Here is a 56,300-nt window from a genome sequence, read left to right on the forward strand (position 1 = left end):
GGCCCAGCCCGACGCGGTCCACGCCAGAGGGTGCGCGCAGGACGTCCAGCGTCGCGCGCAGTTCCCGCATCGCGGCGCTGCTGGCCTCCTGGATCGCCAGCAGCGCGGCCGACGGTTCCTCGCCGTGCTTGCGGGCCAGGTGCACGGCGATCCCGGCCTGCACCTTGATCACCGAGATGCTGTGGGTCAGCGAGTCGTGCAGATCCCGGGCGATGCGTAGCCGCTCCTCCCCGGCGCGGCGCAACGCCATCTCCTCGCGGGTACGTTCGGCCTCGATCGCCCGCTGCTCGACCTGTTCCAGGTACGCCCGGCGTTGCCGCGCGACGAGCCCGGCGACGTTGGCCGCCACAAACCAGCCCAGCAGTAGGGCGGTCCGCTCGACGATCAGCTGGCCGGGCCGGCCGGCGGGCGCGACGGCGATGTCGCGGGCCAGGAATCCGCCGAGGAAGACGAGGCTGGCCAGGGCGGCGGCCGATCGGTGCCCCCGCCCGGCGGCGACGTAGACCGCGCCCAGAACGGGGAACCCGGCGGACGCCCCAGGGTGCACCCGCACGTGCAGGGCCAGCATGGCGGCGGTCACCGCGATCAACGCCACCACCGGATGTCGCCGGCACGCCGCCAGAGCCGCCGCCATGAGCAGGACCAGAGCCACGTCGATCGCCCGGACCGGCGCGGCGTCCGGCGCGAGCGCGGCGTTACCGAGCAGGAAGCCGCCGAGGACGAGGCCGCTGAGGGCGTACGGCAGATCGCGGCGCATGAGCGAACTGTAGACCGGCGGCCACCGGGAGACGTCCCACGCCTGCGGTAGCCGAGGCGTACTGCGGACGCGGTATCCCGCCCGGGCAAGTGTCTGCGGCGGCACGACGTTTTTCCGGCTCACCGCGGCGAGCATCGAGCCCATGACATACCGCTTCTTCATCCCCGCTCCGGTCGAGGCTGCGACCGGTCCGACCGCGGAGGTCTACCAGCAGCTGCGGGAAGACTTCCTCGGGCCGGTCCCCACCTTCCAAGCGCTCTCGCCGGCGCCCGACGTGCTGGCCGCCACCTGGGCGCTGATGCGCGAGGCACTGCTCGCCGGCGATGTGTCCCGGATCGACCGCGAGCTCGTCGCGTCGGTGGTATCGCGGGCGAACCGCTGCCGGTTCTGCGTCCACGCACACGTGATGCTGCTACACGCGCACGGCGGGCACGAGCTGGCCGAGGTCATCGCCCGGGGCGGGGCGCCACGGGATCCGAGGCAGGCCGAACTCGCGGCCTGGGCCGAGGCCAGCCGCACCCCCCGGAGCGCCGCCTGGACCAGCCCGTACGGCCCTGAGATCACCGGCAGCCTGCTCGCCCTCCACTTCATCAACCGGATCGTCTCGGCACTGCTCGACCCGGATCTGCTGCCCGGCGGCCTGCAGCGCTCACGGGTGGTGCGGTCGGCCGGGGGCCGCTTCCACGCCAGGATGGCCCGGGAGCGCAAGGAACCGGGCCGCAGCCTCCCGCTGCTCGACGCCGCCCCGACGGCGCCACCGGCGTGGGCCGGGGACAGCCCGGTCGGCGTCGCGTACGCGGCGCTGAGGAACGCCGCTTCGCAGGGCGGTGACCTGCTGAGCGATGTGGCGCGCCAGACGGTCGCGGCCACGGTGCGCTGGGAGGACGGACAACATCCGGCCCGGCCCGCCGAGTGGGCCTCCAAACTTGTCCTGGACCTGTCCGGCATGGACCGGGTCGGGACACGGATCGCGCTGCTGGCGGCATTCGCCCCCGCCGCGATCACCCCGGCCGATGTCGCGGTCTGGCGGCTGTCCTGTCCGGACGACGCCGACCTCGTGCGCATCGTCGCGTACGGCGCGATCACCGCTACCGACCACATCGCCCGGGCCCTGTCCGCGGCGCACGCCTAGGAGATCACCATGCGCAAGGCATTCGTCATCGTCAGCACCCTGCTGCTCGTCGCGTTCGCCCTGCAGTTCGTCCTCGCCGCCGTGGGGGCGTTCACGAAACCCGCCGGTGAAGGCGCGTATGTCCTGCACAGCGTCAACGGGACGGTTGTCATCCCCGTCCTCGCCCTGCTCACCATCCTGTGCGCCGGGCTGGCGAAGGCGCCGGGCCGGCTCGTCGGACTGGCGTTCCTGCCGCTCGGACTCGTCGTCGTGCAGGCGCTCACCGCCGTGCTCGCGAACGCGTCCACCGACGTCGCGGGCGTCAGCACCCCGTTCGGCCTGACCACCGCCGGGCTGCACGCGCTCAACGGAATCATCGCGGTGCACGTCGTGGTCGCCGTCCAACAGCAGGCGCGGAAGCTGGCCCGCCCGGCGCCGGCCGGCGCCACTGCGGTGACCGTCCGGGAAGGGGGGCTGGTATGAACACCGGCTCGCTGCTCGCGGCCGACCTGGTGATCGCGGTCCTCGCGGCCGCCGGGTGGCTGGGCGCCGGCACCGCGTCGGCCGCCCGACGCCGGCCGCTCGCGCTGGGACTGGCCGCCGTCGCGCTGCTCGCCACGTTCGCCCGGGCGATCACGATCACCGCGCTCGCCCGCGCCGGATGGTGGTTCGTGGCGGAGAAGGCCCTCATCGCCGCTCCCCTGTCGCTCGCCGGGACGCTCGTCGCGGGGACACGGCTGCTGCGGATCCCGGGCGACATCCGGTCCACCGCGGTGCCACTGCTCTTCGCCGGGTATGCCGGGCTCGGCGCCCTGCTGGTGACGCTCCTGCACGGCTATCCGGCGTCGGCGGGCGTGGGACTGCTCGCGGTCGCCGGAATCCTCGCAGCGACCGTGGCCTCGTGGCGCGTCCTCGGTACCCGCCCGTCTCCGATGGTGTCCCGGGCGGTCGCCGTAGTGGCGGTCGCGTCGCTGGTGACCGGAACCGGGCTGGCCGCCCCGGGATCGGCTCCGGTCATGCCACATGATCACGAATATCGGGATGCGCGGACCGTGGGCGAACCGACCAGACGGTTCACCCTGACGGCCGGGACCGCCACGGTCCGGGTCAGCGGCCGCGACGTCGCGGCGTGGGCCTTCAACGAGCAGGTTCCCGGGCCGGAGTTGACCGCCACCGTCGGCGACGTCCTGGAGGTGACGCTGCGGAACCGGAACATCGCGCGCGGCGTCACGCTGCACTGGCACGGGTACGACGTGCCGAACAGTCAGGACGGGGTGCCCGGCGTGACGCAGGCGGCGGTGCTGCCCGGACAGGAGTTCGTCTACCGGTTCCGCGCCGACCAGGCCGGGACGTACTGGTACCACACGCACGCCGTGTCCGACGTCGGCGTGCAGAAGGGACTCTACGGGGTCCTGGTGGTGCGACCGGTGCCGGTGACCGGCGTCGACGTCACGGTGCCGGTACACACGCTGGCCGGCCAGACGCTGCCCACGCCGAGAGTGGAGCCGGTCGAGGTGGGAGAACCTGTGCGGCTGCGGCTGATCAACACCGACAGCACGACCCACCGGTACGCCCTGGCCGGGACCGCGTTCCGGGTCGTCGCGATCGACGGATACGACCTGCAGGGACCGACCCCGGTCGTGGACACCGCCGTACTGATCCCGGCCGGTGGACGCTACGATCTGGTGTTCACCGCGCCCGCCACACCGGTGGCGCTGTTCGTCGACGGACGTGCGGTCTACTCGACCGGACCGGTGTCGGCGGCGACCGACAGATGGCCGGTGCTGGATCCGCTCGGTTACGGCGTCGGCGCTCCGGTGCCGTGGTCCCGGTTCGACCGGGATTTCACCCTCGTCCTGGACCGCGGGCTCGACCTGCGCGGACTGCTTCCGCGGTACGGCCACACCGTCAACGGCGCCACCGACCCGGACATCCCGCCTCAGGTCGTCCGCCTCGGCGACATCGTCAGGTTCACGATCGTGAACCGATCGATGGTGGTACACCCCTGGCATCTGCACGGGCATCACGTCCTGGTGTTGTCCCGCAACAGGACGTCGGTGACGGGAAGCCCCCTGTGGCTCGACTCGTTCGACGTACGCCCCGGCGACGTCTGGGAGGTGGCGTTTCGGGCCGACAACCCCGGAATGTGGGCCAACCACTGCCACAACCTGGCGCACGTCGACGCCGGGATGACACTGCACCTGATGTATTCGTGATTCACCGCTATATGGATAGACATCGATTACAGTCGCTCACCCCAGGGACAAGATATGTGATACACGTCGCGGCGAGCGGACCGAGTGACAACCGCTGGCTCGACGTGACGAGCAACCCGCCGACCCCGCTGGACAGCTGGGTGCCGTCCTGCCTCCGGGCAGAAGGTCGGACGCGGTGGCAACGGGTCATGGGCGGGCGGTGCCGGCCAACCGGGCGGATCCGGCCGACCACCCCGGCCCCGAAACCGGTCCGAATCACGTCCCTTGGAGCGCAATCATGCTTTCACGTAGACAGCGCATCGCGCTGCTCGCCGCCGCAACCGCGGCGACGGTTGCCGGCGCGGGTGTCGTCACGGCGACGGTGGCCTCCGCGGCGGCAACCCGCTACGGGGCGGAAACCGCACCGGCCACCTGCGACGGTGTCATCGAGTCCAACCACTCCGGACGCCACCGGCAGCTCGGTGGGCCGTAACCCCTCGTCGTACAACTTCCTGGCCTGGTGGGACGGCGACCCGGTGCGGGAACTGCTCGACGGCAACCACGTCGACAAGTACGGCACCGGCGGCGACACCCGCCTGCTGACGGCCTCCGGCGCACACTCGGTCAACGGCACGAAGTCCACTCCGTCGCTCTCCGGCGACCTGTTCGGCGACTGGCGGGAGGAGATCATCCTGCCCCGCGACGACAACGCCGCGCTGCGCATCTACGCCACCCCTGTCCAAACCGACCGGCGGGTCTACACCCTGATGCACGACGCCCAGTACCGGGTCGCGGTCGCCTGGCAGAACACCGCCTACAACCAACCGCCGCACCCCAGCTTCTTCATCGGCAACGGCATGAGCACCCCGCCGCAACCCAACATCCACGTCCGCTGACACCACCGTCGGGCGTGTCGGCCGCCGCCGGCACGCCCGACATGCTGCCCGGCCCGCCCGCGCCGGGCCAGGCCGCCAGCAGACGCCACCGGCGTCAACCGAGTACGGCGGCCAACTCGTCGTAGGTCGGCGCGAGCTGTCGCAGCGTGTCGGCTGCGGATGCCGGATGGCCGTTCACGATGTCGTGCTGGAGGCTGCCGACCAGTCGTGCCTGCCGGGTGGCGACGGCGGCGGCCCGGTCGTGACCGAGGCCGGCAAGGGCGGTGCCGGCGTCAGCGAGCCGCCGGGCACCGACCCGGATCGCGAAATGGGCCAGGTGATCGCGCACCGCCGGATCCAGCCCGTCGGTGACCTGGTCGGCCAACCGGTGGACGGCGGCGGCACCGCCGATCGTACCGGCCGACACCGGGACGTCGGCGCGTCCGCGCAGCCAGGCCACCGCGCCGGGCACGGCCGCGCGTAGCGCCGCCTCGACGGTGACCTCGCGGACCCGGCGGAATCCGGTGCGCATCGGGTACGGGGTGCTCCGGTAGTCGATGGTGTCGGCGCGCCACGCGGCCAGGAAGTCCGGGATGGGCAGGGTCGCGTAGGGGCAGCCGTGCGGGTCGTGGAAGCGGACCAACGCCTCGTCGACCTCCAGCACGACGACGAAGTGATCCGACTCGATCGGTCCGGTCATCCCGGGCAGGTGGCGCAGCAGGCCGATCTCCATCGGCCCGGCCAGGACCGGGCCGACCTCGACCGCCTCGCGAAGCATCGCCAACGCCTGGTCGGCGTCGTCCGCGCCGTCCCGGCGGCAGGTCCAGCCCAGCAGGTCGAGCGCGTCGTCGAGCCCTCGGTCGGGATCCCAGCCGTACGGGTCGAAGAACGGCAACCGGCTGGCGATCAGCTCGAATCCGAAAGGCGATCCCGTCAGTACCTCGATCACCGACGGCGACGGCGCGTCCGGGCCGAGCAGCATCGCCAGCGAGTTGGCGTAGCAGTAGGGCCCGGAGCCGATGTAGGGGTGCATGTTTCACTGTCTTCCACTGGTCGAGACGGGGTAGGTGACGTCGAGGACGGCACCGTCGCTGCCCGGCCAAATCTCGACCGGGCCGGCGAGGCAGACCAAACGGTTCGCGTCCATCCATGCCTCCAACGCGTCGTAGGCGCGCAGGATGTCGGGGAACCCGGCGTCGGCCTGGGCGACCGGCAGGTAGGCGTCGGTGCCGGCCGGCGAGAGCCGTACCCTCAGGTCGTCGACGGGTTCGACGGAGCCGCTGAACGGCACCGCGACCTCGACGGGTCCGTCGCTGTCGTGGGTCACGAAGCCGTGGAAGTGCACCAGCGTCGGCCCGGCGTCGGGCAGGCCGACCGCCCGCAGCCGGCTGCGGATGCGCTCCTGCGCCTGGACGACGAAGGCATCCAGCTCGCCGACGCGAACGCGCCGTTCCTGGCACAACAGCTTGCGTTGAGGTCGCGTGCGCAACCGTGGGGCGGCGGTGACCGGGCTGGCCGCAGCGTCGAGCACCTCGATCAGCTCACGCCGGCGGCGAAGCTGGATCTCCTGGGCGGCCAGCCAGGCCCGCAGCTCGGCCTGACGAGCCTGCGGGCTGAGCGCGAGCAGCGTGGCGATGCGGCCCAGTGGCAGGCCCAAGGTACGCAGCCGGGCGATCAGCCGACCGCGCGGGATCTGGTCCCGGTGATAGCGGCGGTACCCGGTGACCGGGTCGACGCCGGCGGGCACCAGCAGCCCCTGCTCGGCGTACAGGCGCAGCGCCTTCGGCGACAGGCGCGTCGCGGCCCCGAACTCGCCCGGCAACATGTCATCCGCATCGGTCACCAGCCCAGCCTGGACCATGCCCCTTGGGCGAGGTCAATCCCGTGCGGCGGCACGGCGAGCGGAACACCCGGCGAGGTCGCACGGTGGCCGAGCCGTCAGGCCGGTGAGCAGGTCACCTCGGGCTGTGGGGGCGTACTGATGCTCCCCGACGCGTAGATCAGGCCGATCGTCACCGTCTGACCGGGCTGAAGCACGCCGCTGGACGACGGGACGAACGTCATCTGCTGCCCGTGCTGGGTGTAGCTGACGTTCCACGCCTGCACCGACCAGATCGGACCCGGAAAGCTCAGGTCGAGTCGACGCCACCGTACCGGCACGTCGCTGATGTTCCGGACGCCGAGAAGAACGCCGTACCCGGTAGACCATTGGGCGACGGTGTGCATCGCCACGTCGCAGTACGCCCCGACCGAGGCGGCCGCCGTCTCGTTGGCGGCGGGCACCGCGGCGGCGGGCACGGCGGCGACACCGGCGAGCGTCGCCGACGCGACAGCGGCCGCGCAGATACTGGAGATTGTCGTCCTGGTCCCGCGGCCCATACTGCCCTCCCCACGGCACACCTCATCGACTGAGTGCAATGCCATCGTTACGCATTCACCGTCGCCGTTCAATGCCGACGGGTGCGGGATCTCCCGGATGGACCGGTGGTCGACCCCGAGCCCTGCTCCTGTGAGCCGAGCGAGCTGCGGGGCCGGCCACCTGGACGGCTCTGCTGCCGGCCCGCCCGTCAGGCGGGCCGAGCCACTAGTAAACCTCGACGTCGTACCAGGCGAGGGCCTCGTTGAGCGGCTGCACGTAGGTGCGGCAGTCCTCCGGGATTCCGCCGGAGACGAGGCCGAGCGCCGCGTCGCCGTGGAAGACCGAGCCGCCACTGTCGCCACCGGCGGCACAGAAGCTCGTGTAGTCCAACCCGGTCACCCGGCCCTCGGCATAGTTGGCGGTGGTGTTCCTGGCAAGCACCTCACCGCAGCGGTAGCCGGTCTTCCAGCCGCTGTGGCAGACGGTCTCGCCCAGACCGGCGTCGCGGGAGTGGGTGATGTCGCGGACGACGCCCTCGCTGATCCACACGTTACCCGGCTTGCTGAGGTTCGCGTTGTTGTGCTTGATGAGGCCGAAGTCGTTGCCCGGGAAGTTGCCGCCGGCGTCGTAGCCGACGTACTGGCCGACGCCGTCGTACCAGTCGCTGACGCCGGACGCGCCCACCGTGCAGTGACCCGCCGTGATCATGTACAGCGAGTTGGGGTTGTCCTTCTTCCGGACGTTGAAGCCGACCGAGCACGAGCCGTATTCGGAGCCACGGTTGGGCGTAATGAACCGCCCACCCTGGATGAACGGCTTGAGTTCGCCGCGCATCCGCCGCAGCGTCACCGCACCGCCGTGGGAGGCGGCCAGGTCCGCGAGCCGCTGGTACTCCTCGGCGGAGACGGTCGTGTCGGCGTCGATGAAGAGCCTGTTGTTCATGCTGTCCACGCCGAACGCCACGCCGGGCGTGGCGATCTGCGTCCCCAGGGTGGCGTTGATGGCGTTCAGCTCGGCCGTACTGCGGGTGACCCGCTGGGCGATCCCACCCGCGCTGACCACGGTCTTCTCGGCGGCGGCGTCGGTCACCGCGACGACCATCCGGCCGCTGCCGTCGACCCAGGCGCCGCCGGTACGGTCGGCGCCGAGGCGCTCCACGAGGGCCTTTGCCGCCTGGCTCGTGATGCCGACGGGCGCGGACCCGGTGTCGGCGGCCGGCCGGGCGCTGGCGGCCGACGGGACAGCCAGGCCGGCGACGGCGAGGATGGCCGTGGTGGCGACGGCTGCTGCGCGCCGCAGCGAGGGAATTGTGTTCACGTGCTGCCTCCCCGAAGGTGTCAGGACGTCCCACGCTAGGGGCTTGTGATCATCGAACGCAGCGAACACGGGATGGCATGAACGTGAATCTCCCCCGACCACGCCCTCCGGACGCAGCGGGCCCCACCGGGGCGAGGTCCTCGGCGGTAGGCTGCGCCCCCCATGCCTGACCACGGAGATCTGATGCAGCCGTTGCACGCAGAGCCGCCCTCACGGCGCTCGGTCTGGATGTGGGTCGGCGCTGTCGCCGGCCTCGGCCTCGCCCTCAGCATGTTCCTCAACAACAACGGACCACGCACCCGCGTCGTCGCGCGCCCGTCGGTCACCAGCACCTTCGTGGTCTCAGGCGTGGTGGTGCCCGGCGACAGCGCGTCCGTCAGCAGGGACGGCCGCGGCGGCTGCGTCGGCACCGGAACCCATGCCGACGTCGTCGACGGCGCCCTGGTGCTCATCACAGCCACAGCCGGCTTGGCCGCCGGGCGGCTGACCGATCCGCAGGCGCTCACCGACGGCACGTGCCGGTTTGCGTTCTCCGTTCCGGGCGTACCGACGGGACAGGACGTCTACCTGGTCACGGTCGCCCACCGGGACACCCGCACGTACCTCGAACGGGAACTGACCGGCGAGCCGGTACGCCTGCGCGTCGACTGAGGCGGCGGCCACGGCGCCCGGCACCGTCCTGCTGACTCGACTCTCGTGGAGTGCTCCGCGCCGCCTACCGAGCGAGGGTCGCACACCCCCTGTCCATCCTAGGAGGATGGGATCCCTGATTCCGGGGTAACGGCTGCCCATCGATCAAGATGACTGGATCGGATAGGCTGGCGGCGTGCGGCAGTCGGGAGAGAACATCCGCAGCGGCGGCCGATGCACGAGTCGCGCAGAAGTCGGCGGACCTGCTTGATCGGTGTGCCGAGGGTGCGCTGGTTGAGCCCGAGCATTTCGGCCAGCGCGGTCTGCGAGGTCACGTGCCGCAGGTAGAGCACGGTCAGCAGCACCTTGTCTGCCGGTGACAACAGCGGACGCTTGTGATCTGCGGTTGCCTTGCGGCGTGGTCCGCCGCGCAGGCGGTGCAGCCGTTCCTCGCGCAGCGCGGCTAACTGCGGTGTGAGGCGGGTGACCAGGGCTGCCAGGTCTTCGTGGCTCATCCCGGTCAGCCGGGGCTCGGCCAGTACCTCGAGGACCTGGCGTCGGTCCAGGTCCCCGCGGGTGGTCGGGGCGGGTGCGTCGCCAACGTTGGGATGGACGGTGTAGTTCCAGGTGCCGCGTTCGGCGTGTGGCTCGATCGGCAGGCCCTTGAGCTGGGATTTGCTGATGGCCAGGCCCAGCGGGTAGGTGCCGGGGTCGAGTTCGGCGTGCACCCGCAGCCCGCTGCGGGTGGTGGTCGCCGCGATGCACGCGACGACGACGTCGTGGCTGCTCAGCGGTCGGCCGCGCCAGTTCATTGTGATGTGGGAAGAACAACCGGTGCTCGATCTTGTTCCATTTGCTGGTGCCGGGCGGGAAGTGGCAGACGGTGATCGATAGGCCGGTCTCTGCGGCGAGGCGGGCCAGTTCGGCTTTCCAGACCCGGTAGCGGTAGCCGTTGGACCCGCCCGCGTCCGCGGTGATCAACAAGCGGGTCGCGTTCGGGTAGTCGAATCGGCCCTTGGCCTGCCACCAGCGGCCGATCGAGACGACCGCGAACGCCGAGGTGTCGTGGTCGACGCCGACGTTGACCCAGCCACTGTCGGCGGTCAAGTCGTAGGGTCACCCTTCGGCCGCCACTGCCGGCCCGGGTTCGGCAGCTGCCCGATCATTTCCTTCTTCTTCGCATCCACGCTGATCACCGGCTCGCCGTCAGCCTGATGCTGTTTGACCTGCTCGTTGACATACCGGAACTGGACATCGCGGTCCCGATGCTGCTTGCCTTCGAGGGTCTTCACCTGGGCTTGCAGACTGAACCCGTTATCCTTCAACAGATTCCCCACGGTCATCGCCGAGACAGGATGTCCCTGCCGGGTCAACTCCCCGGCCAGGTTCCGCAGCGACTTCGTCGTCCACCGCAGCGGTGACATCGGGTCGCCCCGCTCATCCGGCTCGACCAGCGCCAACAGCGCCGGTGTCAGTCCCGGATCCAGCTCACTGGCACTCTTACGACCTCCACCTGGCCTGCGCACTCGGCCACCGGCCAGCGGTTGCCCACCAGCCTCCAACTCGAACACGCCCTTGCGGACCGTGGTCTCGCTGACCCCAGCGACACCGGCGACCACCCGCACGCCGCCATGCCCGAGCAGCCGCGCCTCCGTCGCCAACATCAGACGACGCTGCCGCTCGTTCAGATGCGGCATCAACACCTCGAACCTCGCCGCGAGTTGAGCCTGAACACCTTTCAGAACCGCCATACCAGCTCAACGAGAACCGTATTCGTAAGCAACACCTTGTGCCCTGACGACTCCGGTGGATCACGCAGGTCTGCACCACCGTCTGCGGCCACACGTTCGTCACCTACGTGGGGTCCTGTGCGGCGAGGAACTGCGCCACGGCGCCCGTCACCACCTCGGCCGACAACGCGACCGAGATCAACGCGAGTCGCCGCGCCTCCGCCTCCACATCGGCCTGGATCATTGTCGACGGCTGGGGCTCCAAGCCCGGCTCGCCCCCGTCCGACGCCGGACGACGCGACGCGAACCGGCGTGCTGCGACCAGGATCGCCGCGGCATCGCCGGCGGCGCTCGCACGGGCCTCATCCCAACCCGCCTCCACCGCTCGCCGCCGCGCCTGGCTGGCCACCTCCGGATCCCGCGGGCCCAGCTCCCGCAACCCATCGCCGAATTCGACGCACCGTCGATACAGCTGCTGACCGGCGTCCCACACCCACCACGAATCGCGATGAGGGTGTCGCGGGCGATGGAGAGCGATCGTCGGCACCGCCCTGTACAGCAGGTACCACAAGGGGTGCAGATCCCGGTACAGGGTGCTCCTGCGGGGCCACGCCCGCACCCCGTCGACCATCTTCCACAGCGCGGCCAGCACGAAGCTCGAACAGATCAGCACCACCGACAGGCTCACCAGTGTCTGGGTCACCACCGGCTCCGGCCAGGGCGGGTCGACCTCGGCCAACCTCAGGGCGATGAACAACGCCTTGTGCGCCACGAATCCGGCGCCGAACGCGGCTCCCGCACTGAGCAGACGCAGGGTTATCCTCAACCGGGCACTGGCGTACCTGGCGTACGCGTGGGACATCCGCAGGATGTCCACCACGGTGACACCGAGGTAACCGTGTTCGACCACCTTGGCCAGGTTCGGCGCCCCGGCCACCCGGTCGATCCAACTGTGCACCGGAGCCCAACCAGCGGTGACTGCGATCCCCAGCCCCGCGCAGATCGCGACACTGGCCTGAATCTTCCGGTTCGACGGATCTCGCCGCAAGGCCGCGAGCTTGATCACCAGGGCCACCGTGGCGACCAGCGCCGCCGTGACGTGGCCCGCCGTCACCACCATCGGCGTACCTTCAGTCTGCCAACGTCGAGGCGATGCGGTACATGACGGCGGCGCGCTCACGGCCGAGCCCGTCGAAGGAGACCCCGCTGCCCCCACCGGTCAGCCGGGCACCGAGGTACGTCGCCAGCAACTCGGCGTCGTGCTCCTGCTCGACCGCGAAGGCACCGACGGCCCTGGCTCGCATCACCGTCGCCGCGACCCCACCGACGCGGGGCAACGCCTCCCCGACGTCGACAATCCCCGCGCCCACGTGCCGCAGCCCGATGTGCATCAGCTCGTGCAGAATCGTCTGGATCTGGAGCACCGGCGACGCGTCCGCACCGTAGAGGACGTAATCCGTCTCCGCCGTCGCTATCCACAAACCGCAGGGCGCCTGCACGTCGGTGCTCGTGGCCGCGAGCTGGATCCGGCGACCCCGAGCTCTCACCAACGCGGACACCAGTGCATCGACGGTCAGCGGTGCCGGCAGGTCAATGTCCAGCCGACGCAACAGATGAAGCACCCGACGCCTCTCGCGCCACATCGTCTGCCACTCCCCCGTGCCGAATTACGCAGCATAGCCAGACAAACACCGGCAAGGGAGACCGGCAAGACCTGCTCTGCGGGAATTCCGCGGAAGAGACGTCACCACGAGCGCCTGAGCAGTCCACATAGGCGTCGCGGCCCTCGCCCGGGATCATGGGAGCTGCGTCACAGTCTGCCTCGGCAGCGAGCATCGCGGAGCGCCCGCACCCCGAGGGAGACTGTCGGACGTGCCGACCACGGCCCCGCCCCGGCCGCTTTCCATGGTCGCGCTCGGCCTGGCGGTGACGCTCATCAGGTGACTGTCGGCGCTGTCGTGGGTGTGTTCGTCCCGCTCCCCACGTTCCTCCTACTTCGCTGAGCCCTCGGCGGTGCCCTGCTGCCGGTCCGCCTCCAGTCGCACCACCTGTTCCACGATCTCGCGCAGCGCTGCCCGGGGTAGGCCCGGCGGTAGCCGGCGCGCGGCCCACGTGATCGTCTCCAGGTCCGGGTCGTCCTCGTCAGCTCCGAAGAAGTAGTTCGGATCGACCTGGAAAAAGCACGCGAGCTGCCTGATGGTCGCCAGTGTCGGGTTGTCCCGGGCGCCACTGAGGAGATACCGGATGTAGCCGGCAGACAGGTTGGTCGCTCGCGCGACCTCGTCCGGGGTGTACGGCGCGTTCGTCCGCGGGTTCCTGCGCTGCGCGAACAACCGCTCCAACCGCTCTGAAAAGGACGGCGATCCGCTCGACGTGCCCGAACGTGCCATCCCCACCCCCAGCTGACGTCCTCGATGCGCGACTCAGCGAGGCGAAGCCGACTCACAACTATAGTTGCGACCGTTGTGAATGCGTGATTGACTGACTACGCCCGGCCACGCTGGCAGTGACACCGTAGCGGACAACTTCAGTTCCGCAACAGGTCTTCCTGGGCGTCAATATCGGCCCGGACTGCCGCCGTGCGCGGGGTACCGATCGCGGCAGGAGACGAAAACGGGGGATGCGCAAGGCTGGTCCTCGTCCACGCACCACGCGCGGGGGAGGATCGCCGGCAGGGGTAAGGCGTCGGCATGGCCTGCGCATTAGGAAATATCGTCACCGCCGTGATTCGGTGCGCGGTGCCCCCGGGGCACAAGCTCACCCCGGGGGCACCGACCCCGCCCGCGCCGTCCGCGCAGGCAGCGCATTCTCCGGCGCTCCCCGCAGCCCTCACGTCATTGTTCCCGCCGAGCGCCCGGGTCGCGACCCGGGCGCTCGGCGGGAACGTCGGACCGACCGAGTCGCCGCGGGCCGCCAACACACGGGGTGCAAACCAGCCCCGGGCTCTCCACCGATCCTGCGGGCTCGCCCGGGTGCGGCACCGTGCTCGGCGGCGTTGACCGGCGGACTGCCCGCCGCTGACGTTCACGCGACGAAGCGACGAAGCAAACCGCCAGCGCCGGCACCCCGGCGCAGCGTCTCGGCCGCGAGCACGAGCCGGCGGCGGTCGACACGATCCGACCGGCCGGGGCCTGGAGACGTCCACGCCAGCCTGCTCACGACGGTTTCGGGCAGCTGGAGCCCGACCGGCCAGCTTGCCGCGGCACCGACCGGACTCGAGCGCGGTTCCAATCAACGTCGAGTCGCCGCCCCCAGCATTCGAGTCGGAAAGCGGAGAGGCAGGTGGGGCGGTGAAGGTCCGCGACCTTGGCATACCGGGGGTCTTCCTGGTGACGCCCGAGCCGTGGCACGATCCGCGCGGCGCCTTCTACGAACATTTCCGCCTCGACACGTTGCGGCACGAGACCGGGCGCGACTTCCCCGTCGCCCAGATCAACTATTCGGTGTCCCGGCGCAACACCCTGCGTGGCCTGCACGGTGTCGTCGATCCCCCAGGCCAGGCCAAGTACGTGACGTGTGTCCGCGGTGCTCTTCTCGACATCGTGGTCGACCTACGAGTCGGTTCGCCCACCTTCGCGCAGCACGTCCGCACCGTGCTGACCGCCGAGTCGGGCGCCGCCGTCCTGGTGGACGAGGGTATGGGGCACGGCTTCCGGGCGCTGACCGACGACACCTGCATCTGCTACGTGCTCACCACGCCGTACGTCCCCGGGACGCAGTTCGAGATCAATCCATTGGATCCCGAGCTGGCCCTGCCCTGGGACCTGACCGAACCGCCGTTGATCTCGGAAAAGGATGCGACGGCTCCCACGCTCGCCCAGGCGCTGGCCCTCGGGTTTCTTCCCCGGTGGAGCCCCACGCCGCGGCACGAAGGCTGATCGTCCGGAGGAGAAATGATCAACGTCTTCCAGCCGAGTCTCGGCGAGGCGGAACTGCAAGCCGTTGCGGAGGTCTTCGCCAGCAACTGGCTGGGCCACGGGCCGCGGACTCGTGCGTTCGAAGAGGCGTTCGCCGCACACCTGGGCGTGGCACCGGACCACGTCGTGTTCATCAACTCGTGCACAGCTGGGCTGTTCCTCGCCATGGACCTGCTCGATATCGGCCCCGGCGACGAGGTGGTCCTACCGGCGGTCAGCTTCATCGCCGCGGGCAACGCGGTGGCCGCCCGCGGCGCGGTGCCGGTCTTCTGCGACGTCGATCCGCATCGGCTCAACCCGGATGTGGGGCATGTGGCGGACGCGATCACCGCGCGGACCAAAGCCGTGATCATTCTGCACTACGGCGGCCATCCCGGCGCGGTCGCCGGTATCGCCGAGCACTGCCGGCAACGTGGCGTCGCGCTGGTGGAAGACGCGGCCTGTGCCGTGGCGTCCCGAGCTGACGGCCGTTCCTGCGGCACGTTCGGCGACGTGGGCGTGTGGAGTTTCGACGCGATGAAGGTGCTGGTGACCGGCGACGGCGGCATGTTGTACGTACGCGACGCCGAGCTCGCCCGGCGCGCCCGAAGGCTCGCCTACCACGGGCTCGAGCAGGCCGCGGGCTTCTCCAACGCCCGGGTTTCCCAACGCTGGTGGGAGCTGGATGTGCGGGAACACGGTCGGCGACTCATCGGCAACGACCTGACCGCCGCGATCGGATTGGTGCAGCTCGGCCGCCTACCCGAGTTCGCCGCGCGCCGGCGGGCGATTACCGAGTACTACGATGCGGCGCTCGCCGATGCGCCGGCGCTGCGGCTACCGCCTCCGCTGCCCGACGGGCACGAGTCGTCGTACTACTTCTACTGGGTGCAGATGGACGCGGCGATCCGGGACCAGGTGGCCGCGGACCTGTACCGCTCCGGGGTGTACACCACGTTCCGATACCCGCCGCTGCACAAGGTGCCTGCCTTCAAGTCCGACGCGGTCCTGCCGCACACGGAGAGCGCGGCCGACGAGACACTCTGCCTGCCCCTGCACCAGGGGCTGGACGACGCCGACGTGGAGCAGGTCGTCGCCGAGTTGCGCAAGTCGATGGAGTCACGCGCCGCCGCCTGAGAACGATCCGGCAAGGGGTCAGCCGACCCATGCGGAAGGAGCATCCGTTGACCGAGCAAAAAATCGGTGTCACTGACGTGGTGGACCGCCTCGCGGCGCCGCTGGACCTGGATGCGTTCCGGGACGCGATGGCCAGCTTTCCCACCGGAGTCACCATTGTGAGCACAGTTGACGACCTCGGCTTTCCACACGGGCTGACCGCCAGCTCCTTCTGCTCGGTCTCGCTACGGCCGCCACTGGTGTCGTTCTGCGTCGCCACGTCGGCGAACTGCTACCCGGCCTTCGCCCGCTGCGAACGGTTCGCGGTGAACATCCTGCGTCCGCAACACGCCGCCCTCGCCCTGCGGTTCGCGAGCAAGCGGCCGGACAAGTTCACTGACAGCGGATTCCGGCGCACCCCTTCAGGCCTTCTGGTCTTCGACGACGCGTTGTCGATCCTCGAGTGTCGGGTGTACGACCGGTACCCCGGTGGCGACCACAGCATCGTGGTGGGCGAGGTGCTCGGAGCACACACCGAGCCCGGTACCCCGCTCGTTTACGTTGACCGCACGTTCACCCGGGTCACGGGCAGATGACCGGCCACCGCACGGCGGCACCGTACCGCCCAGTCCGGCTCGGCCTCCTGGGCTGCGCCGATATCGCGCTCCGCCGGGTGCTGCCCGCCGTGGCGGCGCTGGACAGCGTCCGGCTCACCGCGGTCGCCAGCCGGACCATGGCCAAGGCGACCGCCGTGGCGGAGCGGTTCGGAGGCGTCCCCATAGCCGGGTACGACCAGATGCTGGCCCGCGCTGACATCGACGCGGTCTACATCCCGGTACCCACCGGCCTGCACGCGACGTGGATCCGTCGAGCGCTGGCCGCCGGCAAGCACGTGCTGGCCGAAAAGCCGCTGACCAGCTGCCAGGCAGACACCGCAGATCTCGTGGCGACAGCCGAGAAGGCTGGCCTCGTGCTCATGGAGAACTACATGTTCGTCCACCATGGGCAGCACGCGGCCGTGCGGCGACTGGTCACCGAGGGCGCGATCGGCGAGCTGCGCTCGTTCTCGGCGACGTTCACGATCCCGGCCCGCCCACCCGGCGACATCCGGTACGACCCCGAGCTGGGCGGCGGCGCCCTGCTGGATGTCGGGGGCTATCCGTTACGAGCGGCCCAGCTCTTCCTCGGCGCCGACCTCACGCCGGTCGGGGCCCACCTGCGGATAGATCATGATCGAGGGGTCGACGTGGGTGGGGCGGCCCTGCTCACCGCGCCGAACGAGGTGAGCGTGCACGTGACCTTCGGCATGGACCACATGTACGCCTCGGCGTACGAGCTACACGGCAGTCGCGGACGGATCTCCGTGACGCATGTCTTCACACCCCCCGCCGACCATCGGCCGGTCATCCGCCTCGATCGGCGAGAAGGGTCCAAGGACCACCTCCTGTCCCCCGACGACCAGTACCGCGCCGCGGTGGCGGCATTCGCCCGAGCGGTGGCCGATGGTCTCCGCAGCCCTGACACAGCAATCACCAGCCAGGCGGACCTGGTCGACGCGATCCGCGCGGCCGCACGCATGCGGTGACGGCGGCAGCCGCAGGCGGTCTGTCACGCGGCGGCACAGCTTACGAGAAAGGCGACGCACATGACCTCCGACCCCAGACCGAAGGAACACAAGGCGCGGATTCTGGACCTGGTCCGGGAGTACCACGCAGCCGTCGACCATTCGACGTTCGTCCCGGGCGTCACGTCGCTGCTGGCCTCGGGCGCGGTGCTGGACGAGACGGACCGGGTCGCGCTCGTGGAGGCGGCCCTTGACCTGCGCATCGCGGCCGGAGTCAGCTCGCGGACGTTCGAGCGGGAGTTCGCGAAGCTGTTCGGGGTACGCAAGGCGCACCTGACGAACTCCGGATCGTCGGCGAACCTGCTCGCCCTCACCGCGCTGACCTCGCCGCAGCTGGAGGAGTACCGGCTGCGCCCCGGCGACGAGGTGATCACGGTGGCGGCCGGTTTCCCCACCACGGTGAACCCGATCATCCAGAACGGGCTTGTGCCGGTCTTCGTCGACGTGGATCTGATGACCTACAACACCACGCCGGAACGGGTTGCCGCCGCCGTCGGACCCCGTACCCGGGCCGTCATGATGGCGCACACCCTCGGCAACCCGTTCGCGGTGGCCGAGGTCGCTGAGATCGCCGAGGAGCACAACCTGTTCCTCATCGAGGACAACTGCGACGCGCTCGGCTCCACCTACCGGGGACGCCCCACCGGCTCGTTCGGCGACCTCGCCACGGTGAGCTTCTATCCGGCGCACCACATCACCATGGGCGAGGGCGGTTGCGTCGTGACCGACAATCTGGCGCTGGCCCGGGTGGTGGAGTCGCTGCGGGACTGGGGTCGGGACTGCTGGTGCGAGCCCGGCGAGGACAACCGCTGCTTCAAGCGGTTCGACCAGCAGCTCGGCGACCTGCCGCACGGATACGACCACAAGTACGTGTTCTCGCACGTGGGCTACAACCTGAAGTCGACCGATCTGCAGGCCGCGCTCGGGCTGAGCCAGCTGCGCCGGCTGCCGGACTTCGGCGCGGCACGGCGCCGCAACTGGCGACACCTGCACGAGGCGCTCCTTGACGTTCCCGGCCTGCTGCTGCCGGAGCCGACGCCGGAGAGCGATCCGAGCTGGTTCGGGTTCGTGATCACGGTGCTACCGGACGCCCCCTACACCCGCCGTGGGCTGGTCGATTTCCTGGAGGCCCGGCACATTTCGACCCGGCGCCTGTTCGGCGGCAACCTCCTGCGACACCCCGCTTACCTGGACCGCCCGCACCGCGTGAGCGGTCCACTGACCAACAGCGACGTCATCACCGAACACACGTTCTGGGTCGGCGTCTACCCCGGCCTGTCCGAGGACATGATCGGCTACATCGCCGACTCGATCCGGGAGTACGCCCTCAAATCGTCGTGACGGTGGCCCATACCGTGATCGGGGCGGCCCGCACGCGCTTGTCGTGGAGCGGCGTGCGGACCGCCCCGATGGCATGGGGTCAGCCCCTCGCACAACGCGCGGCGCGGCCGCCCGCCGAGATGCCGGCGGATCCTCCCATCGTTGGTGAGGGCCGGCCGTTGTTGCTGCACCGGGTGATCCACACGTCAAGGCCGTGAGCACCCCGGTAGGCCCGGGCGACGAGGTCCCCGCCGGCCTTCGTCGCCGCGTTACAGGGAGTCGGGCGGCAGTGGGGCGTCCTCGGTCCACGAACCTTGAACGATCGAACCGCAGGTTGCCGGCCTAGCTGAGCTTGTCCAGGACGGTCACGCGGTGACCAGGATGCTCATGCCGGAACCTCCGCCTGGGTATCGTCTCCCAGGATGAGCCGGCGGTGCGTCGTGCGGCGGTCCGCGCGGACCTCCGCACGACGGCCGATCAGAGAGTGCCGGAGCTGGTGCACCCCACGGACGGCCGCGCCGTCCAGGGTGATGCAGTCCTGCACCGTGCTGTCGCCGATGAAGCACTCCCGCCCGATCGCCACGTACGGCCCCACGCGACTGTTGTGTACGATCGCGCCGGCACCGACGATCACCGGGCCGATCAGGTGCGAATTGGTCACCCGGGCACCTTCCTGCACCACGACGCAGCCGTGGGTCCGGGTGGCGTCATCGACCTGCCCGTCCACCTCCGGTGACAGGCGGTCCAGCAGCACCCGGTTGCACTCGAGCAGGTCCTCCACCTGACCGGTGTCCTTCCAGTAGCCGTTGTAACGGTCGACGGTGACCGGGTGCCCGGTGGCGATCAGGTGTTGGATCGCGTCGGTGATTTCCAGTTCACCCCGGCGGCTCGGCTCGATCATCCGCACCGCCTGGTGGATCGCCGGCGTGAAGAAGTACGCTCCGGTGACCGCCAGATCGCTCCGCGGCTGCGCCGGCTTCTCCACCACCGCCTGCACCGTGCCGTCCGGGCCCACCTCCGCGACGCCGTAGCTGGTGGGATCGGATACCTTGGCGACCACGAGGTGCGCGTCCGGCCGCCGCTGGTGGAACGACGCGGCGGCGGCGCGCAGACCCTCGGCGAACACGTTGTCGCCGAGGTACATCACGAAGTCGTCGTCGCGCAGGAAGTCCGCGGCGAGGAGCACCGCGTGCGCGAGCCCGAGCGGCGCCTGCTGGGAGATGTAGGTCACGCGTAGGCCGAACTCCGAGCCGTCGCGGATCGCCTGCTCGATCTGCGCGGCGCGGTCGCCGACGACCAGTCCGACCTCACGGACGCCGAGGTCACGGATGTTTTCCAGGACGTGGCTGAGTACCGGTTTGTTGGCAACCGGTACCAGCTGCTTCGGTGTGGTGTAGGTGAAGGGCCGCAACCGCGTCCCCGCGCCACCGGAGAGAACCAGGGCCTTCATGCCTGAATGCTCGGCGCTGTCGGTAGAGCGACGGTCAAGCGAAAATGGCGTCCTCCTGTGGTGACGTTCAGGCACCGTCGACCCGCAGCAGCCGGTGCCGAACCAGCAGCCGCCCGTTCTCGCGGACCAGGAGGTCGCAACAGTCCACACTGGATACGATGCGCGGCTTGCCGTCGCGCGGGGTGGCCAACACCAGCGCGTAGTAGCGGACCTGCAGCGCGCCGTCCGGCCGGGCGCCGACGTCAAGCATGCCGACCCAGTGCCGGTACTGCTCCCCGGAGGCGGCCACCCGGTCCGCCCGCGCCCGCGCCGAAACCTGGATCTCGTGCCGGCTGTGCAACGGCTCCATCCGGCTCGGCTCCTCAAACCGCGCGTCCTCGGTGAACGTCTGTGCCCACTGCTCCGCCAGGCCGTCGTCGAGCAGCCCCATGTGTCGGGCGTAGAACTGCTGGACCTCGATGTACTCCTCGGTTGTCGGCGTAGCGAGGCGAACCTCGCTCTGCGGCTGCGCGGTCATGTGCCCACCCTTCTCCTCATCATGTTCCGCTGTCGCGTATGGCAGATTCACTGTGGCCCGGTCAGCTCAGGCCGGGCTTGAGCGCCAGTCGACCGGGTGCTCAGGCATGGCAGGTGGGCAGTCGGCCGTGGAACTCGACCATCTCGGTGAAGCATGCGAGCACGTCCAGTTCCGCACCCGGAGCTGCGCCACGCTCCTCCGCGTACGCCCGGTGCAGGTTGGGCAGGATTCGTTCGGCGTCGATGAAAGCGGCGAACGCACCGAGATCCGCCGCACGCGCCGTCTCCAGCGGGCTCCGGCCCGCCGCCACGCCCGCTCGGGCCAGCCGCTTGATCCAGCGCAGGTACTCCTCCGCCTCGTCGAACAGTTCCGGTCCGCCGACCGGGCCGTGGCCGGGAACGACGACACTCGGGCGCAGGGCGCGCAGACGCTCGATCGCCCGCAGCGACCCTTCGATCGAGCCCATCAGGCAGAACGGCGTCACGCCGCTCATCACGATGTCACCGGCGAAGACGACCGAGCGGTCGGGTATCCAGACGACGGTGTCGGTGACCGTGTGCGCCGGACCGGGATGGATCAGTTCGAGCCGCAGCTCGCCGGCGTACACGTCCATCCGATCCCGGTAGGTGACGGTGGGCGGGCGGAGGGTGACCTCGCCCCATCGCACGTTTGGCCACAGCCCCTGGAGACCCAGCCCTGCGACGAGCATCTCGCGGCGAGCCGCCTCGTGCGCCACCACCGCCGCCGGCGGGCTGAAGACGAAGTTCCCGAAGGTGTGGTCGCCGTGGAAGTGCGTGTTGACGACCACGGTCGGTGCGACGTCGGTCACCTCGGCGATCAGCGCGCGGAACAGCTCGGCTCGCCGCTCGGTCGCCGCGGTGTCGACCACGACGACGTCGTCGCCGTTGACCACGACGCCCGCGTTGTTGAGGCACCAGCCGCCGTCGGGTTGGAGGAACGCGTACACGCCGTCTTCGATCTCGTCCAGGTACGGTGCCGTGTCCCGGTCGTCGGGGAAGGCCATGAGCTGGGAGGTCATGACGACAGCGTGGCCGGCACCGCTAAACGCCCGGTCGATCGCCAGTCGACCGTGGGCCGCTGGCGGGCCGGGACGGCGGGCCTACCGGCGGAAGCCCGCCGTCCCGGGCTTGGCTACCGACGCGCGTACTCGGCCGCGTGTTGCAAGGTGGCGAGGCTGTTGGTGCTCAGCGCGTTGCGGACATACCGCTTGGCGTCGTCGACACCGGCGTCGGGACCGAGGATCCGGGGTACGTTGTCCGGGTTGATCGCCACGGTGTGCCGGGAGGTGACCCGCACCCCGGAGTCAGTCTCCTCGAGCAACCAGTGGCCGGTGTGCAGGGTCATCAACGCAGGCAGCAAGGTCTGCTTGTAGACGATCCGCTGATACGGCTGGCAGACGCGTACGGAGCTGGTGGAGTGCACCGAGCCGTCCTTGGTCATGGTGTCCATCTCGAGGATCTGCAGCCCTTCGACGTCCTCCCGCAGGTTGACGCGGGCGACGTGCGGCAGCCGTTCGGCCCAGTGCTGCGCCTCGTTGAGGAAGTCGTAGACGTCCTTGGCCGACCCGGAGATGTGGACGGTGTCGTCAAAGCTGATCCGCAGCTCATCCGCCTCACCGGCCTCCGCGACCGCCTTCAGGGCGGCCAGCTCGGCGGTGCTGTTGCGATCCACTGCCCGGTCGATCCAGGCGAGGCTCTGCGGGTCACCGTCCACCGCGGAGTAGTCGTGGAGGAGCAACACGCGGCATTCCCGGTCGCTGTGCGGCTCGATGACCCAGGCGCCACCCATGCTCGCCACCGGCGCCTGGGAAACCTCCTGGCGGAAGTCGATGCGCATGCCGTCCGGGTCGAGCCGGCGCCGCGACGTCCAGGTCTTCGCGGTGTCGTTCGCGGTGGCCCAGATTCGGATGCGCTCCTCCAGACCATCCTGCTCCAGCTGCTCCGCGTGCACCGTGGGAGGAAAGATCAACGGCCACCTCGCGACGTCCGCCAGTAGCCGGTAGACCTCCTCGCCGGGAGCAAGGACGATCGTCTCGTGCGTAGCCTCGCGGACCGCTCTCTGCGTCATGACTGCCCTCGCTTCTCTCGTCTCAGTAGTTGCCCAGGCCGCCGCAGACGTTGATGGCCTGCGCGGTCACCGGCGCGGCGGCGTCGGAGAGCAGGTACTCGACCATGCCGGCGACCTCCTCGGGCGTGGCGTAGCGTCCCAACGGAATTTTGGCCTGGAAGCGCTCCAGCACGTCCTCCTCGGAGATGTTCCAGACGCTGGCGTATCCCTGCCGAACCCGCTTCGCCATCGGCGTCTCGACGTACCCCGGGCACACCGCGTTGACGGTGATGCCGGTCTTGGCCAGCTCGAGCCCGAGCGCCTTGGTGAAGCCCACCACGCCGTGCTTGGAGGCCGAGTACGGTGCGCCCAGGACCACGCCCTGCTTGCCTCCGGTGGAGGCGATGTTGACGATGCGGCCTCGGCTCCTCTGCCGCATGCCGCCCGTGGTGAGCACCTCGCGGGTCATCAGGAAGACGCCGTTCAGGTTCGTGTTGATGACGTCGAACCACAGCTCGTCGCTGATCTCGGCAGTGACCCCGCCCCCACTGCGCCCGGCATTGTTGACCAGGACGTCGATCGGCCCGTACCGGTCCACCGCGGCCTGCACGAAGCGCCGCACGGAAGCGGCATCGCGCACGTCGCACGGGGCGCCGTCCACCTCCGTGCCCTCCGCACGTAGCTGCTTGACGGTCAGCGCCACGTTGTCCGCGTCACGTGCGCAGATGAAGACGCGGTACCCCCGCTTGCCGAGCGCCGTGGCCACCGCCAGTCCGATGCCGCTGGTCGCCCCGGTGACCAGCGCCACCTGGCTCTGATGCTCGCTCATGGATCTCCCTCGGTCGTTGTGCTGACAAATCGAACGGGCGTTAGGCCTGACGGTCGGACAGGATCTGCTCCACGAGGCTGGTGCTGTGCCGCGCCGCGCGGAACAGCGGGTGCCGTACGACCGTGCGGAGGAACTCGGTGGTGGTGCAGACACCACGTCCGCTGACCCGGAACTCGCCCAACGCCCGGTCCATCCGGTCCAGCGCCTGCTCCCGGGTCGCTCCCCAGACCACGACCTTGGCCAGCAGCGGGTCGTACGCGGCCGGCACCCGGTAGCCGGGAAACCCGTGGGTGTCGACGCGGACGAAGGGGCCGCCCGGCGGCAGGAACTCTTCCAGCAGCCCCGGGGTGGGTACGAACTGGCGCTCCGGGTCCTCCACGTTGACCCGACACTCGATCGCGGTGCCGTGCGGCACCACGTCCTCCTGGCGCAGCTCCAACGGCTGCCCGGCGGCCACCCGGAACTGCTCCCGTACCAGGTCGATGCCGGTCACCATCTCGGTGACCGGGTGTTCCACCTGGATTCGGCAGTTGACCTCCATGAAATAGAACTCGTCGCCGTCGACCAGGAATTCGAACGTGCCCGCGCCGACGTATCCGGCAGCGGCCGCCCCGCGCACCGCCGCCTCCCCCATGCGCCGCAGGACCTGGGCGGACAGCCGCGGCGCGGGTGTCTCCTCGACCAGTTTCTGGTGACGGCGCTGCACCGTGCAGTCTCGGGTGCCGAGGTGGACGACGGAACCGTACTGGTCGGCGAGCACCTGCACCTCGACATGCCGGGCGTGCTCGAGGTAACGCTCCACGTAGACCCGCGAGTCGCCGAAGATCGCCTGCGCCGTCGCCCGGGTTTCCTGGTATGCCCGCGCGAAGGCCGAAGAGTCGCGTACCACACGCATGCCGCGACCGCCACCGCCCGCCGCCGCCTTGATGATCACGGGATAGCCGATCTTGTCGGCGAACCGCTGTGCCTCTGCTTCGGACGGGAGTGCCTCCAGGCTGCCCGGCAGCATCGGCAGGTCCGCGCCGGCCATCATCGTCCGCGCTGCGGTCTTGTCACCGAGCGCGGCGATCACCGCGGCCGGCGCTCCGACGAACGTCAAGCCGTTGGCCTGGCACACCTCGGCAAAGTCCGGGTCCTCGGAGAGGAAGCCGTACCCGGGATGGACCGCGTCGGCACCGGACTGCAGGGCTGCCTCGACAATCGCCGGGATGTGCAGGTAGCTGCGCTTCGCCGGAGCCGGACCGATCTGTATCGCCTCGTCGGCGTAGCGCACCACGGCGGATTCGCGGTCGACCGTCGAGTGCACGGCGACCACCTGTATGCCCAGTTCGCGGCAGGTCCGCGCCACCCGGAGCGCGATCTCACCACGATTGGCGATCAACACCTTCCTGAACAACCCAACTCCCTCCCCGCACGGCTGCGCCTCCTGCGCGCTGGACGCCCCGCGCACGGGCCGCTCACTCGTCGGCTGGTGCGATGGCGATCAGGGGCTCTCCGTACTCCACGGACGCCCCGTTGTCGGTGAGGACCGCGGTGACCTGGCCGGCGACGTCGGCGTTGACGGGGATCATGAGCTTCATCGCCTCGACGATTCCCACCTGCTGGCCGGGCCGGACGGCGTCACCGACCTCCACGAACGGCGGCGCGCCGGGCTGCGGCGCACGGTAGAACACGCCGACGGTCGGCGCCACGACGTGATGTTTCCCGGCCGGCGCGGCATCACCGGCCGGCTGATCGGCCGCGGACGGCGCGCTGGCTGCGGACGCCGCCTCGGCGCTGACCGCACCGGGCACGGACGGCTGATCCCACTCGATCTCCATGGAGACCTCGCCGGCTCGCAGCCGCAGCGCGTGCGGAGCATGTCCGAGTTCGGCGAGCAGCCGCATCGCGGTATGCCGGACCTGGTCCAGGGCGCGGCCCACCCCGTCATCCGTCAGAGCCGGTGTGGTGGCTCCGTTGACCAATGTGCGCGTCGGTTCCTCGACGGTGCCGTCGGGCGCCCGGCTCATCGCTGATCCACCTCCTGTCCGTCGGGCCCGGCCACGAGTACCGGGCGATGGCTACGCCCCGTTGATCACGGCGAGAAACGCGCGCGGCGTGGTCGCCGAGATCACCGTGTCGTCGTCGAGCTTCACCCCGTACTCCTGTTCGATCCGGCTGCTGGTCTCGAGCATCGCCAGGGAGTCGTAGCCCAGGTTGCTGAACTCGGTGTCGAGGATGTCGCCGTCGAGGTCGACCTGCTCGTCGGCGCCCGCGCACTCGCGCAGAACCCGGCGGAGATCGTCCAGGGTGACGGTGCGGTCGGTCATCGAATGCTCCCTTCGTCCTAGGTGTCCTGGTGGCTTCGCTGTACCGATCGGTGCCCGGGAGGTCAGTTGCTGGCCCGTACGACCATGGCGGCGTTGTGCCCGCCGTGCCCCCTCGCCAGGACCAGGCAGGTCCGGATCACCGCTTCCCGGGCAGCCCCGACCAGATCGAGTTCGTATCTGGCGTCCGGCGTCACGTGGACGGTGGGCGGGATGATGTCGTCCCGGATGGCCAGCAGGGCCGCGGCGAGATCCAACGGTCCACCGCCGGAGTACAGCCGGCCGGTCATGGTCTTGGGTACGGTCACGGGTACCCCCCTCGGCCCAAACGTCTCCGCGATCGCCTTGGCCTCGATCCGGTCCAACGCACCGACGGCGGCGCCGTCGGCGAAGACCACGTCCACCTCGTCGGGTACGATGCCCGCGTCCGCGAGAGCAAGGTCGATGGCCCGACGCAGACCCGATGGCCACTCGGCGTCCGGCTCTGGGTCGAATGTCGCCCCGTACCCGGCGATCTCGCCGTACGCACTCGAGGCGCCCCGGGCCCGGGCCGCCTCGGCGTCCTCGAGGACCAGGATCGCGCCACCCTCACCGGGTACGTGCCCCGCGGCGCGGGCGTCGAACGGCAGGAACGCCTGCGACGGGTCCTCCGACGTGCTCAGGCGGCCACTCGCCATCTGGGCCGCCCAGCCCCACGGGCAGATCGATCCGTCCACCCCGCCCGAGACGACGAGTTGGGTGCCCTTGCGTACCAGCCGCCGGGCCTGGGCCACCGCGTCCAGACCGCCCGCCTGGTCGGTGACCACCACGCCGCTCGGGCCGCGCATGCCGTGTCGAATGGAGATCTGGCCGGTGTTCACCGCGTAGAACCAAGCGAAGGACTGGTATGCGCTGACGTACTGGCTGCCCCGGCTCCAGAGGTTCTGCAACTCCCGCTGGCCGAACTCGAAGCCACCGGAGGAACTGGCGGTGACGACACCCATGCCGAACTCCGGCAGCGCCGTCGAGTCCACCTTCGCGTCGGCCAGTGCCCAGTCAGCGGCCACGAGCGCGAGCCGCGTCATGTGGTCGGTCTGCGGCAGAAGCCTGCTGGGCAGGTAGACGGCGGGATCGAAGTCCGGCACCTCGCCGGCCAGCTGGGCGGGGTACCCTGTCGCGTCGAACCGGCTGACCGGCGCGATGCCGCTGACCCCGTGGACGGTCGCCGCCCACCACTGGGCGAGCCCCAGCCCGTTGGGCGCCACCACCCCGAGCCCTGTCACGAGCGTGCGTGTCATGCCGCCCGCCTCTCCGGCCGCACCAGCACCATGGCGCTCTGGAAGCCGCCGAACCCACTGCCCACGGTCAGCACCACGTCCGTGCGATGCTCCCGGGCGGTCAACGGCACGTAGTCGAGGTCGCACTCCGGATCGGGATTGTGCAGGTTGGCGGTCGGCGGGACCACGTTGTGCTCCATGGCCAGCACCGAGGCGGCGATCTCGATCGAGCCGATGGCACCGAGCGAGTGGCCCACCATCGACTTGATGGAACTCACCGGGGTCCGGTAGGCGTGCTCGCCCAGGCTGCGCTTGAACGCCGCGGTTTCGTGCCGGTCATTCTGCTTCGTGCCCGAGCCGTGGGCGTTGATGTAGTCGACCTCGAGGCGATCGACCCGCGCCTCGTCCAACGCAACGCGGATCGCCTCGGCCATTTCCCGGCCATCCGGGCGTAGCCCGGTCATGTGGTACGCGTTACAGCGGGAGGCGAATCCACCGATCTCGGCGAGCAGCCGGGCTCGCCGACGTCTCGCGTGCGACAGCTCCTCCAGCACGAACACCGCGGAGCCCTCCCCGAGAACGAACCCGTTGCGGGTGGCGTCGAACGGACGTGACGCGTGTTCCGGGTCGTCGTTGCGCGGCGTGGTGGCCTTGATCGAGTCGAAGCAGGCGACCGTGATGGGTGAGATCGGCGCGTCGGTGGCGCCGGCGATCATGATGTCGGTGGTGCCCTCCCGAATCAGCTCGACGGCGTAGCCGACCGAATCGAGGCCCGATGTGCAGCCGGTCGACACCACCGTGACGGGCCCCTGCACGCCCACCGCGCGGGCCACCTCGGCGGCGACCGAGCTGGGCACGAAGTGGGAGTACAGGTGTGGAACCACGTATCCGGCGTCGACCAGCCACTTGCGCCCGTCGTCGCTCACCACCCGGTACTCCTGCTCGAGGCCCATGGTGCAGCCCACCGCGCTGCCGATCGTCACCCCGCACCGTCGAGGGTCCACGTCGGAGAAGGCCAGACCGCTCTCGCTGAGCGCCTCCCGGGCAGCCACCATGACAAGTTGGGTGGCCCGGTCCATGCGCCGGACCTCCTGCGGGCGCAGGCCGTGCAGTTCCGGGTCGAAATCGATCTCCGCAGCGACCTGTGAGCGGTACGGCGACGGGTCGAAAAAGGAGATGCGCCTGGTTGCCGTCCGGCCCTCACTCAACAGACTCCAGAACGACTTGACGCCAACGCCTCCTGGTGCAAGTACTCCGATCCCGGTGATCACTACCCGACGACTCACAACATCTCTCCGATCTGCGCGAGCCCGTGGCTGCGGCTCCGCGACATCCGGACGCCGCCCTGGGGAGAGGCTGCCCGAGCGCTCTGGAGCCGCGCCGCGAAGCGCGCTCGAGGCTGGCTTGTGCCGTCGTCCGGTCGCCCGTGACCGCCTGCCGCCACACGCGGCGCGCCGGGCCTTCCGGGGGCGCGCCGCAGCGTGCGGGAGCGCCGCCGCAGCCACGAAAAGACGGCCGGGCGCACCGCGCCCGGCCGTCGTGAACGCGCGTCAGCTCGCGCGTAGAAGCTGGTGGTGGATCTGCTGGATCTCCGGCGAGGGGGGCAACCCGAGTTCCTCATCGAGCGTGGCCCGCAGCCGGTGGTACGCCATCAGCGCGTCACCCCGGCGGCCGCTGCGGTCGAGCACCCGAATCAACTGCCCGTGCAACCACTCGTCGAGCGGGTGCAGCGCCACCAGCGACCGCAACTCCCCGATCAGTTCACGATGTAAGCCCATCTCCATCTCCGCCTGGATCCGCAGTTGGAGCACGGCGAGCTGCTGCTCCTGAAGGTTGGCGATGCTCGCGGAGAGCAGGCCGCCGGTCGGTACGTTCGCCAGCGGGCTGCCCGCCCACAACTCCAGCGCGGCGCGCAGGTGCCGGGCGGCCTCCGCGTACCGGCGCTCCCGCAGGTGGGCGCGGCCACTGTCGGCCAGCCGCAGGAACCGCTGGAGGTCTACCTGCTCCGGACGTACCCGCAGGATGTAGCCCGGCGCCCGGGTGAGCACGAACTCCTCGCCGTCTTCGGCAAACCCTTCCCTTTCCAGAAAACGACGCAGTTGGTAGATGTACGTCTGAATGGTGGTCAGCGCGCTGCGAGGTGGCCGGTCGCCCCACAGCTCCTCGATGAGCGAGTCGATGTGGACGATCCGGTTTGCCCGCAGGACAAGCATCGCCAGGACCTGGAGAACCTTCGGCGCGCTGGGAGTACAGGATCGCCCGCGGTGCATAATCTCAAGTGGCCCGAGGACACGAAACTCGAGTGCGTCTCCGGCACCCAAGGCAAACAACCTGCCCATGTCATCGCTACCGCTGGGCCGGAAGTCGCGGTCAGGCACGCCGGCGGTCTCGCTGACGAAGTCACGCATTTTCAAATCCCCGCTCAGTCTGAAAAGCGTTCGCTGATTTCAACACTGCCCGGACAGACATCGCAACAACACTTAACATATCCGCACGCGTAGCGACCGCCCAACGGTAACAGTAGGAACGCAGAGCGGCAAACTTATCGATCCGCTTTCACGCTGGGTAGTTCCGGCTGATCATGAGCCGACAGCATGCGGCACTCTCGCCCGATTTGCGCAGGATACGGTTTCATCCGCGTTGCAAGAAAAACGCATCGCACTACGGAGCGTGGAACTTCCAGCTACACCACGACCCTGACATCCGTCAGGGGCAACTGGCGCGCGGGGCGGACGCTGCTGAAGATCGAATCAGCCGGGATGGCACTCGACCTCCCCAAAGAGCACCAGGGGCCGGCTGGGCGGAGTAGCGTCGGCTGGCCGGGCGACCGCTAGGCGTCGCCGGCGCACCACGACGGAAGCCGGGAGACCTCCACCGACCCGTCCAGCCGCGGCGGCAGCAGGGAAAGGTGCTCGGGGCGCACGAGGCCGTGCCGGAGAGCGACCGAGACCAGCGCCTCGCGCTTCCAGCGCACTCTATTCGGCGACACGTTGGCGCCGAGATAGTTGTGCAGCTTCTCCCCCGCCAGGTAGTCGATGTGATAGTTGATCGCATTCCGCGACACGCTGCCCCAGCCAACCAGCGGGCGCAGCCTTTCCATGACCTCCGGCACGCTCGGCACCCCGGCGTGCCATCCGCTGAGCAGCCGCGGCTCGCACAACGCCACGAGCACCAGGAAATACTTTCGTCGGATGTCGAGCCCGCCGCAGCGAAAGCGAACCGGGGGCATCATCCGCGTAGGATCGACGCGGGACGCGCCGAACACCAGCACCGTAATCGACTGGGGCCCGCAATTGCCGGGCAGCACCAGACTCGATCGCTCGAACGGAATGGGTGCGCAGTCCCGCCCCGGGTGCACCCTGACGTACTCTCCCCCGTCATCGAGATTTTCCACCAGGTACGAATACTCGGCACTAAAATTGGTAACCGACCAGTGGTTAGCGGCCGCGGTTATCCGTCCGGCGACCGGGACCAACTGGACGTCAGGACCGGCGAGCGCAATCGCCCGGGACTGCCGACGGAACCCGAACTCGACACCGTGGCCGGGCCTCAGCCGCACGGTATGGCGCGGACGCGACTCCCGCCGCGGCTGGCTCGACCCGTCGAGCTGAACAACGACGTACGGCGCGGCCAACCCTGCCTCGTAGGTCAGGACGGCCGGCGGAACCGCGCCCGGCCTCACTCGTGAGACTCCCTGCCGCGTCATCCCTCGGTCCCCTCTCGCGAGCCGAATGTTCCAGCACAGACAGATCGACGAGATTGAACGTTAGCCGGTTCGGCCGGCCGGATGACGACCTTGCTCCCCTATCCAGCGCCCCCGACGGGCGCGTCGGCCTCAGCCGGCGGGGAGCCGAACCGCGCCGCGGTGAACCTCTCCAATCGGGCTCTCCGGTCGGCGACCAGTTCATCGCCGCGCAGCGGGGTAAGCTCGGCCAGGCACCCGCACAGGGCAGCGCGCAGCCGCCGCACCGCAGCTAGATGATCGGCCCCGCACCCCCCCTCAGGTTCCGGAATCACCCCGTCGACCACACCGAGCGCCAAGAGATCCCGAGCGGTCAGCCGCAGCGCCGCCGCCGCGAGAGGTGCCGCCGCCGCATCCTTCCACAGGATCGCCGCACACCCCTCGGGGCTTATCACGGAGTAGATGGCGCGCTCCAGCACCAGAACCCGATTCGCCACGCCGAGCGCCAGCGCGCCACCGCTGCCGCCCTCACCGATGACGACAGCCACCGAGGGCACGCGGAGAGCCGCCATGAGGCGCAGGTTTTCCGCGATGGTGTACGCCTGGCCCTGCTCCTCGGCGGCGGGTCCCGGATCGGCCCCCGGAGTGTCGATCAACGTCACGATCGGTATACCGAGCTTCTCGGCAAGGCGCATCAGCCGAGCCGCCTTACGGTTACCCGCGGGTGTCGGCATGCCGAAGTTGCGGTCCAGCAACTCTGCGGGCGTGTGTCCCTTCTGGTGCCCGATCAGCATGACCGGTCGCCCGGCCAGCCATGCCGGGCCGCCGATCACCGCGCGGCAATCGCCGGTGGCACGGTCGCCGCGCAGTTCCTGGAAGTCGTCGAACACGAGCGTGGCGTACTCGAGGGCGGTCGGCCGGGCCAGGTCCCGTGCCGCTCGGGTCTGTGCCCACGCGTCGGCCGGCGGCAGCCGGTCGGGCTCGCGGACGATGCCGTCCGCGAGCGGGGCGCCCTCCGGCCCGGCCCGCCCGGCGCCCAGCCGCAGGAGCCTGGCGAGTTCCTGACGGAGTTGCGGGCGCTGGACAATCTTGTCGACGAAGCCGCGTTCGGCCAGAAACTCGGCGGTCTGGAACTCGGCGGGCAGCTGCCTGCGGATGGTCTGCTCGATGACGCGCCGGCCGGCGAAGCCGAGCCGAGCGCCGGGCTCGGTGACAATCACGTCCGCGAGCGTGGCGAACGACGCCGCGACACCGCCGTATGTGGGGTCGGTGACGACCGAGATGGTCAGCACCCCGGCGGCATCGAGGCGGGCGAGGGCCGCGCTGGTCCGGGCCATCTGCATCAGCGACAGGGCGCCTTCCTGCATCCGAGCCCCGCCCGAGGCGGTGACCAGAACCAGGGGGACGCGGCGGGCCAGCGCCGTCTCCGCGGCGAGCACGATGCGGTCGCCCGCGACGACACCCAGGCTGCCGGCGAGAAAACCGAAGTCCATCACCGCGACGACCGCGGGTTCGCCGGCGACCTGGCCGACCGCGCAGAGGACCGCCTCGTCGAGGTCGGTACGGGCACGCGCCTCGGCGAGCCGCTGCGGATAGGGCCGGGAGTCGACGAACCGCAGCGGGTCCGCCTCCTGGGCCGGCTGGACGAGCAGCTCGTACCCAGGGTCGAGCAACTGCGCCAGGCGGTGCGGCGCGCTGACCGTGTCGTGGCGACCGCACTCCGGGCAGACACTGAGGTTGGCGAGCCAGCGCTTGCCGTAGAGCGGAGTGGTGCAGCCGGGGCACAACACCCACTCGGCAGTCGCGGGCGAGTCCTGGAGCGTCCGTGTCATCGGGCCTCCTCACACCATAGGTCGGCGCCCCGCACCAGCACGGCGGGTCCGAGGCGCGCCACAACTCATCCAGGGCGTCGTCAGGGCTCGATCTCGATCGTCCCCATCATCGCTTCGACCGAATGCGGCAACTGGTGACAGTGATACACGTACCGGCCCGCGTAACCGGTCCAGGTCACCGCGATGCGCACGGTGGAGCCGGGCGGGACGAACACCGTGTCCTTCAGGCCCGCCTCGCCCGGGGCTGGTGGGACTCCGTCTCGGTCGAGCACCCGGAACTGCGCGACATGGGGGTGGAAGTTGTGGGACACGTGGAAGTTGGGCGGTGGGACGGCGCCCTCCGCGTTCGTGATCCGCCAGATCTCGGTGGTGCCCAGGCGCGTGCGCACATCCACCCGGTTCGGGTCGAAGGTCTGCCCGTTGATCAGATGCACGCCCCTCGTGGCGTCGAAGGAGAGCACGAAGTTCCGCTCCACCGTGGCGGTCGGCGGCGGCGGGATCTCCGACAGCTTCTTCGGAACCACGCTGTGGTCCTCGACCGGAGCGCCGACGTCGAACCGCAGCACGTCCGGGTTCTCGCTGGACAGTGCGTCGGAGTTCTGCAGGAAGACGCTGCTGCCCGGCCCGTAACGGGAGAAGTCCACCACGATCTCGACCCGCTCGCCGGCGGAGATCTTGACTGCCGTGCTGGGCACCGGCGCGGTGAGCAGGCCGCCGTCGGAGGCGATCTGCCAGAACTCCGCGCCGTCGGAGAGTCGCAGCGTCAGGTACCGGTCGATGGACTGGTTGAACAGGCGCAACCGGTACTTGCGTCCGGCCACCGGGAAGTAGGGCCGTTCCTTGCCGTTGACCAGCATCTGCGGTCGCGCCGCGGCGCGCGTGTAGACCAGCGTCCCGTCCGCTTCCACCCGGGCGTCCCGGATCTGGAGCGGCACGTCGTACGGGCCACTGGGCAGTCCCAGCGCCAACTCCTGCAGATCACTGACGAGATACGCCCCGCTCAAGCCGTAGTAGACGTTCTGGGCCTCGAGGTGGTGGGCGTGGTCGTGGTACCACAACGAGGCGGCGCGGTCCACGTTCGGGTACGTGTACGTCCGTCGTCCACCGGGCGGGATCACGTCCATGGGATGCCCGTCCTCGGTGGCCGGAACGTGCGCGCCGTGCAGGTGCACCGCCACCTCGTGGCCCAGTTGGTTGATCTGCGTGACGACGGTGGTACGGCCGCGCACGGCCCGGATCGTCGGACCGGGAAGGTGGCCATCGTACGTCCGTACCGTGCTCAGCAGCCCGGGCACGAGCTCGAGCTGAGCCTCGCGGATGCGCACTTCGTAATGGTCCGCGGTCCGGGTGCTCCGCACCGGGCGCAGAACCGGTGGGATCGGCATCGCCGAGGTGAACGGCGGGGTGCTGACCACCTCCGAACCGCCGCGTGCGGCGTTCGCCAGGCGGTCGACCGGCAGGAGCACCGCCATCCCGGCCAGCCCAGCCAGGGTCAGCGTCTCTCTTCTGGTCAGCATGTTGTCTCCTCGCTAGACGAGAGCCTCGCGGGCGGCGCGGTTCTGTCGACGGCGCTGCGGCGGACCATCACCAGGGCCGCCACGCCCGCCGCGAGACCCAGCACGAAGCAGTCGCGAAACGCCGCGAACGCGTGCGCGGCCACGACCGGCGCCAGCGTCGTGGACGCCTCGCCAGTGGTGAGTGTGGCCAGCCAGGTGAGGAACGCCGCGACGGCCGCACCGACCGTCGCCGCCACCACGGCGAAGACGAGCGGCACGCGGAGGCCGGCGTCGCCGCGCGGCACGAATCGGCGAATCTCGGCTGACAGGAGTGCGAACAACGGAATGATCAGGAACGCCGCGACCGTAACCAGCGCCGGAAAGTCCTCGATCCAGCTACCCTGCACCGCCGCATGAGCGATGTGCGCGGTCGCGGTGGCGTCCGCGGGCATGTGTATCGCCCGCGCGAGGGCCAGGGGCAGGGTCACGGTCAGGAAGAGCGCGGGACCGAGCACCACCCAGCGGTGCGGGGACGCCTCGCCGGCGGTTGGCGAGCCACCCACTTCCTCGATCATCGAACGCTCTCCCCCGCAACTTCGCGCCAGCCTCTCTGCGGGCCCATCCTGTGGCGCACGAATCGACGGCAGATGGTGGAGCACCTGAGGCTCGCTCAAGGCGATGCGCACGCCTCCACCGTGGCTCGAGCGCGTCCAGAAGGTGACGGACGATCCTGCCCCGGGTACGCCCGCGCCGCCTCGGCGCCGGGCGTACCCGGCGGACGTCGCCCGGACATTCCTGGCAGGAAGGAGAGAGCGGTGCGGTTGAAGGGAAAGGTGGCCCTCGTCACCGGCGGCACCCGTGGCCTCGGGCGCAGCATCGCCGAGGCGTACGCGGCGGAGGGCGCGAGCGTGATGGTGGCGGGCCGCGGAGGAGACGGCCACCCCAGCCCGGTGGACGGCGTCGCGGACCAGGTCGCGTTCCACGCGGCGGACGTGCGGGACGCCGCCTCCGTCGACGCCCTGATGGCGGCTACGGTGGCCCGCTTCGGCGGCCTGGACATCGTCGTGGCGAACGCCGGCGTCAGCATCCCGGGGCCGGTCAGCGCACTGACCCCCGAACAGTGGACTGACGTGGTCACCACCAACCTCACCGGAGTCTTCCACTGCGTACGCAGCGCCGTGCCGTACCTCGAGCATGGCGACGGCGGTCGGGTGATCACCATGTCGTCGGTCCTGGGCAGCCGGGCGGTGGCGGGCGCGGCGGCGTACTGCGCCACGAAGGCGGCGGTGGAGGCGTTCACCCGCAGCGTGGCGCTCGAGCTGGCACCGCGCGGCATCACCGTCAACTGCCTGGCTCCGGGCTTCATCGACGAGGGCATGGGCCGGGCCCTGCGGCAGAACGAGGCCGTCTGGGAGCGATACCGCGGCAAGCTCGCGCTGGGCCGGATGGGCAGCGCCGACGAGGTCGCCCGGGCAGCCGTCTTCCTGGCCGCCGAGGACAGCTCCTACGTCAACGGCCACGTGCTGGAGGTCAACGGCGGACTCGCCTGGTGACAACCGGCAGGGGACCTGAGGCGAGCGGAACGCTCGGTTCCGCGCTAAGGTGGACGCATGTCCTCCTCAGCCAAGAAGGGTCCCGTCCGGCGGGCCGACGCCAGTCGCAACGACGCACGGATCCTCGCCGCGGCGCGCGACGTGTTCACCGAGATGGGCTCCGACGCGCCCGTCTCGGTCATCGCCGAGCGGGCCGGCGTGGGGATGGGCACGCTCTACCGGCGCTACCCCAGCAAAGAAGACCTCATGCGGCAGCTGTCCCTCGCCAACATGGAGGAGACCCGGCGGGGCGCCGAGACGGCCCTCGAGGTGGACGACGCCTGGGCCGCGCTCGTCGGCTTCATCGACGCCTGCGTCGAGGCCGGCGTGGACGGCTCACCCCGGTTGGCCGGACCGTTCGAGCTGACCGACGAGCTCCTGGAGACGAGCAGGCGGGCACGGGACGCGGTCCAGCAACTGGTCGAGCGGGCCCAGGGCGCCGGCGTGCTACGCCCGGACGTGAACGCCCACGACATCGTGCTGCTCCTGCACACCCTGCGCGAGCTGCGAGTTGAGCACCGCAACCGTGATCCGGCGCTGCGGCGACGGTTCCTCGGGATCATGCTCGACGGCCTCCGCGCGGCCAGCGCGACCCCCCTGCCAGCACCGGCTGCGACCTGGTCCGACGTCGAAAAGGCGTGGCAGGCGGTGGCGACGCAGTAAGACGACGTCGTCGCCTGAACGCGGCGGCGTTACCCCGGTAGATCCGACCACACAGGAGATCTTCATGTCCCAAGGGCCACTCCGCATCGCCGTGATCGTCGCCAGCACCCGCGAGGGGCGCTTCGCCGAGACGGTCTCCCGCTGGCTCGTGAACCACGCGGAGCAGTACGACATCGAGCTCGACGTGATCGACCTGGCGCACACTCCGCTGCCACCGGTGCTGCGTGCCACGCCCACCCCGGAGGTGTCCGCTCTCGCCGCCCGGATCGGGGCGGCCGACGGCTTCATCGTCGTCACCTGCGAGTACAACCACGGCTACCCCGCCTCGTTGAAGCTGGCGATCGACTCGGTCTTCGACGAGTGGCACGCCAAGCCGGTGGCGTTCGTGTCGTACGGCGGGATGGCCGGCGGCCTGCGCGCGGTGGAGCAGCTTCGGCAGGTCTTCGCCGAGCTGCACATGGTGACGGTGCGCGAGACGGTCAGCTTCCACATGGCACCGATGCAGTTCGACGAGCAGGGAGCGCCCAAGCAGGCGGAGGCCGTGAACACGGCGGCCAAGGCCCTGCTCGACCAGTTGCTCTGGTGGGCCGGGGTGCTGCGCGAGGCACGTGGGCGAGTCCCGTACCCCGCCTGAACCGTCCCTCGCCACGTCCCGAACGGCGCCGGTGGACCCGTCCACCGGCGCCGTTCGTCGTTACCGATCGCTTCCGGAGCCGCTCGAGCACGGTTCGAGACCCGGCTGCCATGGTGATGTCGCCCGGCGTCGCACCGACACCGGTCGAACACGAGGAGGAGCCGAGCGGTGAGCCATCCCCCGACAGCCGGCGCGCACGTGGCCGATCTGCACGAGCGGATCCGCCAGTTCTACGCCGTTCAGATGCGCCTGCTGGACAGCGGCGCGGCCGAGGAGTGGGCCGCCACCTTCACACCGGACGGCGTCTTCGAACAGAACGTGGACCCTGAGCCGCTACGGGGCCGCCCGGCCATCGCGGTGGCGGCCCGGCGACGGGTGGACAACCTGCGCGCCGACGGCCTGACCCGGCGGCACTGGCTCGGCATGGTGCACGTGGATCCGGTGTCGGACGGCAGCGTCCGGGCGCGGTACTACGCCATCGCCTACGCCGTGGCGTCGGCCAGCGGCGACCACCGCAGCAGCCCGGAGATCTACGCGAGCACCGTGGCGGACGACGTGCTGGTGCACGACCACGACGGTTGGCTGGTCGCCCATCGTCGCGTCGTCCACGACGGCCGGTCCTGACCGCCCACGGGCACCGCGTACCCACTTGACGAGACGAGGCGGATGTGAAATGAAGATCGGGTTGACCTTCTTCCCCACGGTGGGCCCGGCGGAGAAGCCGGCGCCGGAGTACTACGACGAGTGTCTGTCCCTCGCGGAACTCGCCGACGAGCTCGGATACCATCACGTCAAGACGGTGGAACACTACTTTTTCACCTACGGCGGCTACAGCCCGGATCCGGTCACGTTCCTGGCGGCCGTCGCGGCGCGCACCACCCGGATCCGGGTCGGCACGAGCGCGGTGATTCCGGCGTTCACCCACCCGGTCAAGCTCGCCGGCAAGCTCGCCATGCTGGACAACCTCTCGCACGGACGGCTCGACGTCGCGTTCGGCCGGGCGTTCCTCCCGGACGAGTTCGAGGCGTTCGGCGTGCCGCTCGACGAGAGCCGGGAGCGGTTCGACGAGGGCGTCGCGGCGTGCAAGCTGCTCTGGACGGAGGAGAACGTGCGGTGGCGTGGCCGGTTCCACGCGTTCGGCCCGGTGACCCTGCTGCCACGCCCCTTCCAGCGCCCACATCCGCCCGTCTACGTCACCAGCGCGCGCAGCCTCGAGTCCTGCGCGGCGGCCGGTCGGGCGGGGCACCGGCTGCAGCTCGTGCCGGGCATCCTGACGGTGGAGCAGATGCAGGAGTCACTGCGGGTGTACCGACAAGCCTGGTCGGCGGCGGGTCACGATCCCGCCGGGGCCGGCGTCCACCTCGGCTATCCGTGCTACGTGGCGGAGGAGGCCGAAGAGGCGTACCGGATCGGTCGCCACGACGACGCGTGCAACGGTCGGGCGATCGGCGCGGCGGTGCGGTCGTGGGGTCGGGTCAGTAGCGCCGCCTACCCGAACTACGAGAAGCTGGCCGACGCGACCCAGCGCGCCGGGTTCGACCAGAAGCTGGCGGAGAACAAAATTCTCGCGGGCACACCGGACGACGTGGTGAAGCAGCTGGTGACGGTGGCTGAGTGGTTCGGTGACGACGTCGTGATCAGCCTGAACATCCACTCGGGACATCTGGCCAAGGAAGCCGCGGCCCGCACCCTGAGGCTGGTCGCCGAGCACGTGACGTCGTCCCTTCCCGGTGCCTGAGGCGAGCTGGCAGGTCCACGACAGTGGGTCGGGCGCTGATCGCGCCCGACCCACCGTTGTCGATGCGGGGACCGGCCGTGGCGCCGTCAGCCGGCAAGCGCGGCGAGCGCGCCGACGAGTTCCGCGGGGGCGGGTCGGTCGGCGAGTTCGCCTCGCGCCCATTCGGCCCTGCCGCGCAGCTCATCGTCGTGCAGCAGGGCGTCCAGCAGCGCGCCGTCAACAGAGTCGACATCCGCGGACAGTCCGCATCGGTGCCGGTCCAGCACTCCGGCGTTGACGAACTCATCCGCGCCGTACGGCAGCGCCATCTGCGGCAGCCCGACGGCCATCGCGGTCAACGTGCTCCCCGCGCCGCCGTGGTGCACGATCGCGTCACTCGCCGCGAGCAGGCCGGCCAGCGGGACCCACTCGGCGGTCCGGACGTTGGGCGGAAGTTCGCCGAGGTTCGTCAGGCCGGCGCCCAGCGCCACAAAGTCCGCTTCGACATCGCCGGCGGCCTTCAACACCTTCTCCAGGCCACCGACCCCGACGACCTTCGGCAGAACGGTGCCGAGCGTGACCACGACCCGCGGGCGCCGGCGTTCCGCGGTGACCCAGTCGGGCAGCTCCCCGCCACCGCTGTAGGGCACGAAGCGCATGTTCCAGCCGGTGCCCTCGCCGATCATCATGCTCGGCGGGGCGATCTGGACCGCGGCGAGCTCCGGAAGCTCGAGCGGGACGCCGTGGCGCTCGAACGTCGCGGCCAGGTGCGGCAGGTAACGGGCGGCCAGGTCGCCCTCCCGGACGAAACCGACACCGTGCTCGACGGTGGGCACACCGAGCTTCCTGGCCACCAACAAACCGGCTCCCTGTAGCCGGCCGTGCACGACCAGGTCCGGGCGCATGGCGTCCGCCGCCCGCACGACCCCGTCCGCCATCAGGTCGGTGACCTGGGCGAACCGCTGAAAAATGAGGGCGGTGGTCGCGCCTCCGTTACGTGCCACCGCTTCGCCTCTGCGCCGGTGCTCCGCAGCCCGGTCCACGGCGGCTCCGGTCCGCACGCCGAACACCGCGTCGAAGTCGACGGTCGGCGCGACGTCCACGACAGGCAGACCGGCCCGGGCGGCCGCTTGCACCGCCGAGCCCGAGGTGGCGACGAGCACGTCGTGACCCGCGGCACGCAGCGCCCAGGCGAGTGGGACCATGGGGAAGAGGTGGCTCAGCGCAGGCGGAAGAGTGAACAGTACACGCATGGTGATCCTCCAGTTGGGCGGGCCCGGACAGGTCAGCGCGGGTGCCCGGCGCGTTGCCGGACACCCGCCCGTGGACGAGGTCAGTGCGCGGCCGGTACCCGCTCCGCCTTGACCTGGACAGTGAAGCTGCGCTGCGGCTCGCCGTTGAGGTTGTAGACGGTCGAGGAGCCGTGCGAGGCGAACCGGTCGCCGAAGAGCACCCCGTTCTGGTACCCCCGGACCTCGCCGTCGACGTTACCGCTGGCGTCGTAGTGGGGGTGAACGATGTTGAACGTGAAGCCGTTGCAGCCCACGGCCCGCCAGGTGTCCGTCACCGGCTCGCCGGGGGGCGGCTCGATGGTGCCATCCGGATTGAACACGAACGTGGTCTCGCCGGTGCTGGGCAAGGACGTCTGGACCTTCGCGCGCCAGGTGCCGACCAGGCTGTGCGGGCAGGTGCTCTCGGTCGCCGCCGCTGGGGCCGGTGCGAGGGCCACCGCTGAGCCGAGCACGGCGACGGCCGCCGCCGTGCGCAGGACCTTCCACAGCTTGCGGCGCGGGACAGGCCGGGATTCAGTCGTCATGGGCAATCGCCTTCGTGGGAGGGGGTGCGGGCGATCCGCACGGGACGGCTAGAGCATCGGAACGTCGTCTGGAGGCTCGCTGCGGGACGACTCGAGGAGGGCTCGACGGACCGGTGGTCACTGCTGCGGTCGGCCGCCCGTCACCGGTGTCGGCTGTTCGGCGTCGGCCGGCGGTTCGCGGGTCTGGGCGGGGCCGGGCAGGAAGGCCGCGGGCAACACGGCGAGCAGGCCGAGCCCGACCATCCACCAGAACATGTGCCCGAACGCCGCGTCCGGTGACGCGCCGGGCCGGTCCAACTCGCGCTGTAGCAGCAGAGCCAGCGCGGCCGTGCCGAACGAAGCACCCAACCGCTGCACGACGACCAGCGCGGTGGCCGCGCGGGGCGTCAGATCCGCAGGCAGGAAGCGGTACGCCGTCGCGGTGAGCGGTATCGAGGCGGCGCCGAGCCCGATGCCGCGCACCACCAGCCCTCCGGCCAGCCAGGGATCGCTGACATCGGCGTCGACCCGAGTGAACGGAAGGGTCCCCAGGATCACCAGCCCGAGTCCGGTCAGCACGATGTACCGGGCGCCGAACCGGTCGACCAGGGCGCCGACCACGAACAGGGCGGCCACCATACCCACCCCCTGCGGTGCGAGCATGAGCCCGGCCCGCAGCGCATCCAGACCGCGCGCCTGCTGATGGAACAGCGGGAGAAGAAACATCATCCCGAACAGCGACGCACCCGACAGGAAGATCAGCCCCGCCGCGAGCGCGAACGTCCTACGCCCGAACAGCCGCAGGTCGATGGCCGGGCTGGGATGACCGCGACGGGCGTGGATGAGGAACGCCACGAGCAGGACGGCGCCACCGCCGAGGGAGAGCAGCACCTCGACCGAGCCGAGGACGGCTCGATTCGCGCCGCCTCCCTCGCCTCCGCCACCGACCAGGGACAGCCCGTAGACCAGGGCGGTGATGGCTGGCGACAACAGCAGCAGGCCGAGCATGTCCGGTCGGGCCGCGGGGCGGCGACGCTCGTCCCGGGGCAGGCCGATCCAGGCGAGAGCCAGCGCGATCGCACCGAGCGGGATGTTCACGAAGAAGATCCACGGCCACCCGGGCCCGTCGACCAGGAAGCCGCCGACGGTGGGGCCGAGAACGGGGGCGAGCTGCGTCGGCACGCTGACCATGCTCATGACGCGACCGATCCGCAGCGGCCCCGCGGCGGCTACCAGGATCACCTGAGCGAGCGGCGGGATCAGCCCACCGCCGATGCCTTGCAGCACGCGGAAGGCGATCAGGCTCTCGATGGACCAGGCCAGTCCGCACAGCGCCGAGGCAACGACGAAGACCGTGAGCGCGAACAGCCACATCCGACGGGCGCCGAAGCGCTCGACCGACCATCCGGTGACCGGGACGACCATGGCCAGGGCCAGCAGGTACGCCACGGAGACCCATTGCAGGGTGCCGAGTGGGCTGTCGAAGTCGCGGCCGATCCGGTCCAGCGCCACGGACACGATCGTCGCGTCGAGAGCGGACATGAAGGCGCCCGCAACGATGACGATCCCGAGCCCGACGAGCCGGCGGTCGAGGCGTTCGGTGGTGTGGTCGGTCATGACACCTCCAAAAGTGGAGCGCTCCGCTCACCATACGGCCCTCAGGGTGGCTCTGACAACTGAGCGGAACGCTCCACTTCGTGTTACCGTCGATCGGGCGGCACCGATCGGTCGCCGCCCGGTCGAGCGGGAAAGGAACGCGCGAGTGAGCGGCAAAGTCGTCTTCTACGAGTACGGCGACCCGGATGTGCTGCGACTGGTGTCGGCACCGGAGCGCGACGCGGGACCGGGACAGGTACGGGTGCGGGTCAAGGCCGCCGGCGTGAATCCGGTGGACTGCCGGATCAGGCGGGGCGAGTTCGCCGCGCCGGATGGGACGGATGCCTTCCCCCAAACGCTGGGCAACGAGTTCGCCGGCATCGTCGACCAGGTGGGCCCGGACGTTTCCGGGTTCGCCGTGGGTGACGAGGTGCTCGGCTTCGCCGGTGCCGAGGCGTACGCCGAACACGTCGTGGTGCCGACAGACGCCGTCACCCGCAAGCCGGACGGCGTCGACTGGGAGATGGCGGGCGCGCTGTCCGCCGTGGGACAGACCGCCTGGAACGCACTGCGGGAACTGCGCGTCGCGTCCGGCGAGACCCTGCTGGTCCACGCGGCCGCGGGAGGCGTGGGCACGGTGATCGTGCAGCTGGCCACGCGGCTCGGCGCCACCGTCATCGGCACCGCCAGCGACCGCAATCACGACTACCTGCGTTCGCTCGGCGCCATCCCGGTCACCTACGGCCCGGGTCTGAGCAAACGGGTGCGTGATCTGGCGCCCCGGGGAGTGGACGCGGCACTGGACGCGGTTGGCGGCGACGCGATCACCGTGTCGCTCGACCTGGTCGACGACCACACCCGCATCGGCACCCTGGTGGATCAGTCCGCCGCCGACCGGTTCGGCATCAGGCGCCTGCGCGGCGCGCGGTCGGCCACCATCCTGGCCGAGCTCGTCACGCTGTGTCAGAAGGGCGAGCTGCGCCTGCCGGTGACCCGCGTGTATCCCCTCAAGGACGCGAAGGAGGCGCACCGGGCGATGGAGACCGGGCATGTTCGTGGCAAGATCGCGCTGGTGGTGGAGTAATCCGTGCCCGTGACGAAGGTGTCCCTCGCGTAGCTTCCGCGAGGGACACCTTCGTCACGATCCGCGTTCTCAGGTCAGCCCAGGTGAGCGCGGGCCGCATTCAACACGGCGACGCTGCCCGCGCCCAACTCGCGCTGGGCGAACCGTCGGGCCTCCTCCAGATCGGCCCCCGCCCCGAGCACCGTCGGGATGCCCTCCTCGTCGAAGACCACGGTGTGTCGCGCCGTCGCGACGGTGCCGTCGGAGCCGCTCGTAACCCGCCATTCGCCCGTGTGCACCGTTGCCAGCGGCGGCACGACGAGGTGCCGGTACGCGATCGCCCCCGGCCGGCACACCCGTACCACCTCACTGGCGTGCCGGCCGTGCCCGGTCAGCGTCTCGGTCCGCACCACCTGTACGTCCTCAACGTCGTGCCGAACCTCGACGTGGACGAGGTCCGGCACCAGCTCGACCCACTTGCGCATGTCCCGCAGGAACCCGTAAACGTCCCCCGTCGAGCCGCCGGTGACAACCGACTCGGTGAACGTGAGCAGGCGCTGCGGGCGTGCCGAGGCCAGCTCGGCGCCGGCCTGGAAGGCCGCCAGCTCGTCGGTGCTGAGCCGGTCGAGCACCTCCTCAATCCAGGCAAGAGTGTCCCGGTCGTCGTCCAACGCCTGGTAGTCGTGCTGAAGCCGAACCAGGCATTCACGATCGCCGCGTGGTTCGAAGATCCAGGTACCGCCCATGTCGGCCACGGGCGGTCGCGCGGTCTCCTGCCGGTACGACACTCGCAGCGCCCTCGGGTCCAGGCGGCGTAGCGCCACCCAGTGGTTGATGGTGCCGTCGGTGGTGGTCCACACACCCACCCGGTCCGCGGCGTCATCGCCGGCGAGTCGCTCCGCGTGCACCGTGGTCGGAAAGATCCACGACCAGGTCGTCACGTTCGCTATCAACTGATAGGCGAGGGCCGCCGGCGCTTGGATCTTCGCCTGGTGCTCGACATCACGCCGTCGGGAAGCCGGCATCACTAACCACCTCCTGCTTCATCGGGTCCGCCTGCCTTGCCGCGTGCGGTCTGCGCCAGTTGCCGCCCATACGGTTCACTCGCCGTACCGAGGCGCAGCGCCGCGTGGCTGGCGAGGAAGTGCACGTCACGCCAGAACCGTTGCAGCGGCTCGCCGGCGAACTGGCCGCTGGTACCAGCTGCCCGGAACAGCCGCTGTACGGCGTTGACGAGCTGCTCCACAGCCAGTGCGCAATCCATCGGGTTGCGCACCGCCTCGAGCGGCGTGACGCTCGGCTGGTCGGCCACCTGAGCGGCCCGTTGGAGCAACAGCCCGGCGGCGTCGGCCATGCCGGCAGCCCAGGCCAGATCGCGATGGCCGGCCGCGCGGTCACCGGACGCCGGGTCGCGGGTGCCGCCGAGCCGCGCCGACCAGGCCGCGATCGCGCCGCGGGCGGCGCCGAGCGCGGGGGCGGCGAAAAGCAGGCCGCTCGCCACCCGGAGCGGCACGGTGTGACACCGCGCCGTGGAACCGACGCTGTGCCCGCGCCACATGGACTCCCGCAGGAAGGCGCGGTGACGCGGCACGAAGGCGCCGTCCACCACGACCGTGTTGCTGCCGGTTCCCCGCATCCCGGTGGGGAACCAGGTGTCGAGCACTCGATAGTCCGCCCGGGGCACGAGAAAGAACATGGGTCCTTGCCCGCTTTCGGGCCCCGGCCCGCAGACGAACGCCCAGTCTGACGACTCGACACCGCTGACGTACCGCCACTCGCCCCGTACCAGCCAGCCTCCGGGCACTTCGCTGGCGGTCCCCGTCGGGGTCAGGCCGGCCACCACGAGAGCGTCCGGTCCGTCCCCCCACAGCTCCCGTTGGCCGTCCTCGGGCAGAAACGCACCGAGGCGGCCCGCTCCGGCCGCCAGCGATGCGCACCAGGCGGCCGAGGTGCAGCCCGCCCCGACGGTCGCCGTGGCGGCAAGCAGTTCGGTGAAGGTGCCGGCGACACCACCCCAGCGTTGCGGTACGAAGTGCCGGCAGAAGCCCACCCGGATCAGCTCCTCGATGACCTCGGGGCTGAGCGTCCGGTGGGCGTCGGAGTCCTCGGCGTGCCGCGCGGCCAGGGCGGCGACCTGCCCGGCAGCACTCAGGTCACCGCGGCGCAGCACCTGTCCCGGCATGAAGCACCTCCTCGCTTGTCTCGTGCTCCGTCACCACGCCGCGACCAGGTCGGCACTGACCGTCGTGTCCATCCACGACTCACTGCGTAGGCAACACAGCAGCGAGCGGGCCGAGACATTCAGGTAGTTGCTGTGCCGCACGAGCTGGGCCAGCTGCGGCACGGAGACCCACAGGTGACCTTCAGGCTCCTCGTACGGAAGGTCCTCGGCGGTTTCCACCACCAGATAGCGGGTTTCGGCGTGGTAGAACCGGCCACCCTCCTCGGAATGCACGACATCGAGCCGGATGCGGTCTGGTGGCGCGGCGAGCGCATAGTCCAGAAACGGCGGTCGCTGTTCGGTCGGAAGATCACGGTAGTTGTCGGGCGTGCACTGCACGGTCGGCGCCAGCTCGACCACGTCCAGCGTGCCGGCTTCGCTGAGCGCACGGACCAGCACGTGCCGGACCCCCGCGATGTCCCGAACGAGGAAGGCGACAAGCCCCCGACCGCAGGGGGCGAGCATGGGCTGCGACCACTCACGCACCTCACGGTTGGTCGCCTGCACGTTGACTCCGATGATCCGGAAGAAGTGGCCGGAATCGTGCTCCACCACCGAGTCCCGGAGACGCCAGCCGGCTACCTGTGACAACGGGATCCGCTGCTGGTCCAGTCGGTGGTTGGACTTCGCTTCGGTAAACCAGCTCAGCACACGCTTCATCGGATGCCACCCCTCGGCGTCACCGGTGTGACCCGGACCCGCGTCGCGCCTGGGTGACGGCATGCCGGACAACACCGTACGGCTGTCCATGTTGACCAGGTTGTCCACCGACAGCAGCTCGCGCAGTTGGGGCAGCGAGAGCCAGCAGAAATCGTCCCGGACCGGAACGTCCTCGTCGACGTAGACAATCATGTTCCGGTTCCGCTTCCCCAGGAACCAGGATCCCTGCTCGGACTGAAGCGAATCGAAGAGGACCTGGTGCCGGCGTGCCGCGACGAAATACTCCAGGTACGGCACCGAGCTACCACGGTGTACCCGCGTGTAGTTGCTCCGGGTGGCCTGCACCGTGGGTGAGAGCTGCAGCAGGTTGATGTTGCCCGGCTCCATCTTGGCCTGCATGAGGAAGTGCGGCACCCCGTCGAAGTCTTTGACCAGGATGCCGAGGATGCCGGTCTCGGGCTGGATGATGATCGGCTGATCCCAGGCAGTCACCTGGCGCGAGTTGGTGCGCACCCGCAGCCCTTCGACGGTGAAGAACCGGCCGCTGGCGTGTGCGATGTTTCCGGTGTCGGGGTCGGTCGTCCAGCCTTGCAGGGCGTCCAACCCGGTCGGGGTGACCCGAAACCTGTTCGCCCTCGCCCGGCTGTCGAACCACTCGTGGAACTCCGAAAGGTCGCGGAACACTTGTGCCTCCCCTTTCGCCGGCGAGCCGGCTCAGACCAGGTACGCCCCACCGTCGACGGGCAGCACCGCACCAGTGACGTGTCGCGCGCGCAGCAGCGCGATCACCGCCTCGGCAACGTCCTCAGCGGTACCGACCCGCCGCAGCGGCGTTCCCTGGCGGACCTTCTCCGCGATGTCTTGGAAAAACGGGTCGTCGCGGGTCCACGGCGTCTCGGTCAACGCGGGCGCCACCGCGTTCACCCGAATCTCGGGGCCGAGGGCCTTGGCGAGCAGGCGGGTCATGTGATCGAGCGCCGCCTTGCTGACCGCGTACGGGATGGAGCTGCCGACCGGACGTGAGCCGGCCACCGACGAGATGTTCACGATGCAGCCGTGGCCGGACTCGCGCAGATGCCGGGCGGCGGCCGTGGACATCTGCCAGGCGCCGAGGACGTTGACGTCGAGGATGTGACGCCACACCTCGACGGTGGCCGCGCCGAGATCCCCGTGCGGGATCACCCGCGTGGTCCCCGCGTTGTTCACCAGCACGTCGAGCCGGCCGTAGGTCTCGAGCGCCGTGGCGACGAGACGTTCCGCGTCCTCGGGCACCGAGACGTCCGCACGGACGTACGTGGCCCCGTCCAGGGAGGCGGCCAACTCCTCACCTGCCGAGACGGAACGCGCCGAGTTGACGACCACCCGCATGCCCTCTGCCGCCAGGCGCCTGGCAATCGCCGCGCCGATTCCTGACGAAGAGCCCGTGACGAGTGCGACCTGCTTGTCCATGCCAACGCTCCTCCCTCGACCGCTCGGACCACGAGGCAGCCTCAGAGGGCAGGGTGTCGGGCTGGCATCGAGAACCGGTCGAGAGCGCCTGACGGGTGATCAGGGCATCCCTCGAGTCGCGTGACCGAGGTGTTGTCAGCAGCCCTTCAGATCGAGATACTTCGATCACAGTCGGCCCTTGAGGAGAACGCATGCCCATGTACCCATCCCGCACCAGGGTGCTCGTCGCGGTGACCGCGTCAGCCGTGCTGGCCGGCACGGCGACCGCCGTCGCCGTGGCCGCGCACGCCGCAGCGGCGGGCTGCGCCGTCACGTACACGGTCACCTCGCAGTGGACAGGCGGATTCGGGGCGAACGTAGAGCTCAGGAACCTCGGCGATCCGGTGACGAGTTGGACGTTGACCTGGTCGTTCGGTGCCGGACAGCGAGTGACACAGGCGTGGAACACCGATCTCACCCAGAGCCGATCAGCGGTGACGGCACGCAACGTGGCGTGGAACGGCTCCCTGTCGACCAACGGCAGCACCAGCTTCGGATTCAACGGATCCTGGAGCGGCAGCAACCCCGACCCGGCCAGCTTCGCCCTCAACGGAACGACCTGCACCGGCGGGGTGACCACCCCGTCACCCAGCACGTCACCGTCGAGCAGCCCCACGAGTCCACCGCCCGGCGTGCTGTCCCGGGTGCACACCGCGGGCCGCGTCAAGACCAGCGGCGACGCCGTGCGGTACAGCTGGCCCGGCGTCTACTTCGAGGGCCGGGTCCGGGGCACCGGAGTGGGAATCGTGCTGAACGACTCGGCGGCCGACTACATCGTCCAGGTCGACGGTACGACCGTCGCCACCCTCGTGACGCCCGGTCAGACCACCCGGTGGATCACCGGCCTGAGCAACACCGAGCACACCGTACGCCTCGTGAAGCGCAACGAGAGCCCATGGAGCACCAGCGAGTTCGGTGGGTTCGTCGCCGCCCCGGGCGGCGAGATCCTCGCCAGGCCGGCCCCCCGGAGCCGGCAGATCGAGTTCATCGGCGACTCGCTGACGGCCGGCTACGGCAACACGTCGACCAGCCGCGACTGCACCGGCGACCAGGTGAACCGCACCACGAACACCGACGTCAGCTATGGCGCCCTGGTCGCCCGCCGGCTGTCGGCCGACTACCAGATCAACGCGTTCTCCGGCAGAGGCATGGTCCGCAACTACAACGGCAGCGACCCGGGCACCGACTACCGCACCTACTACGACCGCGCGCTGCTGAACGTGCCCGGCGACATGTGGAGCCCCGGCACCTGGAAGCCCCAACTCGTCGTCGTCTACCTCGGCACCAACGACTTCTCCACCGCCCTGAACCCCGGCGAGCCGTGGACAGCCGAGAGCCTCGTCGCCGCCTACCGCACCGCCTACAGCACCTTCCTGCAGAAACTGCGGACCCGTTACGGCACCGCCACGACCATCGTCGCCGTCGGCGCCAGCCCCTTCGCGGACTCCGTCCAGCAGGTGGTTCAGGAGCGCACCAACGCGGGCGACAACCGGGTCCGCTACTGGGCCCTCGACAGCAACGGTCTGGACCTGCTCGGCTGCCACTGGCACTACTCCACCCGCGACCACCAGCTCATCGCCGACCGGCTCGGCACGTACCTCGGCAGCCTGTCGCTGGGCTGGTAGCCGGCGCGGTCCGCACCCGACCCGCAGTTCCGCTCGCCGCGGCATCCGGCCGCGGCGAGCGGGTGGGCCGGTCGAGGTGCCGAGCCCGACCACCTCGACGGCCGGTGGCGGGGCGGCATGATCGCAGGTAGTGTCGCCGATCGTGAGCGCGGTCGCCCGAAACAACGTCACGGTGCTAGGCCGCGATGCGGATCCCACCATCGTCTTCGCCCACGGCTTCGGCTGTGACCAGCACATGTGGCGCCTCGTCACGGACCGCTTCGTCGACGAGTACCGGGTGGTGCTCTTCGACCACGTGGGCTCGGGCGGCTCCGACCTGTCGGCGTACCGGCCGCAGCGCTACGCCTCGTTGCAGGGCTATGCCGAGGACGTGGTGGAAATCCTCGCCGAACTGGACCTGCGGGACGTGGTGTTCGTCGGCCACTCGGTCAGCGCGATGATCGGCGTGCTCGCGGCGGCGGCCGAGCCGAGCCGCTTCTCCCGGCTGGTGCTGGTCGGCCCCTCGCCCCGCTACCTCGACGACGAGGACTACCGCGGCGGCTTCACCCGCGCCGACATCGACGAACTGTTGGAGTCGTTGGACAGCAACTACCTGGGCTGGTCGGCGGCCATGGCCCCGGTCATCATGGGGAATCCGGACCGACCGGAACTCGGCGTCGAACTGACGAACAGCTTCTGCCGCACCGATCCGGCCATCGCCCGGCAGTTCGCGCGGGTGACGTTCCTCTCCGACAACCGGACGGATCTGCCGCAGGTCACCGCGCCGAGCCTGATCCTGCAGTGCACCGACGACATCATCGCCCCGTACGAGGTCGGCGACTACGTGCACCGCCACCTGCCCGACAGCACCCTCGTCGTGCTGAACGCGACGGGTCACTGCCCGAACCTGAGTGCCCCCGAGGAAACCGCGGACGCCATTCACGCGTTCCTACGGAATTATTGAGCGTGGTCAATCCTCTTGAGCCGGTCGAGACCTTCATCCCGCTACTCGAAGAGAGCGCGGAGGATCTCTACGAGAGGGCGCCCTGTGGCTACCTGTCGGTGCTGCCCGACGGCACCGTCGCCCGGGTGAATCAGACCTTTCTGGACTGGACGGGTTACCAGCGGGCTGAGCTGTTGGGCCACCGGGTGCAGAACTTCTACACGATCGGCGGTCGGATCTTCCACGAGACGCACCTGGGACCGCTGCTGCACATGCAGGGCGAGGTGCGGGGCGTCGCGCTCGAGTTCCGGCGGGCCGACGGCAGCCGGCTGGACACCCTCGTGAACGTGGTCCTGCGACGGAATCCGGACACGGCGTCGGCGGTACTGCGGATGACCGTCTTCGACGCCACCGACCGCCGCTCGTACGAGCGGGAGTTGCTCGGCGAACGCCGCCGCGCGGAACGCAACGAGGATCGGATCCGGGTGCTGCAGGAGATGGTGGCGCGCTGCGCCTCGATCGACCGCGCCGAGGACATCGTCGCGCCGATCGCCACCGCCGGGACGGAGGCGTTCGAGGCGACCGACACCGTGGTGTGGCTGCTGCACCCGCAGCAACCGGTGCTCACCGTCACCGGTCCCACCGGGCCGGTCAGCCCGTCGGTGGGTCTCGACGATCCAGGACCCGAGGCGCGTGCCGTACACGCCGCCGAGGTGGTCAGCGCCGACGGACGCGTGGTGACGCCGCTGGTCGCCGACGGTCGGGTGCTCGGCGTGGTCTCGTTCGACTTCTCCGCCGGCCGACGGGTGGCCGCGGACGAGGTGGAGCTGATGCGGACCGTCGGCCGGCAGGCCGGGCAGGCGCTGGAGCGGGTACGACTACACGAGGAGACCACGCGGCGCGCCTGGCAGACGGCGTTCCTCGCCCGTCTGGGTCGCGACCTGGACGAGGCGGTGGGATCGGCTGACCGGGCCCGGCGGCTGGTCTGCCTGCTGGTACCCGACATCGCGCAGTACGCGCAGGTGGACCTGACCCTGGCGCAGGCCACCGACGGGGCGACCGCTCCCCCGCCGTTCGCGACCAGCGCAACCGGGTACGCCGACGACGTGGTCTCCCAGGGACCGGGCGGACCGTGGCCGATCGACGACGGGTTACGTGCCACCGTACGAGCGGCCGGAGAGAACATCCCGGTGCCGTTGGCGGGACCGGACGGTCGGTCCGGCCTGGTGCTCCCGCTGCGCGCCCGGAACGCGGTGATCGGCATCCTGCTGCTGGCCGGGTCGCCGGCCGCACCCGGCCCGTTCCCGCAGGATTTCCTGCTCGCCCTCGTCGACCGGGCCGGGTTGGCGCTGGAGAACGCCCGCCTGGCCGAGCAGGACCGGGAGGTTGCCCGCATCCTCCAGCGCAGCCTGCTGGTCAGCGAGCGGCCCACCGACCCGCGCTTCCACGTGGCCACCGTCTACCGCCCGGCGGAGGACCGGCTGGAGGTCGGCGGTGACTGGTACGACGCGTTCACCACCTCGGCCGACAGTGTCGGTGTGGTCGTCGGTGACGTGGTGGGCCGGGGCATCCGGGCCGCCAGTGCGATGGGCCAACTGCGCAGCGCCGTCCGGGCGCTGGCGAAGGCGCGGTGCGGCCCAGCGGCGGTGCTGCGGCACATGGACGACTTCGTAGCCACCCTGGAGGCGGGACGGATGACCACGCTGGCCTACGCCGAACTGGCGCTGGACACCGGCCTGCTGCGGTACGCGTGCGCCGGTCACCCGCCGCCGCTTCTGCTCCTGCCGGACACCACCCCCCGATATCTGTGGGACGGTCGTTCCGGACCGCTCGGCACGCACGCCGCCAGCCGGGCCCGCCGGGAGGCCGAGCTGACCCTGCCGCGGGGCTCACGACTGCTGCTCTACACCGACGGCCTGGTGGAGCGGCGTGGGGAACGTATCGACCAGGGACTCGACCGCCTCGCCGAGGCGCTGGACGCCCGCCGGACGGCCCCGATCGCGTCGTTGACCCAGGAGATCAGCGACGGGATGCTCGCCGGCGAGGGTGGCCACGACGACACCTGCCTGCTGGCACTGGCCTTCGACGACGCCCCGCGGTTCCACACCGACGTGCCGGCCCGGATGTCCCGGATCAGCCCGTTGCGGACCGAGCTGAACGACTGGCTGGCGGCCTGCCAGGTTCCCGAAACCGAGCGGTACGGCATCGTGCTGGCCTGCTCCGAGGCCGTCGCCAACGCCATCGAACACGGCTACCAGGGCGACCCGTCAGGCGTGGTGAGCGTGACCGCGGCCCTCGACGGGGGCCTTCTCGACCTGCGGGTCTCCGACACCGGCCGCTGGCGTGCCCCGCAGGCCACCGTCCATCGCGGGCGTGGGTTGGCGCTGATGGGACGGCTCATGGACGACCTGGTCATCGACCGGGGTACGGGCACGAACGTGTTGATGCGACGGCAGCTCAGAGGGACGACGAGGTGACTGACGAACGGGTGACCGTGCACGGCGAACGAGGCTGCGCGGTCGTACGACTGCACGGCGAGGTCGACCACGGCAACGCCGAGCTGGTGGAGCGGGACGTGCTCACCACGACCCGCGCCGCTGCCGGGGTGGTGATCGACCTGACCGGGGTGACCTTCCTGGACAGTGCCGGCCTGCGGTGCCTCGACCAGCTGGTGACCGCCTTCCGTACACGCCAGGCACCGGTCCTGGTTGTCGCCCCGGACGGCGGTGCCGTCCGGGGCACTCTCGACCTGATCGGCTTCCTCCCTGACCTGCTCGCCGGGACACTGGACGAGGCGCTCGCCGAACTCACCCGGTGAGCCGTCGGACGGCAATCAGCCAGCGGCGTGCGCCGTGGGGCGACGAGGAGCCTTCCGCCCGTCATCGATTGTCCACTCAGCCCGGAGGCAACGCCCGGGGGTCGGGCCCGCGCGGCGGGACGTAGGGTGTCCGCATGGATGCCCGGCTCTTTCGCGACGTCCTGTCTCCGACGAGCGCCGGCAGTCCCGGTATCCGACCACGGTGAGTCGCGGCTCGGTGCCAGCGCAGCGCGCCGACGTCGCGCCTCGTCGCGACGAGCCACCACCTGGCCTGGCGGCCTGGTGCGCCCACATCACCGGGTCACGTCCGTTCGAGGTGGCCATCGTCGTGCTCATCATGGCCAACGGGATCGTGCTCGGAGTCGAGACATACCCCAACCTCGGCGCGGCGGGAGCGTTGCTGCGGTGGACGGAGTGGGTGTTCCGGCTGGCCTTCGTCGTGGAGATCGCGATCCGTGTGCTGGCCCACGGCCGTCGGCCGCAGGATTTCTTCCGGCACGGCTGGAACGTCTTCGACTCCCTCGTGACGGCGGCGTCCGCCAGCACCGATCCACGCCGCAGTGACGCGGCCGGGTTCCAGGTCTCCGCCCGCCACCGGAATCCTTGACCGTCGATATGTAGCGGGTGATACTGCCTGCGGATGCTGGCACGGACGTCGCTCGTCGACACCTGACGCATCCTGGTCACCATTGTCAGCACCCTGCTCCTGGCGCCGGTCGCGCCCCTGTCGGCCACATCGCCGGTCAGCGCGGACACCAGCCAGTTCCGGGGCGTGAACTGGGCCGTACCCGACGGCAGCTCGTCAAGGGGGAGTAAAGACATGACCGTACCCCGGCGGTGGCGCCCTTCCCGAGACCACCGGTTCCGCCTCCGCCGTGCGGTCGCTCTCGCCGGGGCGGTGCTGGTGGCTGGTGCCGCCTCGCTCGCGGTCACCTCCGCCGCCCACGCGGCGGTGATCGACCCGTCGGCGTACTACCAGGTCGTGGCGCGGCACAGCGGAAAGGCGATCGAGGTCGCCGGCCAGTCGGGCGCCGACGGCGCGACTGTGCAGCAGTGGGCCCGCTCGGACCGAACCAGCCAGCAGTTCCAGTTCGTCGACGCCGGCGGCGGCTACTACAAGCTGCGCGCGCGACACAGCGGCAAGGTCGTCGGTGTGGCGGGCGGCTCCACGGCGAACGGCGCCGACGTCGTGCAGAACACCGACAACGGGGGCGCCAGCCAGCAGTTCCGGGTCATGGACACCACCAACGGGTACGTCAAGCTGGTCAACCGCAACAGCGGCAAGGCACTCGACGTCTGGGAGCGGTCCACCACCGACGGCGCGCGGATCTCGCAGTACACCGACAACGGCGGCACCAACCAGCAGTGGCAGCTGGTGCGGGTCGACGGCGGCACCCCGACCCCCGGCTACGCCGGCTACCTGTTCAGCTACATGCTCGGCGAGGGCTCGGCCAACGGCGAGCAGGTGTACTTCGCCCTCAGCCAGGGCAACGACCCCACCCGCTGGCGGCAGCTCAACAGCGGCCGGCCGGTGTTGACCTCCACCGTCGGCACCCGGGGGGTGCGCGACCCGTTCATCGTCCGCTCGCCGCAGGGCGACCGGTTCTACCAGATCGCCACCGACCTACGTATCTACGGCAACGGCAACTGGGACGCCGCGCAGCGCACCGGCAGCAAGTCGATCGTGGTCTGGGAGTCCACCGACCTGGTGAACTGGAGCGCCCCACGGCTGGTGCGCGTCTCGCCGGACACCGCTGGAAACACCTGGGCGCCGGAGGCGTACTTCGACGAGACCCTCGGTCAGTACGTCGTCTACTGGGCCTCCAAGCTCTACGCCACCAACGACCCCAACCACACCGGCAACACCTACAACCGGATGATGTACGCGACCACCTCCGACTTCCGCACCTTCAGCACCCCGCAGGTGTGGGTCGACAAGGGTTACTCGACCATCGACTCCACGATGATCAAGCACAACGGCACGTACTACCGGTTCACCAAGGACGAGCGCAGCGCCTCCCAGTCGGCGTGCGGCAAGTTCATCCTCGCGGAGACGTCGACCACGATCCTCAACCGCAACTACTCCTTCCTGCGCGACTGCATCGGTCGGGGCTCCCTGTCGCAGGGCGAGGGGCCGCTGGTGTTCAAATCGAACACCGAACAACGGTGGTACCTGTTCATCGACGAGTACGGCGGCCGGGGATACATCCCCTTCACCACCACCGACCTCAGCAGCGGGCAGTGGAGCGCGGTCGCCGGCTACAGCCTGCCCGGCCGCCCGCGCCACGGCACGGTGCTGCCGCTCACCCAGGCCGAGTACGACCGCATCCTGCAACGGTGGGGCTGAACGGGTGGGGCCTGGGGACCAGTCCAGAGCCGAACCGGCCCCCAGGCTGGCTACTACTGGCAGGTTCTGCGCTCCGGCGCGCAGAACATGACCTCGGGGTAGCGCGGCGACGACCCGTCCAGCACGGGTTGGATCCGGTTTCGCAGGTGCAGGTCGAGAAACGCTCGGGTGTAGGCGCGGGTGATCTCGATGGAGCGGATCGGGGGCAGATCGGCGCCGCTGCCGATGCCGACCTGTTCGGCGAGCAGGGCCACGTCGGTGAAGGAGGCGTGTACCGTTCCGGCGACCACCAGCCAGCGCTTCCACTGGGTCAGGCGCGGCCAGTCACGCTCCCAGCGGGCAGCCGAGGGCATTCCGGGGGTGAAGTTCGCCTGCCGGCCCAGGAACAGGAACGGTCGCGCCAGCCCGCTGTCCGGGATGTCGTCGTAGGTGAGACCGTCGATGTCGATCCCGGCGTCGATGCGCGGGTCCGCCACCATGGCCGCCTGGGTGCCGGCTCCGCCGGCGGAGTGACCCACCATCGCGATCCGGGACGGGTCGATCAGCGAGGCGCCCCACCACTTCCGGCGGGTGTCGGTCAGTTGGTCGATCACGAACGAGACGTCGGCGGCCCGTCCTCGGGTCAGCTTCTTCCAGAACGCCTCGGTCCTGTCCGGTGACTGGCACGCGACGCAGGTGGTGACCCGCCCGTCGGGAAAGCTCGTGCCGACGCTCTCGTACGTGTGCTCGACGGCGGCGACGACGTAGCCGTTGCTGGCCAGGTCTTCGGCCAGTCCGGTCAGGACGCTGCGGGG

Annotated in this window: 55 protein-coding genes and 2 pseudogenes (1 of these 57 running past the window's edge); 23 read left to right on the plus strand and 34 right to left on the minus strand. The window is 70.1% G+C overall.

All coding sequences use genetic code 11. The features are described from left to right. The coding region (locus E1166_RS05990; protein WP_132336608.1) for a histidine kinase at window positions 1-757 on the minus strand (757 nt) is incomplete at its 3' end. Between the two features lie 142 nt (window positions 758-899). Between E1166_RS05990 and E1166_RS05995 the strand changes: the two genes are divergently transcribed. The 5 genes from E1166_RS05995 to E1166_RS06015 all read left to right on the plus strand — a co-directional run bounded on the left by E1166_RS05995 (window position 900) and on the right by E1166_RS06015 (window position 4,959). Beyond that, on the plus strand, window positions 900-1,889 hold the full coding sequence (locus E1166_RS05995; RefSeq protein WP_132336517.1) for a carboxymuconolactone decarboxylase family protein: 990 nt from the start codon (window positions 900-902) through the stop codon (window positions 1,887-1,889). A gap of 9 nt (window positions 1,890-1,898) precedes the next feature. Continuing rightward, complete coding sequence (locus E1166_RS06000; RefSeq protein WP_132336519.1) at window positions 1,899-2,351, plus strand: DUF6220 domain-containing protein; 453 nt, start codon at window positions 1,899-1,901, stop codon at window positions 2,349-2,351. After that, the gene (locus E1166_RS06005) at window positions 2,348-4,084 is read left to right on the plus strand and encodes a multicopper oxidase family protein (protein ID WP_132336521.1); all 1,737 of its coding nucleotides are present in this window, start codon (window positions 2,348-2,350) and stop codon (window positions 4,082-4,084) included. Before E1166_RS06000 ends, E1166_RS06005 begins: the two co-directional genes overlap by 4 nt. A gap of 277 nt (window positions 4,085-4,361) precedes the next feature. Continuing rightward, a complete protein-coding gene (locus E1166_RS06010) occupies window positions 4,362-4,556 on the plus strand; it encodes a hypothetical protein (RefSeq protein WP_132336523.1) in 195 nt (64 codons plus the stop codon). Further along, window positions 4,546-4,959: a hypothetical protein gene (locus E1166_RS06015; protein ID WP_347813010.1), complete on the plus strand. Its 414-nt coding sequence runs from the start codon at window positions 4,546-4,548 to the stop codon at window positions 4,957-4,959. Before E1166_RS06010 ends, E1166_RS06015 begins: the two co-directional genes overlap by 11 nt. 94 nt (window positions 4,960-5,053) lie before the next feature. Here the strand turns inward: E1166_RS06015 and E1166_RS06020 are convergent, their stop codons facing one another. The 4 genes from E1166_RS06020 to E1166_RS06035 form a co-directional block, all read right to left on the minus strand. Beyond that, window positions 5,054-5,971 (minus strand): hypothetical protein, encoded by a 918-nt coding sequence (locus E1166_RS06020; protein WP_132336525.1) that lies wholly within the window; start codon window positions 5,969-5,971, stop codon window positions 5,054-5,056. Window positions 5,972-5,974: 3 nt separating this feature from the next. Continuing rightward, window positions 5,975-6,781, minus strand: coding sequence for a MerR family transcriptional regulator (locus E1166_RS06025; protein ID WP_243710205.1), 807 nt, complete (start codon window positions 6,779-6,781; stop codon window positions 5,975-5,977). Window positions 6,782-6,876: 95 nt separating this feature from the next. Further along, complete coding sequence (locus tag E1166_RS06030) at window positions 6,877-7,317, minus strand: cellulose binding domain-containing protein (protein WP_132336529.1); 441 nt, start codon at window positions 7,315-7,317, stop codon at window positions 6,877-6,879. Between the two features lie 205 nt (window positions 7,318-7,522). Beyond that, entirely contained in the window at window positions 7,523-8,614 is a 1,092-nt protein-coding gene (locus E1166_RS06035) for a S1 family peptidase (protein WP_132336531.1), read from the minus strand. A 183-nt stretch (window positions 8,615-8,797) separates the two neighbouring features. On the opposite strand from E1166_RS06035, the gene E1166_RS06040 reads away from it, so the two are divergent. Next, on the plus strand, window positions 8,798-9,265 hold the full coding sequence (locus E1166_RS06040) for a hypothetical protein (protein WP_165944256.1): 468 nt from the start codon (window positions 8,798-8,800) through the stop codon (window positions 9,263-9,265). A 98-nt stretch (window positions 9,266-9,363) separates the two neighbouring features. Here E1166_RS06040 and E1166_RS32645 read toward each other — a convergent pair whose 3' ends face one another. The 5 genes and pseudogenes from E1166_RS32645 to E1166_RS06060 all read right to left on the minus strand — a co-directional run bounded on the left by E1166_RS32645 (window position 9,364) and on the right by E1166_RS06060 (window position 13,364). Then, a complete protein-coding gene (locus E1166_RS32645; RefSeq protein ID WP_347813011.1) occupies window positions 9,364-10,062 on the minus strand; it encodes a hypothetical protein in 699 nt (232 codons plus the stop codon). A 67-nt stretch (window positions 10,063-10,129) separates the two neighbouring features. Further along, a pseudogene (locus tag E1166_RS32650) lies at window positions 10,130-10,995 on the minus strand (ISAzo13 family transposase); the annotation flags it as partial. A 103-nt stretch (window positions 10,996-11,098) separates the two neighbouring features. Next, window positions 11,099-12,094, minus strand: a complete 996-nt coding sequence (locus E1166_RS06050) for an MAB_1171c family putative transporter (RefSeq protein ID WP_132336535.1) — start codon at window positions 12,092-12,094, stop codon at window positions 11,099-11,101. Window positions 12,095-12,104: 10 nt separating this feature from the next. Continuing rightward, a complete protein-coding gene (locus E1166_RS06055) occupies window positions 12,105-12,617 on the minus strand; it encodes a hypothetical protein (protein ID WP_132336537.1) in 513 nt (170 codons plus the stop codon). 348 nt (window positions 12,618-12,965) lie between these two features. After that, window positions 12,966-13,364 (minus strand): helix-turn-helix domain-containing protein, encoded by a 399-nt coding sequence (locus E1166_RS06060; protein ID WP_132270816.1) that lies wholly within the window; start codon window positions 13,362-13,364, stop codon window positions 12,966-12,968. 900 nt (window positions 13,365-14,264) lie between these two features. On the opposite strand from E1166_RS06060, the gene E1166_RS06065 reads away from it, so the two are divergent. Genes E1166_RS06065 through rfbH form a run of 5 tightly spaced genes read left to right on the plus strand, consistent with a single transcriptional unit; the run spans window position 14,265 to window position 18,951 of the window. Next, window positions 14,265-14,852, plus strand: a complete 588-nt coding sequence (locus E1166_RS06065) for a dTDP-4-dehydrorhamnose 3,5-epimerase family protein (protein ID WP_132336539.1) — start codon at window positions 14,265-14,267, stop codon at window positions 14,850-14,852. Window positions 14,853-14,867: 15 nt separating this feature from the next. Then, complete coding sequence (locus E1166_RS06070) at window positions 14,868-16,007, plus strand: DegT/DnrJ/EryC1/StrS family aminotransferase (RefSeq protein ID WP_132336541.1); 1,140 nt, start codon at window positions 14,868-14,870, stop codon at window positions 16,005-16,007. A 47-nt stretch (window positions 16,008-16,054) separates the two neighbouring features. Further along, window positions 16,055-16,582, plus strand: a complete 528-nt coding sequence (locus tag E1166_RS06075) for a flavin reductase family protein (protein ID WP_243710207.1) — start codon at window positions 16,055-16,057, stop codon at window positions 16,580-16,582. Continuing rightward, window positions 16,579-17,571: a Gfo/Idh/MocA family oxidoreductase gene (locus tag E1166_RS06080; protein ID WP_132336545.1), complete on the plus strand. Its 993-nt coding sequence runs from the start codon at window positions 16,579-16,581 to the stop codon at window positions 17,569-17,571. Before E1166_RS06075 ends, E1166_RS06080 begins: the two co-directional genes overlap by 4 nt. Before the next feature lie 60 nt (window positions 17,572-17,631). Beyond that, a complete protein-coding gene (gene rfbH, locus E1166_RS06085) occupies window positions 17,632-18,951 on the plus strand; it encodes a lipopolysaccharide biosynthesis protein RfbH (RefSeq protein ID WP_132336547.1) in 1,320 nt (439 codons plus the stop codon). A 157-nt stretch (window positions 18,952-19,108) separates the two neighbouring features. Here the strand turns inward: rfbH and E1166_RS31840 are convergent. From E1166_RS31840 to E1166_RS06165, 16 genes and pseudogenes are all read right to left on the minus strand, one after another. Then, a pseudogene (locus tag E1166_RS31840) lies at window positions 19,109-19,259 on the minus strand (GDP-mannose 4,6-dehydratase); the annotation flags it as partial. Window positions 19,260-19,315: 56 nt separating this feature from the next. After that, window positions 19,316-20,380, minus strand: coding sequence for a glucose-1-phosphate thymidylyltransferase (locus E1166_RS06095; protein ID WP_132336549.1), 1,065 nt, complete (start codon window positions 20,378-20,380; stop codon window positions 19,316-19,318). A gap of 67 nt (window positions 20,381-20,447) precedes the next feature. Beyond that, complete coding sequence (locus E1166_RS06100; RefSeq protein WP_132336551.1) at window positions 20,448-20,897, minus strand: nuclear transport factor 2 family protein; 450 nt, start codon at window positions 20,895-20,897, stop codon at window positions 20,448-20,450. 100 nt (window positions 20,898-20,997) lie between these two features. Beyond that, entirely contained in the window at window positions 20,998-21,936 is a 939-nt protein-coding gene (locus E1166_RS06105) for an MBL fold metallo-hydrolase (protein WP_243710209.1), read from the minus strand. A 113-nt stretch (window positions 21,937-22,049) separates the two neighbouring features. Then, window positions 22,050-22,985, minus strand: coding sequence for an aromatase/cyclase (locus E1166_RS06110; protein ID WP_132336553.1), 936 nt, complete (start codon window positions 22,983-22,985; stop codon window positions 22,050-22,052). A 22-nt stretch (window positions 22,986-23,007) separates the two neighbouring features. Further along, window positions 23,008-23,793 carry a 3-oxoacyl-ACP reductase gene (locus E1166_RS06115; RefSeq protein WP_132336555.1) on the minus strand — a complete coding sequence of 262 codons (786 nt, stop codon included), beginning with the start codon at window positions 23,791-23,793 and terminating at the stop codon, window positions 23,008-23,010. A 40-nt stretch (window positions 23,794-23,833) separates the two neighbouring features. Next, window positions 23,834-25,189 carry an acetyl-CoA carboxylase biotin carboxylase subunit gene (locus E1166_RS06120; protein ID WP_132262628.1) on the minus strand — a complete coding sequence of 452 codons (1,356 nt, stop codon included), beginning with the start codon at window positions 25,187-25,189 and terminating at the stop codon, window positions 23,834-23,836. 61 nt (window positions 25,190-25,250) lie between these two features. Next, on the minus strand, window positions 25,251-25,802 hold the full coding sequence (locus E1166_RS06125) for a biotin/lipoyl-containing protein (protein ID WP_132336557.1): 552 nt from the start codon (window positions 25,800-25,802) through the stop codon (window positions 25,251-25,253). A 51-nt stretch (window positions 25,803-25,853) separates the two neighbouring features. Next, window positions 25,854-26,102 carry an acyl carrier protein gene (locus E1166_RS06130; protein ID WP_132262624.1) on the minus strand — a complete coding sequence of 83 codons (249 nt, stop codon included), beginning with the start codon at window positions 26,100-26,102 and terminating at the stop codon, window positions 25,854-25,856. 62 nt (window positions 26,103-26,164) lie between these two features. Continuing rightward, window positions 26,165-27,376 carry a ketosynthase chain-length factor gene (locus tag E1166_RS06135; protein ID WP_132336559.1) on the minus strand — a complete coding sequence of 404 codons (1,212 nt, stop codon included), beginning with the start codon at window positions 27,374-27,376 and terminating at the stop codon, window positions 26,165-26,167. Next, entirely contained in the window at window positions 27,373-28,641 is a 1,269-nt protein-coding gene (locus E1166_RS06140; protein ID WP_132336561.1) for a beta-ketoacyl-[acyl-carrier-protein] synthase family protein, read from the minus strand. The genes E1166_RS06135 and E1166_RS06140 overlap by 4 nt, the downstream gene beginning before the upstream one ends. 264 nt (window positions 28,642-28,905) lie before the next feature. After that, the gene (locus E1166_RS06145; protein ID WP_132336613.1) at window positions 28,906-29,694 is read right to left on the minus strand and encodes an AfsR/SARP family transcriptional regulator; all 789 of its coding nucleotides are present in this window, start codon (window positions 29,692-29,694) and stop codon (window positions 28,906-28,908) included. 491 nt (window positions 29,695-30,185) lie between these two features. Beyond that, window positions 30,186-31,037, minus strand: a complete 852-nt coding sequence (locus E1166_RS06150; RefSeq protein WP_132336563.1) for a serine/threonine protein kinase — start codon at window positions 31,035-31,037, stop codon at window positions 30,186-30,188. Between the two features lie 122 nt (window positions 31,038-31,159). Beyond that, a complete protein-coding gene (locus E1166_RS06155; RefSeq protein ID WP_132336565.1) occupies window positions 31,160-32,869 on the minus strand; it encodes an acetyl-CoA carboxylase carboxyltransferase subunit alpha/beta in 1,710 nt (569 codons plus the stop codon). A gap of 80 nt (window positions 32,870-32,949) precedes the next feature. Next, on the minus strand, window positions 32,950-34,386 hold the full coding sequence (locus tag E1166_RS06160; protein ID WP_132336567.1) for a multicopper oxidase family protein: 1,437 nt from the start codon (window positions 34,384-34,386) through the stop codon (window positions 32,950-32,952). Continuing rightward, entirely contained in the window at window positions 34,380-34,940 is a 561-nt protein-coding gene (locus E1166_RS06165; protein ID WP_132336569.1) for a hypothetical protein, read from the minus strand. The genes E1166_RS06160 and E1166_RS06165 overlap by 7 nt, the downstream gene beginning before the upstream one ends. Window positions 34,941-35,180: 240 nt before the next feature. On the opposite strand from E1166_RS06165, the gene E1166_RS06170 reads away from it, so the two are divergent. The 5 genes from E1166_RS06170 to E1166_RS06190 all read left to right on the plus strand — a co-directional run bounded on the left by E1166_RS06170 (window position 35,181) and on the right by E1166_RS06190 (window position 38,992). Next, window positions 35,181-35,918 carry an SDR family NAD(P)-dependent oxidoreductase gene (locus E1166_RS06170; RefSeq protein WP_132336571.1) on the plus strand — a complete coding sequence of 246 codons (738 nt, stop codon included), beginning with the start codon at window positions 35,181-35,183 and terminating at the stop codon, window positions 35,916-35,918. A 57-nt stretch (window positions 35,919-35,975) separates the two neighbouring features. Next, window positions 35,976-36,620 carry a TetR/AcrR family transcriptional regulator gene (locus E1166_RS06175; RefSeq protein ID WP_132262600.1) on the plus strand — a complete coding sequence of 215 codons (645 nt, stop codon included), beginning with the start codon at window positions 35,976-35,978 and terminating at the stop codon, window positions 36,618-36,620. A gap of 64 nt (window positions 36,621-36,684) precedes the next feature. After that, the gene (locus E1166_RS06180; protein WP_132262598.1) at window positions 36,685-37,254 is read left to right on the plus strand and encodes an NAD(P)H-dependent oxidoreductase; all 570 of its coding nucleotides are present in this window, start codon (window positions 36,685-36,687) and stop codon (window positions 37,252-37,254) included. Window positions 37,255-37,422: 168 nt separating this feature from the next. Beyond that, on the plus strand, window positions 37,423-37,878 hold the full coding sequence (locus E1166_RS06185; protein WP_243710212.1) for a nuclear transport factor 2 family protein: 456 nt from the start codon (window positions 37,423-37,425) through the stop codon (window positions 37,876-37,878). A 49-nt stretch (window positions 37,879-37,927) separates the two neighbouring features. Beyond that, on the plus strand, window positions 37,928-38,992 hold the full coding sequence (locus tag E1166_RS06190; RefSeq protein ID WP_132336573.1) for an LLM class flavin-dependent oxidoreductase: 1,065 nt from the start codon (window positions 37,928-37,930) through the stop codon (window positions 38,990-38,992). Between the two features lie 86 nt (window positions 38,993-39,078). Here the strand turns inward: E1166_RS06190 and E1166_RS06195 are convergent, their stop codons facing one another. From E1166_RS06195 to E1166_RS06205, 3 genes are all read right to left on the minus strand, one after another. Next, window positions 39,079-40,224: a nucleotide disphospho-sugar-binding domain-containing protein gene (locus E1166_RS06195; RefSeq protein WP_132336575.1), complete on the minus strand. Its 1,146-nt coding sequence runs from the start codon at window positions 40,222-40,224 to the stop codon at window positions 39,079-39,081. Window positions 40,225-40,304: 80 nt separating this feature from the next. After that, a complete protein-coding gene (locus tag E1166_RS06200) occupies window positions 40,305-40,787 on the minus strand; it encodes a hypothetical protein (RefSeq protein ID WP_132262591.1) in 483 nt (160 codons plus the stop codon). 117 nt (window positions 40,788-40,904) lie between these two features. Further along, the gene (locus E1166_RS06205) at window positions 40,905-42,383 is read right to left on the minus strand and encodes an MDR family MFS transporter (protein ID WP_132336577.1); all 1,479 of its coding nucleotides are present in this window, start codon (window positions 42,381-42,383) and stop codon (window positions 40,905-40,907) included. A 145-nt stretch (window positions 42,384-42,528) separates the two neighbouring features. On the opposite strand from E1166_RS06205, the gene E1166_RS06210 reads away from it, so the two are divergent. Beyond that, complete coding sequence (locus E1166_RS06210; protein ID WP_243710213.1) at window positions 42,529-43,446, plus strand: NADP-dependent oxidoreductase; 918 nt, start codon at window positions 42,529-42,531, stop codon at window positions 43,444-43,446. A gap of 74 nt (window positions 43,447-43,520) precedes the next feature. On the opposite strand, the gene E1166_RS06215 is transcribed toward E1166_RS06210, so the two are convergent. From E1166_RS06215 to E1166_RS06230, 4 genes are read right to left on the minus strand one after another with little or no spacing between them, the layout of a single operon-like run. Next, window positions 43,521-44,450, minus strand: coding sequence for an SRPBCC family protein (locus E1166_RS06215; protein ID WP_132336581.1), 930 nt, complete (start codon window positions 44,448-44,450; stop codon window positions 43,521-43,523). 2 nt (window positions 44,451-44,452) lie between these two features. Then, window positions 44,453-45,607, minus strand: coding sequence for an acyl-CoA dehydrogenase family protein (locus E1166_RS06220; protein ID WP_132336583.1), 1,155 nt, complete (start codon window positions 45,605-45,607; stop codon window positions 44,453-44,455). 30 nt (window positions 45,608-45,637) lie between these two features. Continuing rightward, complete coding sequence (locus E1166_RS06225; RefSeq protein ID WP_132336585.1) at window positions 45,638-46,990, minus strand: NDP-hexose 2,3-dehydratase family protein; 1,353 nt, start codon at window positions 46,988-46,990, stop codon at window positions 45,638-45,640. Window positions 46,991-47,020: 30 nt separating this feature from the next. Beyond that, the gene (locus E1166_RS06230; RefSeq protein WP_132336587.1) at window positions 47,021-47,755 is read right to left on the minus strand and encodes an SDR family oxidoreductase; all 735 of its coding nucleotides are present in this window, start codon (window positions 47,753-47,755) and stop codon (window positions 47,021-47,023) included. Between the two features lie 191 nt (window positions 47,756-47,946). On the opposite strand from E1166_RS06230, the gene E1166_RS06235 reads away from it, so the two are divergent. The 6 genes from E1166_RS06235 (at window position 47,947) to E1166_RS06260 (ending at window position 55,506) form a co-directional block, all read left to right on the plus strand. Then, on the plus strand, window positions 47,947-49,419 hold the full coding sequence (locus tag E1166_RS06235) for a cellulose binding domain-containing protein (RefSeq protein ID WP_243710214.1): 1,473 nt from the start codon (window positions 47,947-47,949) through the stop codon (window positions 49,417-49,419). 142 nt (window positions 49,420-49,561) lie between these two features. Further along, window positions 49,562-50,362, plus strand: coding sequence for an alpha/beta hydrolase (locus tag E1166_RS06240; protein WP_132336589.1), 801 nt, complete (start codon window positions 49,562-49,564; stop codon window positions 50,360-50,362). A 2-nt stretch (window positions 50,363-50,364) separates the two neighbouring features. Further along, window positions 50,365-52,818: a SpoIIE family protein phosphatase gene (locus E1166_RS06245; protein WP_165944257.1), complete on the plus strand. Its 2,454-nt coding sequence runs from the start codon at window positions 50,365-50,367 to the stop codon at window positions 52,816-52,818. Then, window positions 52,815-53,159, plus strand: coding sequence for an STAS domain-containing protein (locus E1166_RS06250; RefSeq protein WP_165944258.1), 345 nt, complete (start codon window positions 52,815-52,817; stop codon window positions 53,157-53,159). The genes E1166_RS06245 and E1166_RS06250 overlap by 4 nt, the downstream gene beginning before the upstream one ends. Before the next feature lie 217 nt (window positions 53,160-53,376). Then, complete coding sequence (locus E1166_RS06255) at window positions 53,377-53,766, plus strand: ion transporter (RefSeq protein ID WP_243710216.1); 390 nt, start codon at window positions 53,377-53,379, stop codon at window positions 53,764-53,766. Window positions 53,767-53,979: 213 nt separating this feature from the next. Further along, entirely contained in the window at window positions 53,980-55,506 is a 1,527-nt protein-coding gene (locus E1166_RS06260) for an RICIN domain-containing protein (protein WP_132336593.1), read from the plus strand. 53 nt (window positions 55,507-55,559) lie between these two features. Here the strand turns inward: E1166_RS06260 and E1166_RS06265 are convergent, their stop codons facing one another. Beyond that, window positions 55,560-56,300 carry the 3' portion of an alpha/beta hydrolase gene (locus E1166_RS06265; protein ID WP_132336595.1) on the minus strand. 528 nt of this gene lie beyond the right edge of the window, so 741 of the gene's 1,269 nt are visible here — the last part of the coding sequence; its start codon lies beyond the right edge, outside the window; its stop codon occupies window positions 55,560-55,562.

The sequence above is a fragment of the Micromonospora sp. KC213 genome (assembly GCF_004348325.1).
Taxonomy (GTDB): Bacteria; Actinomycetota; Actinomycetes; order Mycobacteriales; family Micromonosporaceae; genus Micromonospora.

What these genes read in the sequence shown, in the direction of transcription:
- E1166_RS05995 (WP_132336517.1), top strand. Translation starts at nt 900, where the DNA reads ATGACATACCGCTTCTTCATCCCCGCTCCGGTCGAGGCTGCGACCGGT.
- E1166_RS06000 (WP_132336519.1), top strand. Translation starts at nt 1,899, where the DNA reads ATGCGCAAGGCATTCGTCATCGTCAGCACCCTGCTGCTCGTCGCGTTC.
- E1166_RS06005 (WP_132336521.1), top strand. Translation starts at nt 2,348, where the DNA reads ATGAACACCGGCTCGCTGCTCGCGGCCGACCTGGTGATCGCGGTCCTC.
- E1166_RS06010 (WP_132336523.1), top strand. Translation starts at nt 4,362, where the DNA reads ATGCTTTCACGTAGACAGCGCATCGCGCTGCTCGCCGCCGCAACCGCG.
- E1166_RS06020 (WP_132336525.1), bottom strand. Translation starts at nt 5,971, where the DNA reads ATGCACCCCTACATCGGCTCCGGGCCCTACTGCTACGCCAACTCGCTG.
- E1166_RS06030 (WP_132336529.1), bottom strand. Translation starts at nt 7,317, where the DNA reads ATGGGCCGCGGGACCAGGACGACAATCTCCAGTATCTGCGCGGCCGCT.
- E1166_RS06040 (WP_165944256.1), top strand. Translation starts at nt 8,798, where the DNA reads ATGCAGCCGTTGCACGCAGAGCCGCCCTCACGGCGCTCGGTCTGGATG.
- E1166_RS06050 (WP_132336535.1), bottom strand. Translation starts at nt 12,094, where the DNA reads ATGGTGGTGACGGCGGGCCACGTCACGGCGGCGCTGGTCGCCACGGTG.
- E1166_RS06055 (WP_132336537.1), bottom strand. Translation starts at nt 12,617, where the DNA reads ATGTGGCGCGAGAGGCGTCGGGTGCTTCATCTGTTGCGTCGGCTGGAC.
- E1166_RS06060 (WP_132270816.1), bottom strand. Translation starts at nt 13,364, where the DNA reads ATGGCACGTTCGGGCACGTCGAGCGGATCGCCGTCCTTTTCAGAGCGG.
- E1166_RS06070 (WP_132336541.1), top strand. Translation starts at nt 14,868, where the DNA reads ATGATCAACGTCTTCCAGCCGAGTCTCGGCGAGGCGGAACTGCAAGCC.
- E1166_RS06080 (WP_132336545.1), top strand. Translation starts at nt 16,579, where the DNA reads ATGACCGGCCACCGCACGGCGGCACCGTACCGCCCAGTCCGGCTCGGC.
- rfbH (WP_132336547.1), top strand. Translation starts at nt 17,632, where the DNA reads ATGACCTCCGACCCCAGACCGAAGGAACACAAGGCGCGGATTCTGGAC.
- E1166_RS06095 (WP_132336549.1), bottom strand. Translation starts at nt 20,380, where the DNA reads ATGAAGGCCCTGGTTCTCTCCGGTGGCGCGGGGACGCGGTTGCGGCCC.
- E1166_RS06100 (WP_132336551.1), bottom strand. Translation starts at nt 20,897, where the DNA reads ATGACCGCGCAGCCGCAGAGCGAGGTTCGCCTCGCTACGCCGACAACC.
- E1166_RS06105 (WP_243710209.1), bottom strand. Translation starts at nt 21,936, where the DNA reads ATGACCTCCCAGCTCATGGCCTTCCCCGACGACCGGGACACGGCACCG.
- E1166_RS06110 (WP_132336553.1), bottom strand. Translation starts at nt 22,985, where the DNA reads ATGACGCAGAGAGCGGTCCGCGAGGCTACGCACGAGACGATCGTCCTT.
- E1166_RS06115 (WP_132336555.1), bottom strand. Translation starts at nt 23,793, where the DNA reads ATGAGCGAGCATCAGAGCCAGGTGGCGCTGGTCACCGGGGCGACCAGC.
- E1166_RS06125 (WP_132336557.1), bottom strand. Translation starts at nt 25,802, where the DNA reads ATGAGCCGGGCGCCCGACGGCACCGTCGAGGAACCGACGCGCACATTG.
- E1166_RS06130 (WP_132262624.1), bottom strand. Translation starts at nt 26,102, where the DNA reads ATGACCGACCGCACCGTCACCCTGGACGATCTCCGCCGGGTTCTGCGC.
- E1166_RS06135 (WP_132336559.1), bottom strand. Translation starts at nt 27,376, where the DNA reads ATGACACGCACGCTCGTGACAGGGCTCGGGGTGGTGGCGCCCAACGGG.
- E1166_RS06145 (WP_132336613.1), bottom strand. Translation starts at nt 29,694, where the DNA reads ATGGGCAGGTTGTTTGCCTTGGGTGCCGGAGACGCACTCGAGTTTCGT.
- E1166_RS06155 (WP_132336565.1), bottom strand. Translation starts at nt 32,869, where the DNA reads ATGACACGGACGCTCCAGGACTCGCCCGCGACTGCCGAGTGGGTGTTG.
- E1166_RS06160 (WP_132336567.1), bottom strand. Translation starts at nt 34,386, where the DNA reads ATGCTGACCAGAAGAGAGACGCTGACCCTGGCTGGGCTGGCCGGGATG.
- E1166_RS06165 (WP_132336569.1), bottom strand. Translation starts at nt 34,940, where the DNA reads ATGATCGAGGAAGTGGGTGGCTCGCCAACCGCCGGCGAGGCGTCCCCG.
- E1166_RS06175 (WP_132262600.1), top strand. Translation starts at nt 35,976, where the DNA reads ATGTCCTCCTCAGCCAAGAAGGGTCCCGTCCGGCGGGCCGACGCCAGT.
- E1166_RS06180 (WP_132262598.1), top strand. Translation starts at nt 36,685, where the DNA reads ATGTCCCAAGGGCCACTCCGCATCGCCGTGATCGTCGCCAGCACCCGC.
- E1166_RS06190 (WP_132336573.1), top strand. Translation starts at nt 37,928, where the DNA reads ATGAAGATCGGGTTGACCTTCTTCCCCACGGTGGGCCCGGCGGAGAAG.
- E1166_RS06195 (WP_132336575.1), bottom strand. Translation starts at nt 40,224, where the DNA reads ATGCGTGTACTGTTCACTCTTCCGCCTGCGCTGAGCCACCTCTTCCCC.
- E1166_RS06200 (WP_132262591.1), bottom strand. Translation starts at nt 40,787, where the DNA reads ATGACGACTGAATCCCGGCCTGTCCCGCGCCGCAAGCTGTGGAAGGTC.
- E1166_RS06205 (WP_132336577.1), bottom strand. Translation starts at nt 42,383, where the DNA reads ATGACCGACCACACCACCGAACGCCTCGACCGCCGGCTCGTCGGGCTC.
- E1166_RS06215 (WP_132336581.1), bottom strand. Translation starts at nt 44,450, where the DNA reads ATGCCGGCTTCCCGACGGCGTGATGTCGAGCACCAGGCGAAGATCCAA.
- E1166_RS06220 (WP_132336583.1), bottom strand. Translation starts at nt 45,607, where the DNA reads ATGCCGGGACAGGTGCTGCGCCGCGGTGACCTGAGTGCTGCCGGGCAG.
- E1166_RS06230 (WP_132336587.1), bottom strand. Translation starts at nt 47,755, where the DNA reads ATGGACAAGCAGGTCGCACTCGTCACGGGCTCTTCGTCAGGAATCGGC.
- E1166_RS06235 (WP_243710214.1), top strand. Translation starts at nt 47,947, where the DNA reads ATGCCCATGTACCCATCCCGCACCAGGGTGCTCGTCGCGGTGACCGCG.
- E1166_RS06260 (WP_132336593.1), top strand. Translation starts at nt 53,980, where the DNA reads ATGACCGTACCCCGGCGGTGGCGCCCTTCCCGAGACCACCGGTTCCGC.